This is a genomic window from Pseudomonas sp. MWU13-2105, from assembly GCF_023242315.1.
GTDB lineage: Bacteria > Pseudomonadota > Gammaproteobacteria > Pseudomonadales > Pseudomonadaceae > Aquipseudomonas.
The window spans coordinates 1-57,332 of the sequence record NZ_JALLIY010000018.1 but is presented as its reverse complement, the minus strand read 5'-3'; the positions used below and the strand labels follow the sequence as shown (position 1 = coordinate 57,332).

The following is a 57,332-nucleotide window of genomic DNA, read 5'->3' as shown; positions in this document are numbered from 1 at the left end:
AGCAGGCCCACCAGCAGGCTCGGGATCACCAGCACCGTGACCATCACGATGGTCAGCCAGAGGGCATCGCGAAATATGTCGACTGCGACTTCAGGAGTCATTGCACATCACTCGCTCTAGACACCGCCAAAACTGCCGGCCAGGGTACCGATGATCAGTGCCCAGCCATCCACCAGCACGAACAGCATGATCTTGAACGGCAGGGAAATAATCAGCGGCGACAGCATCATCATACCCATGGCCATCAGCACACTGGCCACCACCAGGTCGATGATCAGGAAGGGAATGAAGATCATGAAACCGATCTGGAAGGCGGTCTTCAACTCAGAGGTCACGAAGGCCGGCACGATAATGGTCAGCGGCGCCTGGTCGGGCGTGGCGATATCGGTACGCTTGGACAGGCGCATGAACAGTTCCAGGTCACTACTGCGGATCTGTGCCAGCATGAAGTCCTTGATCGGCCCCTCAGCCTTGAGCACCGCATCCTGGGCCGTCATCTTCTCTGCCAGATACGGTTGCAGGGCATCATGGTTTACCTTGTCGAAGACCGGCGCCATGATGAACATGGTCAGGAACAATGCCATGCCGGTGAGGATCTGGTTCGACGGCGTCGATTGCAGCCCCAGGGCCTGACGCAGGATCGAGAAGACAATGATGATCCGGGTGAAGCTGGTCATCAGCATGACGAACGCCGGGATAAAACTCAGCGCCGTCATGATCAGCAGGATTTGCAGGTTGACCGAATATTCCTGCTGGCCGCTGGCTCCGGTACCGAGGGTGATCGCCGGGATCGACAATGGATCGGCCGCCAGCGCCAGAGGCGCCGCCAGCAGCAAGGCCAACGTCAAGACAAACCGCAAAACGCCCATCACTTCTTATCCTTACCCAGCAATTCCATCAGGCGTTGAGCGAATTCAGGCGTGGCCTGCTCGCCGCTCGGTACCTGGACCGGTTCCTTGAGCACATGCAACGGGGTGATGGTGCCGGGCGTCAGCCCGAGCAGGATCTGCTCGTTGCCGACCTGCACCAACACCAGGCGATCACGCGGGCCGAGGGCGCGCGAGCCGATCAGTTCGATCACCTGCCGCCCCTTGGCCCCCGGGCCGACCTGTTGTACACGGCGCAACAGCCAGGCGAGGACAAAGATGATCCCCAGCACCAGCAGCAACCCGAGCACCAGCTGCGTCAGTTGCCCGGCCATGCTGCCGGGCGCGCTCGGCGTGGCTGCCGCTGCGGTAGCCAGGGGTTCCGCCGCCCAGGCACTGAGCGGCGACAGCAGTAGGATGCAGGGAAGCCTGTTCATTCAGCGCAGCTTCTTGATGCGTTCGCTCGGGCTGATCACGTCGGTCAGACGGATACCGAACTTCTCGTTGACCACCACCACCTCGCCATGGGCAATCAGGGTGCCATTGACCAACACATCCAGGGGCTCGCCGGCCAGGCGATCGAGCTCGATCACCGAACCCTGGTTCAATTGCAGCAGGTTGCGGATGTTGATATCGGTGCTGCCGACTTCCATGGAAATCGACACCGGAATATCGAGGATCACTTCCAGGTTCGGACCGTCGAGGGTCACCGGGTCGTTGTTCTTCGGCACACTGCCGAACTCTTCCATGGGCAGGCGACTGCCGCTCGACGAATTGCCGGAGTCGGCCGCCAGCAAGGCATCGATATCGGACTGGCCGGCATCACCGGTTTCTTCCAGGGCAGCCGCCCATTCGTCGGCCAGGGCCTGGTCGTCGGCGGAAGTCATATCGTTATCATTAGCCATCAGTTGTCCTCGGCAAGCAGAAATTCAGTTGACACAGCGCATTCCTGATCGACGCCCTAGCGGCGTCCGATCGCCTCAATCACTTGCAGCGCCAGGTTGCCCTTGTGGGAACCGAGCTTGACCTTGAACGACGGCACGCCGTTGGCGCGCATCACCATCTCTTCCGGCAGTTCCACCGGAATCACATCCCCCGGCTGCATGTGCAGGATGTCGCGCAGGCGCAACTGGCGACGGGCGACCGTGGCACTGAGCGGCACGGCCACATCGAGCACGTCTTCGCGCAGGGCCTTGACCCAGCGTTCGTCCTGGTCGTCCAGGTCCGACTGGAAACCGGCATCGAGCATTTCCCGCACCGGCTCGATCATCGAGTACGGCATGGTCACGTGCAGGTCGCCGCCACCGCCGTCGAGTTCGATATGGAAGGTCGAAACCACCACCGCCTCGCTGGGCCCGACAATGTTGGCCATGGCCGGGTTCACTTCCGAGTTGATGTACTCGAAATTGACTTCCATGATCGCCTGCCAGGCTTCCTTGAGGTCGATGAATGCCTGCTCCAGCACCATGCGCACCACCCGCAGTTCGGTGGGGGTGAATTCACGGCCTTCGATCTTGGCGTGGCGGCCATCGCCGCCGAAAAAGTTGTCCACCAGCTTGAACACCAGCTTGGCATCGAGGATGAACAGGGCGGTGCCACGCAGCGGCTTGATCTTCACCAGGTTGAGGCTGGTGGGAACATAGAGCGAGTGTACGTATTCACCGAACTTCATCACCTGCACGCCGCCGACCGCCACATCGGCGGAGCGCCGCAGCATGTTGAACATGCTGATACGGGTGTAGCGGGCGAAACGCTCGTTGATCATCTCCAGGGTCGGCATGCGTCCACGGACGATGCGATCCTGGCTGGTCAGGTCGTAGCTTTTGACACTGCCGGGCTCGGCAGCGGTTTCGGTCTGTACCAGACCATCATCGACGCCATGCAACAGGGCGTCGATCTCATCCTGGGACAGCAGATCCTGCACGGCCATGTCGTGATCCTACTGCAGTACGTAGTTAGTGAAGAGCAACTGTTCAACCACTACTTTGCCGACTTCCTTCTGCGCCACTTCCTGCACGCTGGCAGTGGCTTTCTGGCGCAGCAGTTCCTGGCCGACCGGGGTGGCGAGGGTTTCGTAGGTCTGTCCGGAGAACAGCATCACCAGGTTGTTGCGGATCACCGGCATGTGCACCTTGAGGGCATCCAGGTCGGCCTGGTTGCGTGCCAGCAGGGTGATGCTCACCTGCATGTAGCGCTGGCGGCCGCTGGCATCCTTGAAGTTGGTGACAAAGGCCGGGGCCATCGGTTCGAAGATCGCCGGCTGCTTGCCGCTGGTGGCGGCTTCGACCGGCGCCGGCGCCGGTTTGCTCTGGGCACTGTGCATGAAGTACCAGGTCGCGCCCACCGACAGGCCGACGGCCAGCAGCACGCCCAGCACGATGACGATGATCAGCTTGAGTTTGCTTTTACTGCCGGGTTCTTTTACCGCTGCTTCGCTCTTCGCCATGCCAATAATCCGTCACTATTCGATTTTTCATAGTCGCACGGCAAGGCTGGAGCAAGTGTTATGCCAGATCGGGCACAAGGCAAATAGAGTCTTCGAAATACCGCGAAACCTGTAGGAGCAGGGCTTGTCGGGACGCCGCAACGCCGCGAAGAGGCCCTGAGACCGCCAAAAGCTTCGCTGGCAAGCCATACTCCTACAGTACCGTGCGCACCTGAAAAATGGATGCCGACCGAAAGCTCCAGGATCAGGCGTAATAGTCGACCGCGCTGGACCCCACCACCACGCTGGTGCTGGCGGCAGCCGCTTCGCTGACCGCGGCAACCGACAGATCATCCTCGCTGTCGCCACTGAGGCTACCGCCACTGCCGCTACCTCTGTGCGCCTGCTGCTGTTGCTGCTGTGCGCCCTGGCCCTGGCCGGCCCAGCCACGGGCCTGGTCGGAAACCGTGACGTCGGCCTGACCCAGGCCCTGCTGTTGCAGCATGTCGCGCAGGCGCGGCATGTTGCCTTCGAGTGCATCGCGCACCCCGGCATGGGCACTGATAAAGCTGATCTGCGTCGGCTGGTCGGCCGACATGTTCACCTTGATATCCAGGCGCCCCAGTTCGGCTGGCTGCAACTGGATTTCCGCCGACTTGAGATTGGTGCTGGAGAGGTACATGACCCGATTGACCACTTCCTCGCTCCAGCCGCTCTGGTGCATCGCCAACGGCTGGTTGACCGGCAGGGCATTCGCGGACTTGGGCGTGGCCGCCTGGGTCAGGGCCGCCAGGCGATTGGCGAAGTCGTCGACCCGGGTATCGCTGGAGGCACTCTTGATATCCTTGAGACCGTCATCAATCAGGGTCTTGAAGGATTTGTCGCCACCCTGGTCGCTGCTGCCGGGATCGGTCTTCTGATCGAGCATCGTCACGACGTTATTCGCCTGGCTCTGCGCCAGGGTCGAATCACTGGCATTGGCGTTGTCGCTGGTTTTCGTCGAGGCCTGGCTGCTGCTCGATACGTGACCGCCCTGCTCCATGGCCAGGCGTACCGCCGGCAGGTTGTCCAGCGGGTCGGCACTCGGATCGAAATCATCACCCTTGCTCGGCGCTGTCGTCGCGGTAGCCGGCGTGGCCGCGGCGCTGACCGCAGCCGCCAACGGTGCCTGGACCACGGCCGGATCAACCGCCACCGCGGTGGCAACCGGGGTCGGCGGAGTCGCGGCAGCCTGGAGCAGGGTCGGATCGACGGTCGGGTCCGGCGTCACCACGACGACCGGGGTATCGGTCGTGGTGCTGGGGTCAGCGCTGGAAGCGCTCTTGTCATCGGACTTCGAGGTATCGGTCGAGGCCGTCGCGCCATCGGTCGCGGTCTTGTCAGAGGCGCCCTTGTCATCGGCGGATGCGGTCTTGCCGTCCACCTTGGTCGTATTGTCGGCAGGCAAGGATTTGCCGCTACCGGCAACCGGCGACTGCGCGGCGGCATCCTGGTTGTTGGTGTTGTTGGCGTTGCTGGCTGGCGCGTCCGGCTTCGACGACAGCGCCGGGGCCTTGTCCGCCAAGGGTTTAGCCGGATTGAAGGCGACCTTGGGCGGATTGCTCTGGGTGTTCTGGTAGACCTGCGCAAAGCTGAAAGCATTGTCCTTGGGCTGCGCGACAGCGGTCGGCGCGGGAGGCACGAGGTCCGCCTGCGGCTTGACGGCAGCGTTGGCCTGGAGGAGCGAATTAGGGACGAGTGACATTATACGGTCTCCGCTGCACAGGGGTCGTAAGTACAGTACAAGGAGCATTAGCAAGGTTCGGGCCACATCCACCCGGACGGGTCGGATGCAGCCATGGCGGCCCGTGACTCGCGCGGCTAAGGCCGGACCGGAAAGCGCTCGCGCTCGGTTTCGTAATAGCGCCGCACCAGTTCGTATTCATGGTCGATCTGATTGATCAGTTCTTCGACACCCACCAGCGGCAATTGCCCGGCAAGCTGCTCCAGTTGCCGGCAAAGCTCGGCCAGGCGCAGCGCCCCCATGTTACTGCTGCTGCCCTTGAAACTATGGGCCGCGGCTCCGAGGTCCACGGCATTGCTCGCCTGATGCAACTGCCCCAGGCGTTTTCTCGAATCTTCGAGAAAGGTATCCAGCAACAGCGGATACTCATCCTCCATGATGTCCTGCAATGCACTGAGTGCATCGCGATCCAGATGCTCCATATCGTTGTCCACTTGATCGCTCCCTGCTCCTGACCTGCGAATTATGCCTGAGCCTCCCACGAAAACTCCACGTGGGCACTGCGTCCGTTATCCGACCAGCAGGCGTTGCGACCAAGCTGGCGCACCAGCCCGACACCGCGCCCGGACAGCCGGTCGACCGCGACGGGGCGCTCCATCACCTTCGTTACGTCAAAACCATTGCCACTGTCATCAACCTGTATGCTCAATCGACCGCCCTCCCCCTGCGGGATCACCTGCAGGCGCACCCGCACGAAGCCTTCCTCCAGTTCGAGCAGACGCCGATTGCGTTGTTCATAGTATTGCGCAAATCCCTTCACATCGCGCTTGAGACTCGAATCCAGGCCGAGCACTCCATGTTCCAGGGCATTGGAGTAGAGCTCGGCGAGAACGCTGTAGAGCGCGCCGCTCTGCGTGCGCAAGCCATGCACCTCCATCAGCAGTTGCAACATGTATGGCAACGGATTGAAACGCTTGAGGCTGGCCGCGCGAAACTCAAAACTTACCGACCAGTCCAGCGGGCAGGATTCACCGCTGTCGGAATAGATCATGGCGTTCGGCAACTGCCGCGTCGGTGCCGGCAGGCTGACCTGGACCATGCTCACATCGTCACGGGCCTCGCCGCGGAAACGCAGCAAGGCCGCCTGGATATCTTCGAACAGGCGATCCGGCTCCCGATTGGCCGCGAAAACCTCTTGCAGACGCTCCACGCCAAATAGCTGCTCTTCGCCGTTACAGGTATCGATCACCCCGTCGGAGAGCAGGAACACCCGGTCCCCGTGGGCCATCGGGTAGACGTCGGTACGATGATCGAACAGCTCGGCGCCCAGCACTCCCAGGGGCAGGTGCTGGGCCACCAGCGGCTGGCGTTCTCCCGTGGCCAACCGATGCAGGTAACCGTCCGGCATGCCGCCATTCCACACTTCCACCACCTGACGCTGCGGGCTCAAGCAGACAAAGGTGGCGCAACAGAACATGTCCACCGGCAGGATGCGCTTGAGCTTGGCATTCATCTCCCGCAGGGTTTCCGGCAGTCCATAGCCCTTGGCGGTCATGCCGTAGAACACTTCCGCCAGCGGCATCGCGCCGACCGCCGCCGGCAGGCCATGGCCAGTGAAGTCGCCGAGCAGCACATGCATATCGCCGGCTGGGGTGTAGGCCGCCAACAACAGGTCGCCGTTGAACAGCGCATAAGGGGATTGCAGGTAGCGGATATTCGGTGCGTTCAGACAGCCGGCGTGGGCCACCTTGTCAAACACCGCCTTGGCCACCCGCTGTTCGTTGAGCAGGTAGTCATGGTGCCGGGCAATCAGGTCGCGCTGTTGCAGGACGGTGTCCTGCAGGCGCCTGAGACGGTCCATGGCCTTGATCTTGGCACCGAGGATCACCTGGTTGTAGGGCTTTTCCAGAAAGTCGTCGCCGCCGGCCTCCAGGCAACGCACCAGCCCATCGACTTCGGTCATGGAGGTCAGGAAAATGATCGGTACCAGCGCCTCGCCGGCCAGCACCTTGATCCGCCGTGCCGCCTCGAAGCCGTCCATCACCGGCATCATCGCGTCCATCAGCACCAGCTGTGGCCGCCGCGACTCGAACAAGGCCACGGCTTCGGCGCCATTACTGGCGGTCAGCACCCCGTGTCCCTGGCGCCGGACGATGCTCGAGAGCAGCAACCGATCGGCCGCGCCATCCTCGGCGATCAGTACCGTCAGCGACTCTGCTCCCGGCTGCATGAAGGTCAGCCGATATCGAAGAGTTTGTCGAAATTGGAAATGGCGAGGATCTTGCGCACGTCCGAGTTGCTGTTGATCACCCGCACATCGGAGTGATCACCACCGGCGTGATCGCGCAACAAGAGCAACATACCCAGTGCGGAGCTGTCCAGATAGGTCGCTTCCTTCAAATCGACCACAATGGACGACGGTTTCTTGGCAAGCCCCTCATATGACTCACGAAACTCCTGATGCCGGCCAAAATCAAAACGCCCCTTGATGGAGATCGTCAATTTTGCGCCATCAGGCGATACTTCTGCGACTACAGCCATGATCCTGCTTCCTTGTCAGTGGCGACGTGTACAAGGTTTAGCACCCCGCCGAGGGTAGGGCAACCGTGAGCGTCAAAATTCCTGCAGATCAATACGGACTCTGCCGTGGCAAACGCTGGGACAGCTCATCCAGCAACTTCTGTTCACGCTTGTCTTCCAGCTGGCGCGCCTCTTCGACATAGCGCTGCACCAGCTTGCGCAAGCCTTCGACCCGGGCATAGGCCTGCTGCCAGGCCTCGCGTGCCTTGTCGAGATTGTTCTGGTGCCAGGCCAGGCTCTGGCGCTGCTGGCCAACCGCCGTGTCCAGCTGGGTAAGAAACTGCTGGTAGCCCAACAACCATTGGCCGGAGACCCCGAGACTACCACGCTCGATCCACTGCTCCTGGTATTCGAGGCGAAAACGCTCGAGATCCTCCAGCTTGTTCTGCGCGACCCGCACCTGCCCCTGGAAATAACCCAGGCGCTGGACCGCGGTGCGCTCGGCGCTTTCGGCCATATCGACCACCGGGGCCAGGCGCGCGGCACGGCTCAGGGCCATGACGGATTAACCGCCCGCCGCGGGAGCGAACACCGACGCCAGATGCGCGCCGCTTTCACCCAGGCTGATATTGTCGTTCAAGCCCTGGCGCAGGTACTGGACCATCGCCGGCTGCAAGGCAATCGCGGTGTCGGTGTCACGGTCGCCGCCAGGCACATAGGCACCGACGCTGATCAGGTCGCGGCTCTGCTGATAACGCGACCAGAGCTGCTTGAAATGCTGGGCGCGACTCATGTGCTCGGGGCTGACCACCGCGGGCATGACCCGACTGATGGACGCTTCGATATCGATCGCCGGGTAATGGCCTTCCTCGGCCAGGCGCCGGGACAGGACGATATGCCCGTCGAGCACGCCCCGCGCCGAGTCGGCAATCGGGTCCTGCTGGTCATCGCCTTCGGACAGCACGGTGTAGAACGCCGTGATCGAGCCGCCGCCGGCCTCGGCGTTACCGGCCCGCTCCACCAGCTTGGGCAGCTTGGCGAATACTGATGGCGGATAACCCTTGGTCGCCGGCGGCTCGCCGATGGCCAGGGCGATTTCCCGCTGGGCCTGGGCGAAACGGGTCAGGGAATCCATGAGCAACAGGACATTCTTGCCCTTGTCGCGGAAATACTCGGCGATCCGTGTGCAATACATGGCCGCGCGCAGGCGCATCAGTGGCGCGTCGTCCGCCGGAGAAGCCACCACCACCGAACGCTTGAGGCCTTCTTCACCGAGAATGTGCTCGATGAACTCCTTCACCTCGCGACCCCGCTCGCCGATCAGGCCGACCACGATGATGTCGGCCTCGGTGAAGCGGGTCATCATGCCCAGCAACACGCTCTTACCCACGCCGGTACCGGCGAAGAGCCCGAGACGCTGGCCGCGACCGACGGTGAGCAAGCCATTGATACAGCGAATGCCCACATCCAGTGGCTGGCTGATCGGGTCGCGGTTGAGCGGGTTGATGGTCGGGCCATCCATCGGCACCCAATCTTCGGCCTTCATCCCGCCCTTGCCGTCGAGGGCCCGGCCGGCACCGTCGAGCACCCGCCCGAGCATGCTCATGCCCATCGGCAGACGCCCGGTATCGGCCAACGGCACGACCCTGGCACCCGGCGCAATGCCGGCCACGCTGCCCACCGGCATCAGGAACACTTTGCCACCGGAAAAGCCCATCACCTCGGCCTCGACCTGCACCGGGTGATAGCTGTCGTCGTTGATCACCAGGCACCGCGCGCCCATGGCGGCCCGCAAGCCCTCGGCTTCAAGGGTCAGGCCGACCATGCGCAACAGGCGTCCTTCGAGGATCGGTTGCCCGGGCAGGTCGATAGCTTCGGCATAACCGCTCAAGCGCTTGCCGAAGCTGGTGCGCTCAAGACGCATCGGAGAGGTCCGCTTCGGAAACCGCGCTCAGCGCTTCCTCCAACTCCAGGGCCATGTCCGGCAGCGCCGGGTGCAGGGATTGCTCGTGGAGCTGGTCGAACAGCTGCGCGATGGCCTTGCTGATACGGGTTTCAATGGTCGCATCGATCCGACTGTGCTCGGTTTCGATCCGGCAGCCACCGGCCTGCAGGGCCTCGTCCTCGACGATGCGCCAAGTAGCCTCGTGGCGCTCGCGCAAGGCCTTGATCTGGTCGAAATCCTGCGGATTGATGTACAGACGGACGTTATCGGCGCCCAACGGCAACAGTTTGAGGGCTTCGCGCAGGACATGCTCGATCTGGCTCGAATCGGTCTTCAGCTCACGCTGGATGACCTCGCGGACCATATGCTCGACCAGCCCCACCAGGCTCTGCTCGATCTGCCGGTCCTGCTCGGCGATGGGCGCGAACAGATTGCCCATCAACGCTTCCAGGGACTTGAGCTTGGCGCTGAGGGCAACTTCGGCTTCCTGGCGAACCTTGAGCTGGGTGCTGTGGAAACCTTCGCGTTCGCCCACCGCGAAGCCTTCGTTGTAGGCTTCCTGGCGAATGCTTTCAAGTTCTTCGAGAGTCAGCGGCTGGACTTCTTCCAGCGGCACTTCCTCCATCTCGGCGGGTATTTCTTCCACCGGCTCGGGTTCGGGCACCTCGACATGCGGGTCGAAACTGGGCAGCGACCAGAGGTCGAAACCACCCACGTCCCGGGCGCGGATCAGATCGGTTGGATCAGTCATGGCTTGATCCTTAGATCATCTCTTCGCCGCCCTTGCCACCGAGCACGATTTCTCCGGCTTCGGCCATACGGCGGGCGATGGTAAGGATTTCCTTCTGCGCGGTCTCCACGTCGCTGACGCGAACCGGACCCTTGGCTTCGAGGTCGTCGCGCAGCAGTTCCGCCGCACGCTTGGACATGTTCTTGAAGATCTTTTCCTTGACGCCCTCGTCCGAGCCTTTGAGCGCAAGCACCAGCACGTCGGAAGAGACTTCGCGCAGCAGGGCCTGGATACCGCGATCGTCGACGTCGGACAGGTTGTTGAAGACGAACATGAGGTCTTCGATCTGGGTCGACAGGTCCTCGTCGACTTCGCGGATCGAGTCCATCAACTGGCCTTCGATCGAGCTGTCGAGGAAGTTCATGATGTCCGCGGCACGCTTGATGCCGCCCAAGGTGGTCCGGGCCGCGTTGGAGTTGCCGGAGAACTGCTTCTCGAGAATCTGGTTGAGCTCCTTGAGGGCCGCCGGCTGTACCGTGTTCAGCGACGAGACCCGCAGGATGATGTCCAGGCGCACCTTGTGGTCGAAGTTGTTCAACACTTCGCCGGCCTGGTCGGGATCGAGGTAAGCCACGACGATCGCCTGGATCTGCGGGTGCTCGTAACGGATCACGTCCGCCACCGCCCGCGGCTCCATCCACTTGAGGCTGTCCAGGCCGCTGGTATTGCCACCCAGCAGGATACGGTCGATCAGGCCGTTGGCCTTGTCTTCGCCGAGGGCCTGGGTGAGCATCTTGCGCACGTAGTCGTCGGAACCGACGCCCAGGCTGGTCTGGTCGCCGACAATCTCGACGAACTCGCTCATGACCTGCTCGACCTGCTCACGATGCACGTTGCGCATCTGCGCCATGGCCACGCCGACCCGCTGGACCTCCTTGGGGCCCATGTGGCGCAACACTTGTGCAGCATCGGTGGAACCCAGCGACAGCAGCAAGATCGCGGCTTTATCGACCCGGGTCAGCTTCTGGGTGACGGCGGCGTTATTACTCATCGGCGTTAATCCACTCTTTGACGACCTGTGCCACACGGCCCGGATCTTCGGCTACCAGACTCTTGATGGCGTTCAGCTGTGCGTCATAGCCTTCGCTCGGGCTCGGCAGCAGGATACTTTGCGGCCCGCCCAGGCTGACCCGGTCGTTGGACAGTTCGCCATCCAGGCCGCCCATGCCACCCAGCTCGACGTCGCCGCCGAAACCGGCCAGTTGCTTGCCCTTGCCGCCACCGGTGATGTTGTTGAGCACCGGGCGCAGCACACCGAACACCAGTACCAGGATGAACAGCACACCCAGTACTTGCTTGACCACATCCCAGAACCAGGGTTGCGAGTAGAACGGAATATCGGCGATCACTTCACCGCGCTCGGCGGAGAACGGCACGTTGATCACGCTGACGCTGTCGCCACGACTGGCGTCGAAACCGACGGCGTCCTGGACCAGGCGGGTGAAGCGCGCCAATTCGTCGGCGTTCCACGGTGAACGAGTGGTTTCGCCATTGGCCGGGTTGATCTTGACCTGGTCGTCGACCACCACCGCCACCGACAGACGGGTCACGCGCCCCTGCTGTTGCTTGGTGTGGCTGATGGAACGATCCAGTTCGAAGTTCTTGGTCGATTGTTGACGCTTGTCCGCCGGATATGGCGCCAGCATCGGTTGGCCGGTGGCCGGGTCCATGATCTGCTGGCCGTTGGCATCGAGCAGCGGCTGGCCAGCAGCGATGGCTCCGCTCGAAGCGCCGGCACCGCCGGTGGTCTGCGGCGCGCTGGCCGGGCCGGGCGGCTGGTTGCTCAAGGCCCCCGGGACGCCTTGCGGACCGTTGCTGGCGGTACGCTGTTCGGTTGTCGATTGTTCGCTACGCAGCGCCGGCTGATCGGGGTTGAACTGCTCGGAGGTCGACTCGACGGCACTGAAATCGACGTCGGCGGAGACTTCAGCCTTGTAGCGGTCGTTGCCCAACACCGGTTGCAGGATGTTGTGCACCCGCTGGGTCAGCATGCTTTCCACGCGCCGGCTGTAATCGAACTGCTTGCCGGCCATGCTCAATTCGGAGTTTTGCGCCTGATCGGAAAGCAGGTTGCCTTTCTGGTCGACGACGGTGATCTGCGACTTGCTCAGTTCCGGAACACTGGTGGCCACCAGGTTGATAATGGCAATCACCTGGCCTGGCTCCAGGGAACGCCCGGAATACAGCTCGACCAATACCGAGGCGCTGGGTTTGCGCTCATCGCGCACGAACACCGAGCTTTTCGGGATGGCCAGGTGCACGCGGGCACCCTTGACGTTGTTCAGGCTGGAAATGGTCCGTGCCAGTTCGCCTTCCAGGCCGCGACGATAACGGGTCGCCTCCATGAACTGGCTGGTGCCCAGGCCCTGGTCCTTGTCGAGGATTTCAAAACCGATGTTGCCATCGCTCGGCGTCACGCCGGCGGCGGCCAGCTTGAGGCGGGCGCGGGAGACGTCATCGGCCTTGACCAGCAGCGCACCGGAATTCGGCTCGACGGTATAGGGAATGTCCGCCGCCGCCAGGGTTTCCATGACCTGCTTGGCATCCATCCCGGCCAGGCTGCCATACAGCGGCCGGTAGTCGGGCTGCTGGGACCACAACACCACGGCAAAGCCGATCGCCACGCTGGCCGCCAGGCCGACCATCAGGCCTACCTGACGGAGCATGGTCATTTCGGAAAGATTTTCCAGAAAGGACAACCCGAACAGCGGCGGTTTACCGTCTGTGGGGCCGGACTTGGCCGGTACGTTATCGGCGAGAACTTCTGCCATGACTGTTTACGTCCCTAACCCTTAGACCGGCATCTGCATGATGTCTTGATACGCCTGGACCAGCTTGTTGCGCACCTGGGTCAAGGCCTGGAACGAGACGCTGGCTTTCTGCGAGGCGATCATGACGTCAGTCAGGTCGACGCCGCTCTTGCCGATTTCGAATGCCGTGGACAGCTGGCCAGAGGCTTGCTGCACGTCGTTGACCTTGTTGATGGCATTGCCGAGCAAATCGGAGAAGCTGCTACCGCTGACTTCCGGCGCGGCCACAGCCGATTTGGGTTGAGCCATGGCATCCATTTGCATGGAGCGCATGTCCAGCATCAATCGATTAAATTCAACACCCTGGCTCATGAACGTCTCTCTCCGGCGGCCTGCAATTTTTTGACACTTGTGTAGCAGTTAATGAAGGATTAGCAACAAGGGTGCCAGCTCCTTGTCGTCCTCGAACAAAATCCGATACACGACACCCGAGCCCGAATGGACTTACATGGCAAACAGATAGGCTTCGACATCCATTCCGGCATCGCGCATCTGCGCCAGTTTGTAACGCAGCGTACGCGGACTGATACCCAAGCGCTCGGCGGCTTCCTTGCGCCGCCCGCGCTCGGCGCGCAGGGTGTCGATAATCATCTGGAATTCGCGCCGACGCAGATCGTCGCCCAAGCCGCCGGCCTGCTCGCCCGCCCCCTCGCCCGCCACGGATTCCCCGCCAGACGGCCGGGCGCTCGGCGCAAGTCCCGGCATGGGCGCCGCGCCGGCCGGGCCGGCCAGACAGAAATCCTCCGCCTGGATCAACCCGCCCTGCTGCAGGATCAGCGCCCGCTGGATCGCATTGTCCAGCTCGCGCACATTGCCCGGCCACGGATAACCGATCAGACAAGCCTGCGCCTGGGGTGACAGTCGAACAGAGGCATGTTTCATTTTGGCACTGTGCTTGGCCAGCAGCCGTTCGGCCAGTGGCAGAATATCGGCGGTACGCTCGCGCAGCGGGCGCCAGGCCAGCGGAAAAACCGACAACCGATAGAAAAGGTCTTCACGGAAACGCCCGGCCGCCACTTCCCCGGCCAGGTCACGGTTGGTGGTAGCCACCACGCGGATATCCAGGCTGATCGGTTTGCGTGCACCGACCCGCTCGACCTCGCGTTCCTGGAGCACGCGCAACAGCTTGGCCTGGAGACCCAGGGGCATCTCGGAAATCTCATCGAGCAGGATGGTCCCGCCATCAGCCTGCTCGAACTTGCCGGCCTGGGCCGCGATGGCGCCGGTGAACGAACCCTTTTCGTGACCGAACAGGGTCGCCTCGAGCATGTTGTCGGGAATCGCCGCGCAGTTGATGGCGATAAACGGCTGGCTGGCACGCGGCGATTGCTGATGGATATAACGTGCCAGCACCTCCTTGCCGGTGCCGGACTCCCCGGAAATCAGTACGGTCGAATCGCTGCGGGCGACCCGCGCCGCCAGTTCGAGCAACTGCGCACTGGCCGGTTCAGAGGCGATCGGCCCCTCGCTGTCGACCGCGCTCAACTGCCCCAGGGCATGCCGCGCCACCAGGTCGAGCAGGGCCTTGGGCTCGAACGGCTTGACCAGATAGTCAGCCGCACCCTGGCGCATCGCATCCACCGCCCGCTCCACCGCACCATGGGCGGTCATCAGCAACACCGGCAACTGCGGCTGGCGTGCGCGCAGCAGGCAGAGCAGCTGGTGCCCGTCCATGCCCGGCATATTGACGTCGCTGATCACCAGGCCGAATGACTCGGCGGCCACCGCCTCCAGCGCCTCCTCGGCCGAACCGACCGCATGGAACTTATGCCCGGCCAGCAGCAGGGTATCGGCCAACGCCTCACGCAAGGCATGATCGTCCTCGACCAGCAGGACCTTGAGCAGCGGTTTCATTCTTGAGCCTCCATGGCACCGGGAATCAGCGGCAGACAGACCATCGCACAAGTGCCGCGTCCCAGCCGCGAATGTAATTGCATGTCGCCCTGATGCGCCCGGGCAACAGCCTTGACCACGGCCAGGCCAAGGCCGGTGCCGGTGGTCTTGGTGGTGAAGAACGGCTCGCCCAGGCGTGCGAGCACGGCCGGGGCGATGCCCGAGCCATTGTCGCTGATACACAGGCGCAAGGTCGTGCCGCGAGCGTACAGGTGCACCTTCAGGCGGACCTCGCCAGTACTGGCCTGCTGGGCGTTTTCGATCAGGTTCAGCAACGCCCCCACCAGGGTGTCGCGATTGCACAACAACTCCCCGACATGGCTGTCGCACTGCCAGCGCACCGCGGCCCCGCGGATATGAGGCTGCGCCGCCGCCTGCAGCGCCTGCATCAGCCCTTTGGGCGTCAGCCGGTCGGTCAGTGGCAGCTCGCCACGGGCGAACACCAGCATGTCGCGCACCTGGTGCTCCAACTCATGCAGGCGCTCCTTCAAGCGCCCGGCAAAACGTTGTTGGGTCTCCACCGGCAAGGCCTGCTCGGTGAGATGACTGGCATAGAGCAAGGCCGCCGAGAGCGGTGTGCGGATCTGGTGCGCCAGGGACGCGACCATGCGCCCCAGCGAGGACAAGCGCTCATGTCGCGCCAGTTGATCCTGCAGGCGCCGGGTTTCAGTCAGATCGTTGAGCAGGACCAACTGGCCCGGCTCCGCATCCAGCGAACGCGTGGAGATCGACAGGCGCCGACCATCCTTGAGGGATATTTCATGACCGTCGTCTTCACGCGGAGCGAAGCAACGGCCGATCACCTGGCGCCAGAGCTCGCCGACCAGTGGCAGGCCGAGCAGCTCCCGGGCCGCCGGATTGGCCTCACTGACAATGCCATGGGAATCGATGACGATGACCCCGCCCGGCAACAGGTCGAGCAGGTTCTGAAGACGATTGGCCAAGCGTTCCTTTTCCGCCAGCTCCGCCATGCGCTGGGCGCTGACCACCGCCAGCTCGCCCTTGAGCTCGGTGACCCGGGCTTCGAGCAGGCTGTAGGAATCGTTGAGCTGCGTCGACATCTGGTTGAACAGCGAGAAGGCCTGCTCCAGGCCCAACCGACCGACCTGCTCGACGGACGACGAGGATCCCGTGGTTTCAGGGACAGGTGACATCGGGGCGGCTTGGGGCATGGTGCTCTCTCGCTTGGCTGACCGTCATTTAAACGGAACGTTACAAGAGACTTAGCAATACCCGTGCCGAAAAAAAACCAGCCGTTTTTCAACAGGTTGAAAAACAGGCGTCAATCATCCGCCTGTTCATCACCCTCGCGCCGGCTCATCCCGTATTTGCGCATCTTCTCCACCAGGGTGGTGCGACGGATACGCAGGCGCTCGGCAGCCCGGGCGACGATGCCATTGGCGTCGTCCAGCGCTTGCTGGATCAACCCCTGCTCAAGGCCACCGAGGTAGTCCTTGAGGTCCAGGCCTTCGGGCGGCAGCATCGCCGAGGTGGTGAAATCCGGGGTATGGCCGTTGATCGCGACCCGCTCTTCGAGATCGCTGCGCAGGCTGTCCACCAGTTGCTCGTCTTCGTCATCGACGTAGCGGAATTTCTTCGGCAGCTCGGCCACGCCAATCACCCCGTACGGATGCATGATCGCCATGCGCTCCACCAGGTTGGCCAGTTCACGGACGTTGCCCGGCCAGGCATGACGGCACAGCGACATGATCGCCGCCGAGTTGAAACGGATGGAGCCGCGCTTTTCGTGCTCCATGCGCGAGATCAATTCGTTCATCAGCAACGGAATATCTTCGACCCGCTCACGCAGTGGCGCCATCTCGATGGGGAACACGTTCAGGCGGTAGTAGAGGTCTTCGCGGAAGCTGCCGACCTCGATCATGCTCTCGAGGTTCTTGTGGGTGGCCGCGATGATTCGCACGTCAATGCTCTGGGTCTTGTTGCTGCCGACGCGCTCGAAAGTACGTTCCTGCAGCACACGCAGCAGCTTGACCTGCATCGGCAACGGCATATCGCCGATTTCGTCGAGGAACAGCGTACCGCCGTTGGCCAGCTCGAAACGCCCGGCACGACTGGTGATGGCACCGGTGAAGGCGCCCTTCTCGTGACCGAACAACTCGCTTTCCAGCAACTCGGCCGGGATCGCCCCGCAGTTCACCGGCACGAAAGGTGCGTCGCGGCGCTTGGAGTGATAGTGCAGGTTGCGCGCCACCACTTCCTTGCCGGTGCCGGACTCGCCGAGGATCAGCACGCTGGCGTCGGTATCGGCCACCTGCTGCATCATCTGGCGCACATGCTGGATGGCCCGGCTGGTACCGACCAGGCTGCGGAACAGGTTGGGCTCGCGCTGCCGGCCACGCTCACGGGCCTGGTCATACATCTCGCGATAGACCTGGGCACGATGCAGGGAATCGAGCAGCTTGCTATAGCTGGGAGGCATTTCCAGGCTGGACAAGACCCGGCGACGCTGGTCTTCGGGCAGATCGGCAGAAGAAATTTCGCCCAGAAGCAACACCGGAAGGAACTCATCCCAGGTTGACAGTGTCTTAAGCAAGCCAGTCAGTCCGCTCGCGGCATTGACCGTCCCGACCAGGACGCACAGCACTTCGCGACTGGACGACAAAGAGCCGACCATCTGCTGCCAGTCATCGCTGGTGCAGGAGAGATTTTCTTCGCCGAGAAAATTTAAGATCACCGCCAAGTCACGGCGGCGAACGCTATCGTCATCGATCAGCAGAATTTTGGTTTCACGCCACATGCAATAGCAACTTCCCTAGTCAACTCGATGCCCGGTATGGGTGGGGCAAGCTAGACATCCGAGGCCGGACAGGGCCTCCAAGGACGACTGAAATCTGGAAACAGCACTAGTTAAGTCAAAAAAGCGTACATAGTCAAATTTATGGCGCAATACGGTTCGATTAACCCAACATTAACCGAACAGATGGTAAACCTTTGCGGCGTTCCTTGCTTGCTGGATCTTCGACATCTCATCGACTATCGACTGACGTTCGCCCATGGCCGCTTCCAGCAGCTGACGATAGACATGGAGCAACTCTTCCAGCTTGACGCGCAGCGCATCCTCATCCAACCCAGTCTCGCCGAGCACATCCTCCATGCAGGCGCGGCAGGCCAGGTCCAACCGGGTGATGGCCTCCCAGTCACGATCGGCCAAAGCCGTCACCAAGGCGGCACGGGTTTCTTCGATACGCTGCAGTACGAGACTCATGATGAACTCCTTAAAACTGCGGACTTGGTGCGGCGATGGCGTCCCAACCTTCCTTGACCGTGGTGAGCAGACCAGCGACTTCGTCGAGCATCCGGGTGTCCGACTGGATATTGGCTTGCGCCAGACGCGTCATCATGTAAGCGTAAAGATTGTCCAGATCACCCAGCGAATCCGCCGATTTCTCCAAATCCAAGCCTTCGCGCAGACCACCGACGATGCCGATGGCCTTGCCGATGGCGACCCCCTTGGCGGCGATGTCCTTGCGCTCGATGGCGCCTTTGGCCTGGGCAATGCGGTCCAGACCACCTTCCATCAGCATCTGCACCAGGCGATGAGGACTGGCCTCGGAGGTCTGTGCCTGGGCTCCTACCTTCTGGTATTGCCGAAGGGCTAGCATCGGATTCATGTTCTACCTCATTGCCACTCAAGGGTTCGTATAAGCAGTGTATCGCCTTTGAATCAGAAAACTTTAGACCCGAAGAACAAAAACCCGGCACGCGCTGGACGCGGCCGGGCTTTTTCCTGGCACTGACGCTGAGACTTAGCCCGACTTCTGCGCGTTCAACGAGGTAAAGAACGACGTAATGCTGGTGGCGGTCGCCTTCAACTGCCCGACAATCAAGTCCATGGCGTTGTACTTGGCCGTCAGGGTCGCGGTCAGACTGGTGACATGCAGATCCAGGGCCGTCTGCTGGTTACCCAGATCAGTGGCCTGGGTCTTCAGACTGTTGGTACGCTGATCGAGCAAGCCGCCGGTCTGCACGTAGGGTGTGATCGCCTTGGTCATCCGCGCCAATAGGCCGTCGGCCCCCGCATTGGCGGTAGTCCCCGTAAACAGCTGCTGGACCTGACCACTCAGGCCATCGGTGGTCATGGCCCGAGTGAAGGTGGTGCTGTTGAAATTCAACTGCCCCGTGGTCTGATCAGTCCCCACACCCAGCTGCGAGAGCACCGCCAACTGACTGCCCGGACCTGGCGTAGTGAGCGCGCCGCGTATGTCAGCAATCAGCGAACGAGGCATTGAGTCGCCAGTGAACGCCGCCGAAACGGTTGGTTTGCCATTGGCATCCAGAGTGGCCGTGCTCAAGGTATTGATGGTCGACATCAGGGTGTTGTAAGCACTCACGAACGTCTGGATCGAGGTCTGCAAACCCGTGGTATTGGTGCCCACGGTAACCGTCGAACTGGCGCTTGCCGCGAGCAGGTTCAGCGTCAAACCGCTGATGGCATTGCTGACAGTGTTGGTCTTGCTGGTGACCGTCAGGCCATCAATGGACAGGCTGGCGTCCTTGGCCAACGCAGAAACCGCCCCCGAACTTGTCGCCAGCGGAGGATTAGGCATCAACTGAGTGCCATCGATTTCCAACCCGGCGATGCCGCTGACCGTCAAATCGGAACCCGCGCCCGTGGTGGTGGAACCGAACACAAGTCTCGAACCGTTGCTATCGGTCACGATGTTCGCGGAAACACCCTTGGACGCCAGTGTGGAGTTGATCGCATCCCGCGTGGTCTGCAAGGTTGCATTGGCCGGGATCGTGACGTTGTAGTTAGTGCCATTCTGACTGATGGTCAGGGTACCACTCGGAATAGCACTGGTCGCACCACCGGCAAAAGAAGCACTGGCCACCTTCGAACCCGTGGCAAGGCTATTGACAGTAATGTTGTAGGTACCCGCCACCGCACTGTTGTTGGTGGTGGCCGTCAATGTCGACGGCGTCCCCGATGTTGCCGAAAAGCCCGGGAACTGCGGAGTCGTGGCACTGTTGAGATTGGTCAGTGCGGTCTGGAAGGTCGTCAGCGCACTCTTCAGAGAGCCCACGCCGGAGAGCTTCAGCGTGTTGCTCGATGTCTGGCTGGTGATCTGCGTCTGCTTGGCCGATTTATCGGCGTTGACCAACGCGGTCACGATCGAATTGATATCCAGGCCGGAACCGAGGCCCGTACCCGGTGTAATTGGACTTGCCATGTCTATCTCTCCACAATTTGCTGCCAGTCTTTTGACCCTTGCCGGGGTCAGAAGAATCTGAAGACACTATTCATGCCAGCTGTCAGGCTTTCGCGTCAAACAGCACATTGCTCGCCGAGCTCAGACTGTCAGCCAGTTTCAAGGCTTCCGCGGAGGGGATCTGTCGAACCACCTCGCCGCTGTCGCTGGCGATGACTTTGACTACGACTTGGCCGGAGTGTTCATCGATGGAAAATTCCAGGTTGCGCTTGATCGATTGGACGAACTTCTCGATATCCTGCACAGCCTTCTTGAGTCTCTCGGAAGAATCCGAATCCTTGCTGGTGGCCGAAACGGGTTTTACCGGATCCGCCTGAGGCGCCGCCGTAGCCGATACCGGCTTGTCGGCAACAGGACTGGAGCTGGCCGGCGTAACAGCTGGGTAAGACAGACTAAGCTTTACACTCATGTCCATATCCATCACCTCTCAACGTGAAAAAGCGAGAGAGCGCGACAAGCACACCCCCCCGCCAAAACTCATTCCAAAATTACTGAAGCAGCTTCAGTACGGAGGAAGGCAATTGGTTGGCCTGGGCCAGAATCGAAGTGGAAGCCTGTTGCAGGGTCTGGCTCTTGGTCAGCTGAGCAGTTTCAGCAGCGAAGTCGGTGTCCTGTACGCGGCCTTGTGCAGCGGTCACGTTCGCGGTCACGTTCTGCAGGTTGGAGATGGTGCTGGTCAGACGGTTCTGCGACGCACCGAGGTTGGCGCGGGTAGCACCGATGGCGGCGATTGCAGCGTCGATCGCGGTGATCGCGTTGTCGATGTTCGAAGCGGCGGCTGCCGAAGTAGCACCGGTCAGCATCACAGTACCGCTACCTACCGACAGGCTGACGGCGTCGAACTTGGAGCTCAGGGTCAGATTGATCTGGTTGGCGGAACCCGTGTTGGAGCCGACTTGCAGGGTAACAACACCTGCCGAACCGTCCAGCAGGTTTTTGCCGTTCAGCTGGGTGGAGGCGGAGATACGAGTCAGTTCGTCCGACATCTGGGCGAATTCGCCGTTGGTCGCAGTCTGGTCAGCGGTACCGTTGGTGCCGTTACGGGCCTGAACAGCCAGTTCACGCATACGCTGCAGGATGTTGGTGGACTCTTGCAGTGCGCCTTCAGCAGTCTGCGCCAGGGAGATACCGTCGTTGGCGTTTTTTACCGCAACGTTCTGACCACGAATCTGGCTGGTCATGCGAGTGGCGATCTGCAGGCCGGCGGCATCGTCTGCGGCGCTGTTGATTTTCAGGCCGGAAGACAGGCGCTGCATGGAGGTGGACAGAGCACTGGATGCACTGTTCAGGTTCTTTTGAACATACAGTGAAGTCACGTTGGTGTTTACGGTTAATGCCATGACGAAATCCTCGTTGGTTGGGTACTGCGGCTTCCGGCCCTGGCAAGCGCCGGGTATGGCCTAGAGAACCTTCGTAATAGTTATCGTCGGGATTGCAAGTTGCTTGAGGGCTTTTTTCAAAAATTTTGCCATCACCCTGCCACCCCTTGGAAAACAAGGACTTGGCGTCCCGTCCCCGGAGGAAAAATGGCGTCAGGGAATTGCCGCCGACTCCAGCAGCGCCACCAGCTCATACTCCATCCAGTCGGCCAGCCCCAACCAGTCCTGCGACTCCTGGCAAGCCAACATCCACGTCAGCAGTTGCCCCCACTGTTGCCGGGCCTCCTGCGGCGCAGCTTGCAACGCCAGCTGAGCTGCGTCGAACACCTCGACCATCTGCAACGCCGCCTCCACATCACGACCCAGGCGAAACAACCCGGCGCATCCGCGGGCACCCTCGACACACTGCGCCAGCTGGCTCATTGCATAAACTCCTGGTCGAACCCGGTACCGACGATACGCGCCCCCGCCAGACTGCTGTTAAGGAAAACCACCTGCGGATGACGGGCGATATAGCGCTCCAGCTCAACCAGGTAACGACGGAAGTTCAACTGGGTCCTGACCCGCCGCCCCTGGCCATCCAGCACCCAGTGCCGCGCAAGCTCGACACCCGGGCCGAGATCGCCATCCTTCCAGCCCGCATGAGTCTTGTTCAATGGGAAGGCAAAGTCGGCGCCGAACAGGGTGATGCGCGCCGCGCCCATCTTCACCGCCAGGTCGACCGCCGGATGCAGGACGCTCCCCCCGACGAATAGCAGGCCTCTATGGAACTGTTCGCGGACCGAGGCATAGATCGGGCTGATGGAATAGCCGCCGTAGCGCGGACCTTTCCAGGCATGCAACACCTGGGGATCGCTCATCGGCATATAAACCAGGGGAATACCGTCGGACGCTTCGGGGGGCAAATGTCGGAAACCGATGCGCTGGTCGATGCTGACCACGATATCCGGCCTGATCCCGTGCTCGCGCAATGGTCGATAAGCGGTGTCGACACTGATGAACAAGGGGCGGTCCGGCTGCTCGCCTATCGCACGCAACTTGTCGAACTGCTGCTCCAACGTCGGCCCGGTGCCAATCACATAGATGCGCTGGCCCGCACGCGTCGAAAACAGTTCGGCGACATCGCGATCAGCGCCGAACACCTCGCGCGTGTCCTGCAGGCGTTGAACAATCGTCGCGGACTGCGGATCGAACTCACGGTTGTTGAAGGTCAGGTGCACCTCGCCAACCAGACGATCACGCATTCGCGCATTGCAATCATCGGCCAGCACCAGCTCGGCCGGCAGCGCGAAAAACGGCAGGAGGATCTCGGGATGGTCGGCGGCGTAGCTCAGTTCGACCCGCGAATCGTTCAACCACGAACGCTGATCCAGCAGCCCCAGTACCAACTTGAACAGCGCCCCATTGAGGATATGAACATGCAGGCGCTGTAGTGTCGGCAGCTCCAGCAGGACCTGTTGCAGATCGCCCAGCCCCGTACCGTACAGGTGCAGCAGGGGTCTGCCCGCCTGCAGGCTGGCAGCCTGCAGGCGGGCCTCGGCGACGCGATCATGCCGACTGGTGAGCTGAATCCCTGCCACGCTCAGGGTCGAGCCCAGCCCTTCCACCAGTTCGACCGCCAGCGACTCGCTGTCCTCGGCCAATAGCCGCGCCAGCAAGCCCGGCCAACGGGAGCCAATGACCTCCAGGTTGTGCTCGAAAATTTCGCTCATGTCGCCTCACTCAACATCCGTGCAAAAAAAATGGCGCTCAAGGTTATCTCACCTGGAGCGCCATTTTGCGACCTTTGGCCTCAGGGCCGATGAATAATCGCCGAACCCCACGACAAGCCCACGCCAAAGCCGCTGAGGGCCACGCGCTTCCAGCTGGAGTCCAGGACATGTTTCTCGAGCAACAGCGGAATGCTCGACGACACCGTGTTGCCGGTCTCGACCATATCCTTGATGAACTTCTCCGGCTCGCCCTCGAAACGCCGCGCCACGGCATCGACAATCGCCGCGCTGCCCTGGTGGATGCAGAACGCATCGATATCGTCCGCGTGCAGGCCGGACTCTTCCAGCAATTCGTGCAGGTGCGCCGGGACCTTGAGCAGGGCGAAATTGAACACCTGGCGACCGTTCATGAAAAATACCCCATTGCTGACCTTCAGGTGCGGCGCGCCGGCCCCGTCGGTACCGAACTTGGCCTTGCCCAACTGCCAGGGCGCGTCTTCGCCCATCCAGGTGGCGGTCGCCGCATCACCGAAGAGCATGGTGGTGTTGCGATCTTCCGGGTCGACGATCTTCGAATACGGATCGGCGGTCACCAGCAGGCCGTTCTTCAGGCCCGCGGCTTCCATGAAGCCCTTGATCGCGTAAATGCCATAGACATAACCGGAGCACCCCAGGGAAATATCGAACGCGGCCACGCTGGTGGGCAGGCCGAGCTTGTCCTGGACGATGGCGGCGGTATGCGGCAGGCCTTCCTCATCGCCGTTCTGGGTGACCACGATCAGCGCGTCGATGGATTCGCGCTTGAGCTCGGGATTACGGGCGAACAGCGCGTTCACCGCTTCGACGCACAGGTCCGAGGTTTCTTGCCCAGCGTCTTTGCGCGGCAGGAAGGCCGAGCCGATCTTGCCCAGGATGAAAGCTTCATCCTTCTCGAATTTTGCACCTTGTGCGTAATTGTCCACGCCGGCTACAGGCACGTAGCTCGCAATGCTTTTTATGCCAATCATTACGGCTTCCCAATAATAAACAGCTGAAAACCCTCGCTCACCAGGACCGAGGGCTGCCGACAAACAGAGATTTGACGCCGTCCACCAGGGAACGGCTGCCAGAAGTACAAAGGGCTACCACCAGACCGGTTACGAGCCAGGCGCCATCTTCCAGCGCAATACAATACAGTGAAGATGCGCGTTATGACTCGCAGGTCACGCTATTTTGCCGAATCGACCGCACAAAGGGTTATTCGACCAACGACCACGCCAGCGGCGTGCCGCGCTTGAGGGCCTGCCGGGCGCTGCGCCCGAGCACGGCGTCGAGATGCCTGGGCGCCAATCCCAGGCCGGGGCGAATCGCCCGCAGATTGTCGGCGCTGAAGGTTTCCCCCGCCGCCATGTCCCGGGTCACATACAGCGAGCGTCGATACACCAGCGACTTGCGCTCGGCCTCGGTGACGCCGTAATGCACCTGGCCCAGGGCCTGCCAGGCGCGTTCGGTCTCGAGCACCAGGCTGGCCAGCTCGGCGGGTTCCAGAGAAAAGCTTGAGTCCACACCGCCAGCGGCCCGATCCAGGGTGAAATGCTTCTCCACCACCGTCGCCCCCAGTGCCACCGCCGCCACCGCCACCCCCACGCCCATGGAGTGATCGGACAAACCGACCTGGCAACCGAACAACTCGCGCAGATGAGGAATGGTCCGCACATGGCTGTTTGCCGGACTGGCCGGATAGGTACTGGTGCATTTGAGCAGTATCAGGTCCTGGCAACCGGCGGCCCGGGCGGCGCGCACGCTCTCATCGAGTTCGGCGACGCTGGCCATGCCGGTGGAAATGATCAGCGGCTTGCCGGTCGCGGCCACGCGGCGGATCAACGGCAGGTCGGTGTTCTCGAAACTGGCGATCTTGTACGCCGGCACGTCGAGGCTCTCGAGAAAATCCACCGCCGTTTCATCGAAGGGCGTGGAAAACGCCAGCATTCCCAGCTCCCGGGCGCGGGCGAAGATCGGCGCATGCCACTCCCAGGGCGTGTGGGCCTTTTCATACAGGGCATAGAGCGACGAGCCGGCCCACAGGCTGGCCGGGTCCTGGATGAAGAACTCGCCTTCGTCCAGGTCCAGGGTCATGGTCTCGGCGGTATAGGTCTGCAGCTTGAGCGCATGGGCGCCGGCCTTGGCCGCGGCTTCGACAATCCGCAGCGCCAGCTCCAGCGACTGGTTATGGTTGCCGCTCATCTCGGCAATGATGAACGGTGGCGCGTCCGCGCCGATCAGCCGCTGGCCGATCTTGAAACTAGTCATGGTGCTGATCCTTTACCACACGCTCGAAACGGCAGATCGACTGGACATAGCCGCCGTGACGAAACAATTCGAGGGAAGCCGGGTTGTCCGGCAGTACCTGGGCGTCGATCACCGTCACCTGCGGCCAGTGCGCGCATACGGCGGCTTCGCCACGGGCCAGCAGCGCCCGCCCCCAGCCGAGGCCGGCGCGGTCTTGCAACAGATACAGCGAGACTTCGGCGCGACTGCCGGCCAGATCGTAGCGCAGCACGCCCACCGGGCCATCACTGGCCTCGGCGATCAACAGCAGGCGCCCCGGATTGAGCAGACTCGCGGCCAACCAGGCCTGGTGCGCCGCCCAACCGATAGGCTCGGGACTCAACGAGGCGCGCCGCACCGACTCGGCATTGCGCCCGTCGAACAACAGCCGCGAATCCTCCTCCGTGGCCGGACGCAGGGCCAGGCTGGCACCGGCCAAGGCCACGGCGAAGCGCCGCGCGCCCAGCCCGTCCACCAGACGCCGCGATTGTTCGGCCAGGCTACGCCGTAAACTGACGTTGCCCAGGACAAAACCGATGGCCTGGCGCAGGCTGTCGACACTCACCTCGTCGCTGCTGCCCAGATAGACATGCACCCCGGCCGCCGCCAGTCGCTCGGCGTTCGCGCGCTGATTTTCCGCCACCGCAATGCACAAGGTCGGCAGGCCGAGGACCGCGCGCTCCCAACTGGTGCCGCCACCGGCACCGATAAACAGGTCGGCCCGGGCCATCAGCGCGGCGAAGTCACTGACAAAGGCCTGCACCCGCCACTGCGGACGATCAGCCGCCATGGCCTGGATCGACGCCAGCATCGGGTTGGCGGTGCCGGCAATGAAATCCACTTCCAGTTCACTGAAGTCCGCCAGGGCCAGCATGGCTTTCCAGGTTTCGCCAGCGGCATCCAGGCCGCCAAAATTCACCAGCACCCGACGCGGCCGCAAGGCGATCGACACCGCCGCTTGGCGGAACTCGTCGCGAATCAGCGCGTAGCGCGGACCGAAAAGCTCGCGGCAGGGCTGCAAGCAGCGGTGGGCGTACTCGGGGTCGCCGGCGGTGAAGTTCTGGTCGAAGAGGATATCCACGGCATGTCGGCGATTATTCAGGTCGTCGATCGCGGCGATGTGCCGCGCCCACTGGCGAGCCGCGGTTTGCCAGGCGTGATCGAGGCCATAGTGATCGACGATAATCCAGTCGAACCTCGGCTCGGCGCCCAGGGCGGTACCCAGCGCGGCGATATCCGCCTGCCAGGGCAAAGGCGCCTCGATGTCCGCGCCGGACACTTCGCCCGCATACTCGGCCGGCAATGCCAGGGCCCGAAAACCCCGCTCGGCGATACGCGCCAGCGAGTGGCCAGGCAAGGCCCGGCAGGCGAACAGCACTTCGACACCGCCACTACGTAGTACCTGCGCCAGGCTCAGGCAGCGCGCCACATGCCCGCTACCAATGGCCGGCGAGGCATCCGCGCGGATCAGCACTCTCATGCTTGCAGCTCTCCACCGGCCAGCAAGGCACTGTAAAGATACTCGGCGCGCCGCCAGTCCTCGTCGGTGTCGATGTCCTGGACCAGATGCCGCGGCAGGACGACCGGCAGGCTTTTTTCCGAATACAGCACGTCGCCCCTGAGCCAGGCTTCGCTGCGCCCCCAATAGAACTGCCCGGCGTCCTGAAAGGCCGGCGGCAGGTCCTGGGAACGGGTCAGGCGATATTCGGGATACAACGCCGTCAACGCGCCCGTCTCGTCGAGCGTCAGCGCGCGCTGCACGGGGAAACCGAACTCACAGACCGAAAACGCAAAGGACTTGTCGGGATGCTCCAAGAGCAGATCACGCCCCTGGCGCAGAAAGCGTTTCTGCAGCAACGGTGCCGTGGCGTAGATACAGCAGGCCAATGCAAAATCATCGCCGGCCTGGCGCAGGGTCGCCACGGCATGCGCCATCACCGCAGCCGTGCCGGTGAAGTCATCGGCCAGCGCCGCCGGACGCATAAACGGCACTTGCGCCCCCCGGGCCCGGGCCAGGGCGGCAATTTCCTCGTCATCGGTACTGACGATCACCTGTTCGAACAGAGCCGAATCGAGCGCCAGGCGAATCGAGCGGGCAATCATCGGCTCGCCGTGGAACAGCTTGAGATTCTTGCGCGGAATACGCTTGCTGCCACCGCGCGCAGGAATGATTGCAATCGCACTCAAGGACGTTTTTCCAGCAGGAACCAGTTGATATCGTCGGTCGGAAACTGCCGATCGCGGTGGTAACTGAAGCCGTAGTCCAGCAACTGCAGGTCCGGGTAACGCTCGAGCATTTCCCCGGCGAAGTCGCGCTTGAACAACTTGCCACTGTTGCCGCGGTAAGTCACCTCGACCGGTACCGGGCTGTAGTACTCACAAATCAGGATATAACGATGACTCAGTTCGTAGAGCTGCTCATAGGCGGCCGGCAAGAGCTTCGGCGCCAGATGAATCAGCACACCCTTGCTCAAGGTCAACTGCCAGGTCCGCTCGCGGGGGAAGTCGAACAGCGATCCGAGCCAGATATCGGCGATCTCCAACGCCTGGGCTTGGGCATGGGCGCTGGCATTGATCTCCACGCCCTGCAACGCACAACCGGGCAGCAGTCGATGCAGCGCCTGTAGATTGTTGCCGGTGTTGGTCCCCAGTTCCAGCAGGCTTTCGATATGATCGGTGCGCGCCAACGCCTTGGCAAACAATGCCAGGTTAGCGGCGATCAGCGACTTCCCCTGATTGCGGGCCACATATTGATCACCGAAGTCGCCGCGCCAGAAATGCTCTTGTTCACTCAACTCACGCATGTCTTGCCCTTGAATTTGCTGATGACGCCTGTCCCAGAACCTGGCTCAACTGCGCCACGACGTAATCCTGCTGTTCTTCGGTCAGGTCAGGGAACAAGGGTAGGCTGATCGCTTCACCGAAATAGCGCTCGGCTTCAGGAAAGTCGCCCTCGGCAAATCCCTGTTCCTGGTAATAAGGCTGCAGATGCACGGGGATGTAATGCAGGTTGACGCCGATTCCAGCCCCCCTCAAGGCCTCGAACACCTCGCGTTGAGAGCTCTGGATATACTCAAGCTGCAAGCGCACCACATAGAGATGCCAAGCCGATTCGGCCCCCGGCTGATTGTATGGCAAGGTGAGCGGCAACCCGGCCAGCAGCCGGTCATAGCGTGCCGCCAGCTCACGTCGCTTGGCGACGAACTCATCGATCCGGCTCATTTGCGAAAGGCCGAGTGCCGCATGCAGGTCCGTCATGCGATAGTTGAATCCCAGTTCCAGTTGCTGGTAGTACCAGAGCCCGTGGTCCGGCACCTTCATCTGTGCTGGCTCGCCCGTGATGCCATGGCTGCGCAACCTGCGCAGGCGAGCGGCCAACTGCGGATCGTTGGTCAGGACCATGCCGCCCTCGGCCGAGGTTACGATCTTGACCGGGTGAAAACTGAAAATCGTCATCACCGCGTGGTCGCCGCAGCCCACCGGACGTCCAAGATAGCCAGCGCCTATCGCATGAGCCGCATCTTCGATCAGGGTAAAACCATAACGCTCGGCGAGCCGGGCAATGCTCTGCATGTCACAACTCTGCCCGGAAAAAGCCACCGCCACGACCACCTTCGGCAACCGCCCGTTCAACTCGGCAGCCTCGAGCTTGCGTGCCAACAAACCGGCATCGAGGTTCAGTGTCAGCGGGTCGATATCGACGAAATCCACTTCGGCCCCGCAGTAACGTCCGCAGTTGGCCGACGCCACGAAGGTATTGGGACTGGTCCAAAGGCGGTCGCCCGGCCCCAGCCCAGCTGCCAGGCAGGCGATATGCAGGGCGGCCGTGGCATTGCACACGGCAATCGCAAAGTCCGCCTGGCAGTGTGCGGCCACGGCGCGCTCAAAACACTCGATGGTCGGCCCCTGGGTCAGCCAGGGCGAATTGAGGACCGCAACCACCGCATCGATGTCGGCCTGATCGATATTCTGACGCCCGTAGGGAATCTGATAGGGCATCATGAGCCTGACTCGACACAAGAACCGGCCAACCAACGCCGATAACGGGTGATGAGGTTGAGCATGTCGCACCTCCTTTTGGTTTTTCCGTCGAACCTAAGCCAGCAATTGCTCCCAATCCACACGGCTCTCGCCGCGCAAGACAAAGCCCTTGTCGGTCAAGGTAAGATTCTTGTTGTACGCCTGGTCCCCCTCGAACACATGAGTCCATTTTTTGCGAAGTGCTTCAAGCGCTTGCGGGTCTTGCGGGATGGTCCCAGGATTCAGTATCTGCACCTGCGGCGTCCATACTGTCAGATAGCCTGCGTACCCGGCTTTCAAGCACAGGTCAACGTCACCGAAAGACTCGGCAAAGGCCTCTTCGTCCAGCCCACCGACAGCGCCGTAAACCTCCTGACGAATCATCAGGCAGGCGTAAGAAACGGCACTGTAATTCTGCTCGATCAGCAGACGCTGCAGATACCCTGCAGCCTCTTTGTCTTCTCCGACACCCGGCGAGCCTACCCCGCCCTCGACGCCAAAAATCAATCCAGCCTGGGACACCTTGCCGTCACGATCAAAGAGCTTGGCGCCCACCACACCGACCTCCGGACGTAATGCCTGATTGAGCAGGGACTCGATCCAGTTCGGATTGACCACTTCGCTCTCGGCCGACAGCAGCACCAGGTATTCACCCTGAGCCTGTTGACAGGCAGCGTTATACAAAGCGGATAAGCCCAGGCGCTGGTCAGCCCGCAGAACACGGACTTTAGCGTTTTGCTGAGCCAGACTTTCCAACCAGTCATCCGTCAAGGCGGATTGGCTCTGATTGTCTGCAACCAGCACTTCGTAATGGGTATACCGGGTTCGCAACAGGATACTGGCCAAGCAACGCTGCACGTCGGACACATTGTCCTGACTGGGCACAATGATCGACACCAGGGGACGCTCGGCATGGCGATAGTCTATATGGTAAGTCCCCGGTATCGCCGAGGTGACCTGAGCCTTGTAGCCGCGCTTGGCAAGGTGTCGAATCAGCGACTGACGCTCCTGGGCGTTTTCCTGCAGCTCCACCGCCTGGCTAATCACCAGCGGCTCATCCAGGTGGGCCAGGCCCGCCATTCCGCCCTGCTCGATAATCCTCAGCAACAGATCGAATTCAAGGGCCTTGCTGAAATCCGCGGAGTAGCCACCCACTTCCAGGAAAACATCGCGGCGAATCAGCCAATGGCGCGCCATCAATGCGGGAACACTTTGCAGCAGGTCAAGGTTGAAGCCGGGGCGGAACACATCCACCAACGCACCATCGGCCTGACGCTGAATCTCATCGGTAGCCACTGCACGGGATTGAACGTCACCCAGCAACTCCAGGCTGGCTCGTAACAAACCGCTGGAGGTAAATTCATCACCGGCCTCGAGCAACATCAACCAGTCGCAGGTCGACTGGCGAGCAGACTGGTTCAGCTTGTCGACATAATTACCCTGGGTTACCCGGATAAAGTGCAAGGTGTTTTGCGCCGTCGTCGTTGCGAGGGGTTCGCCGGTGGTCAGCACCACGATCTGGAACGCCTTGCAGTGTCCCTCCAGCAGACTGTCCAGGGTGACCTGCAACTTGGCCACGTTACCCTCGAGATCAAGCACCATGAGACCGAACCGTGGCCCGCCTTGATGCGCCGCCAGCCAGTTTGCACAGACTTCGGCCTGTTCGGCCCCGGGCTCACGCGCCTTCAGCCAGTCGAGCAAACGCCCAGTGCGGGTCGATTCGAAAGTCCGACGGTTGTCCGGGTCCGGCAGAGTAGCCAGACGCTCGGCCCAGAGCGCCATTTTCTGCCCATCTTCTTCCTCCCCCAGTCCCTCCAACTGCTGGGCCAGACGCTTGATCAGGTGTCGATCGAAGACGTTACAGTCGTGAGCTTGCCACAAGCGATCGACGACAGTCTCGTCGGTATCGTTATTGCGCGGCCGCATGAGGTCATACTGACGCCGCCATACACCCTCCAGTCGCTGAAGCTGGACACGTCCTGCAGGCATCGCGTGGAGCAGGAACTCTATATGGCTCAATTGATCGAAAAACACCTGGTTGTAGAAAGGCATCTCGACGTACTGTTGAGGACCGAAACGTCGATCCGGTTCTTTCGTGGCGCTGTTCCAGTGAGACTCGAAAATGATTTCGGCGGTCAAGGCACGTCGAGAGATGAGACTGTCAGCCATCGCCTCGAAGGCCTGAAGTGCAAATTGCTTGCCCTGCTCCGGATCGAGGCCCGGAATAGCATCGGGCAACGCCGCCAGAAACTCAGCGAAAGACTCTCGTTCAGCCACCGACTTGGCATCGGTATAAGTCAGAGAGAAATAAACGTCAGTCTTGTGCTCTGATTGTATGTAGTTGATTTCACGTACTACATAGGGAATCGGCAAGATCCGCGCCTTGGCTCTGGCCAGCATATAGTAGGAATGACCGATCTCCTGCCACTCGAACTTTGCGTCGCTGGGCATGGACGCGTACCAATCGCGAAACAATGACGTACGATGCACGGCATAAAAGGGCGGAATGAACTGTCCCATAAAGTCCATGACCCGATCCTGCGGTCGATCGGACGAGTAGTCTTCACAGACTTTCTTGTCACGGCGGTAGTACGTCACGCTATTGGCCAACGCCAGGTACATCAGGCAATAACCATGACACATACCGTAGTCCGGGTTTTTCTCCAGGAAAGCCACGGACTGCTTGAGGGCGTCATGTATCAGAAAATCGTCATCGGCGGCAAACACGATGTACGGCGTAGTGACCTGGGCGATACCGTACACAACCTTGGCCTGGGCGTCCCAGTAGCCGAACTGCGGCAGGTGCAGGTAGTCGACATTCTCAAAACCATCGGCCACACCGTCGCTCGCCTGAACAGACGAGTCCAGCACAATGATCCGACAAGGCATCGGGCTGTAGAACTCCAAAGCCCTGCGCAGGAACGCAGGCCGGTTGTGGGTTATGAGCACCACCGTCAACAGTTCGTTCAATGGTTGAGCGTGTTCGGAACCGTACTTGCCTTGCATAACTTTCCCCGCAGTCGGTGGGTTGACTGATGAACTGAACGATGGAGCCCTGACCAAGACGGCTGCGAAGTGCTATATGCCCATCACAGGCTCAAGGTTGTGCCAGAGAATTGGCTTGGGCCTGAAGTAATGAGGGAGTGATTGCAGGAAACGCGCCAGCTCATGCTCCGGCAAGGATTCAGGAGGGGATCGCGATAGGCAAGTGACGAAAGCACCACCCTAGTGGGGGTGCAGGGTTTCGCGGCGCTAGCAATTAAGGTAACTTGTGCTACCCGACAGCCGACTGCTGGCAACTGCCCGGTAGCCTGTGGATCAGTCAGCCAGCCAGCCATGCTCCCAGTACCGCACATTGTCGCCACGCAACATATAGTCGCGCAGCACGATCTCACGCAACTCATCGCCCATGCGGTAGCTAGCGTCGGGATCGGACAGATGCATGCGAATGGCCTTCAACCACTCGTCAGTGGTGTTGGTCTTGATCTTCGTGCACGGCAGATACCCGGTGTAGGCCTTGGTATCGGTACAGATCACCGGATAACCGCAGGCGCCGTACTCCAGCAGACGCAAATTGCTCTTGCAGTCGTTGAAGATATGGAACTCCAACGGCGCCAGGGCCAGGTCCAGGTTCAGGCTCGCCAGCTTCGCCGGGTAGATATCAAGTCCGATGACCCCATGAAATTCATGCATGTAGGGGCGCAACTCTTCCGGACACATACCGAAGAAAACCCAATCCACCTCATTGGCCAGCTCCTTGACGACATCGGCAATGATCGCCAGATCACCGGCGTGACTCGTGCCTCCGCCCCAGCCCACACGCGGCTTTTTCGAGGTACGACGCAGGTTGCGCAACCCGGTCCACAGATCCGTAGCCAGCATGTTCGGCACGACGCGGATATCGCTGTGCATGGAGGACAAGGCATCGGCCAGCGGGGCCGTGGACACCACCACTCGGTCGCACAGGCCAATGCCACGCCGTACCAGACGTTCCATCTCCATGTGATCGGGCAGGTTGCGAATGTGTCCGTTCTTATGCGGAACATTGATCACATAATCATCCAACTCATAGACGCGCCGGGCCTTGCTGTAGGCCTTCAGACCGAGGATTTCATCAATCGGCTGCGCGGCGTAACGACCCTGCAAAACGATAACGTCAGGAGACTGACGCTCGACCTCGAAGATCGACGGCAGGTTGTAGTAGGTACGCCCCACTGCGCGGCCCGCCGCTTCCAGCTCGATCAGCGGTTGGGTGACCCGGTAGTGGCCGACGGCGGAGGCATTCACCGGCAGCGCCATGATCCGCGGTAGGTAGCGGGCGGAAAAAGGAGTCCATCCCGAGCGCAGGCCCGGCTCCAGACTGAAGCTTGAGCCCCCCAGACTGTCCAGCGTCAGGCTCGGGTTATAAGCCGGGTCGCGGGCGACGATCGGTAACCAGCGCTTGTAGAACGTCTCTTCCTCCTGAGTCCGCAGTGCCTGTTGCTCGGGCTCCAACGTTACAACCGGCTGCGCGCCCATGGCCAACTGCGCATAAGGGGTCCAGACCACCAGATGACCGCTTTGACCGACTCGCAGGCAAAGATCAACCTCGTTGAGGGCCTGAGTGAAATGCGCCTCATCCAGACCGTCCAGGCGCTCGAACAGCGCCTTGCGGATCAGCAGACAATCGGCACCCACCGCACTCAGGTCATGTGCCACTTGCAAACGGTACATGTAGCCGCCGGCCTGCATCGACTCACCATAGAACGGCATGCCTGCCGGGCCGCGCAGACCGAGAATCAGCCCCGCATGCAGTACACGCCCCTCCGGGCTGAACAGTTTGGCCCCCACCACCCCCACTTCCGGACGCTGGCCATGACTGAGCATTTCATCCAACCATGAGGGCTGGGTAATCACGGTGTAGGGGTTGAGCATCAACAGATACTCGCCACGCGCCTGCCTGGCCGCGAAGTTACGAATGGCCGCCGCATTGCCCTGCTGCGAATACTCCAACACACGCAGGCGCTCGCTGCCCAACTGTGCCATGCCGGACAGCCAGATCTTGGCCTCGGCGCTTTCACTGCCATTGTCCACCAGCAACAGCTCGTATTCACTGTAGGCGGTTTTCTCCAGCAGGCTCTCGACACAGCGCTGCAACGCCGCACACTGATCCTTGCTGACGATGATGATCGACACCAGCGGCCGCGCTTCATGCAGATAGTCGATACGATTGAGCAGTCGGCCATCGCTGCGGTGGATCTCGTGCTCGATCCCCAGACGTCGCAGATGCGCCTGCACCACCTGTGGATTGAGTTCGACGAGCTCAGGCAACGACAACCATTTCGACAGCGAGAATGTCGACTCCAGTTGAATCTCGGCAATGTGCTCCACCACCTGCGTACCGTCACTTTCGACCATTCGCCACAACAGGTCGTGGGGAGCCAGCTCGCCGCACTGCACATTGAAGCCGCCGAATGCCAGAAAGGCTTCCTGTTGGAACGCCAGGGCGCGTCCGACATAGGGGTAGCTGCGCATCAGGTCCAGGTTGAAATCCGGCTTGAACACCGGCTCCGTCGACTCCCCCTCGCGCAAACCGCCCTCATCGCTGTAGATGCAGCGGGCATTCGGTGAAATCACGATACGCTCGGCCAACACCAACAAGGCCGGCTCCGGCAGACGATCGCCGGCGCGCAACAAGTAGAACCAATGAGCCTCATCAAGCTGTGGCAGAAGTTCGTTCAACTGTTGACGCCAGTCTTCCTGCAACGGCAGGCTAAATACCCGCCCGTCAAGCGACACCTCGGTGCAGGCACTGGACAACACCAGCGTCAGCTGTGGCGCGTAGAGCTGAGCGGCGAGACTCTGCAACGTCGCTTCAAGGTTGGCGCTGCCACCTGGCTCATCAATGACAACAGGTACGATTTTCGGCTGCCAGGACCAGGCGGCCAACGTGTCCGGCAACAACTTGCGCTGGGTCCCGGACAGGTTACGACACGCTAGCCATTCACCATACAACTGGGCAAAACTCTCACTGGCGACCCCAACCCGCCATTGTTGAGTGGTTTGCCGGGTGCCCAGGGTCCGGCTCAGGGGATACTCTTCCCAGACACGAGGCTCCACACCGGCAGTCACCAAGGGCACATAACGCACCCAGCCGGGGGCCGGCGCTTTCTCACCGCTACGCGCCTTGAGCATTTGCAGTATCCACTGCATTTCCGTCGCAGCGGCGTCCCTCATCGCCTGCTGGCGATTCATACGCTCCGGGTACAGGCGTTCGATACTCAGGACATTGTTCGAAACCACCAGGTTGCCACGCCGGAACAGGCAGATGTACAAAGCCAGGTCCAGCGAAGCGACAAAACAGTGCCCGGGCTGAGTCAGGGCCGGCAGCAACTCGACCAGATCCGCCCGCCGAAACAGCGCGCAGGTCAGGCCACCGAAGAAATTGACCGGGAAGTTCTCGCAGATGGCCAGCAGGTCCTCAGCCTTGAACAAGCCAGACACTGGAGACAGCGGACCGTTTTCCAGGCGCGAGGGCAACTGGAGGTCGTCGGCATCCCAAAAAAACCGTTGGCCCATTACCAGATTGACATCATCGTACTCGACGAACACCTGCGCCTGCTGTTCGATAATGCCAGGCAGCAACTGGTCATCATCCAGCAGAAACTTGATGTACTCACCCCGCGCCAGATCCAGGCACGCCTGCAAGTTACCGATATAGCCCAAAGGTTGAGGGTTACGCCTGTAGTGCAGCGTCTTGTCGCTCTGCTCGCCGAGCGTCTGCACCGCCGTCTCGATCTCATCGCCGAGACTGTCATCGCACACGATGATCTCCAGGTTGGCATATTCCTGGGCCAGGGCGCCGCCCAGGGCCCGGGAGAAAAACCGTGGATTGGAAGCAGGAATGACAAGGCTGACAAGCGGGATCGAATTCACAGCGGGGCTCTCAAGCAACGGGAGCGCCCCTGTGCGGCAGCGCCCCTGAAACCGCTGGTCACAGCGGCAGGTATACGACAGTTACAGCCATCGGGCGCTTGCACGCCCGACCCGGATCAAATCTTGTTGAACAGGCCCAACTGGCTGATTTTGCTGAACGCCAACTGTGCCGCCTGCAACATGGTCTGTTGCAGGGTCAGACGTGTCATGACCTCCGCCGGGTCGGAGTCGCGAATCGACCCTTGGCTGGTGGTATTGGCCAGGACCAGGCTCTGGTTGGTGGCGCTCTGGTCGTCCAACGCCTGGCCCCGGGAGCCGATCGAGGTCACCGCACTACCGGCCTGGTTCATCGCACTGGTGATGTTATTGATGCCAGCGCTCATCGCGGCCAGCAGCTTCTGCTGGGCAACCGGGTTACCGTCAGCCGGTGTGTTCAACGCCGTGATCATCTGATTCAGCGTGTCGAGGATATTCTGGGTCTGGTGATTGTTGGGCTGGACCACAAACTGGTCGCCCGTCGCCGGCGCGCCGCTGAAGGTCAGGCTGACACCCGCCGCCGTCGCCGTCGAACCAGCCATGGTGCCCGAGGACACCGGCCTGCTGCTGGCCGTGACCGGTGCCGCGTACAGGTCATAGGCCGTGGCGCTGGTGAACTTGAGGATCGCCCCGCCGGGGGGAAAGGTGCTGTCGTAGGCCGCCTGGTTGGTCGTGGTCGCCGCGGTCACCACCGCCGTCGATGGGTTGCCCGCACTGCGCGAAGTATTGAAGGTGTCCGGCTGCGCAGCCAGGGTGAAGGTGTGCCCGGCAATCACAGTATCCGGTACATCGCCGGACTTGAGGTTGATGTTCAAGCCCAGGTCCACCCCGCGGAAGGTGACCGTCTGGTTCGCGCCATTGCTGTTGCTGATCACACCGTTCTGGCTGGCCTCGGAGGTGACATCGGTGCCTCCCGCATCGGTGATCTTGATCTGCGTGCTGCTCAGGAAACTGATGGTGTAAGGCTGGCCGCCGGCAAACTTGGCGTCATAGGTCGAATTGTTGCTGACCTGTCCGTTGGACAGGGTCACCCGCCCATCGTCCACGGCCGGCGCAGTCATGGTGGACTGGGTACGGGCGGTGTTGATGGACTGCTGGAAAGCTTCCCAGCCAGTGATGTTCCCGGCCACCGCGGTATTCTCGCCAATCGCCAGGTTCAACTGCGACTGATCACCGTTGTAGCTGTAGGTACCGTCCGAATTGGCGGTATACGGCGGGGTATTGGTCTTCGAACCCGCGAACAGGTAGTTGCCGTTGGCGTCCTGGCTGTTCATCAGGCCCAGTATCGTTTGCTGGACCTGGCCGAGCTCCTGGGCCGCCGCCTGGCGATCGGCGTCGGTCTGGGTACCGTTGTTGGCGGCCAGCGCCAACTCGCGGGCACGCTGCATCGAGCTTTGAATCGAAGTCAGGGCAGTCTCGGACTGGCTGTATGCACCTTTCAGCGAGTTGATATTGCTGGCGTATTGGGTCAGCGCAGCACTTTGCTGACCCAACTGCAGCAACCGCGCCGCGCCCACCGGGTCGTCGGCGGCGGTATTGACCTTGACCAGGCTGCTGGCCTCGGCACTGGTCTTGAGCGTGTCGTTGTAGCCGCGCTGATAGTTGGCGGCCGTGGTTTCGTAATACTGGGCGGTGGAAATGCGCATGAATCACGACTCCTTAAAGGCTGCTGATCAGCGTGCTGAAGATGGTTTGGGCGGCCTTGATGATCTGCGACGCTGCCGTGTAGTACTGCTGGTACTTGACCAGATTGGCGGACTCTTCGTCGAGGTTGACGCCAGACAGAGAGTCGCGCGCACCCTTGGCGTTGGTCAGGATCGTCGTCGTCGCCGTATTGTCCGCGGTGGCCTGGGCCGCCTTGGTACCGACGTTGGAGACCAGCGTGCCGTAGGCGTCCGAGAGACTGCTGCCCTTGTTCGCGGCATTGGTGCCCACGGTCTGCTTGGTTTGCAGGGCGATCATCGCGGTGCTGTTGCGGTTGTCCGAAGAACCGGCGCCGGTCATGGACATGGTGAAGCTTTCACCGGTTTTCGGGTTGCCGCTTACCGTGGTCTGAACGGTGAAGGTCTTCTGCACGCCTGCACCGTCCAACACCGGGTTGCCGCTGGAGTCGACCATGTTCACTTTCAGGTTCAGGGTGTTGGCCTGCCCCGGCACAATGGTGCCAGTACCCATCACGTTGCCCTGGGCATCGGTCAGGGTGTAGCCCTGGGTGCCCGCTGCGGCAGCACCGAAGACGATCTTGGCCGGTGTGCCATATTTGATGGCATCCTGCAACTGGGCGTTGTTCGTTGCATTGGCGGTGCCCAATTGGTCGACCAGGGTCGGTTGGGTATAAGTGCCGCCATTGTTGGCGCTGGTGACACCCGTCAGCGGCGCCGCCGCGGCAATGTTCTGCGCGTTGGTCATCACCGTCTGGATGTCACTGGCGCCGCTACGGGTCGGGGTCACCTTGAACGTATCGCCGGCACTCATCGCGCCACCACCATTGAGGCTCAAGGTGATCCCGTCGATCACCGGAGCCGGCGTGGTCGTGGTACTGAAGGCGCCCATGTTGGTGCCATCCGAGCGTATGACGCTGTAATTGGTCGCGCTGCTGAAGGTCACCTGATAATCGTTGGTGGTCAGCGCACCGGTGTCGGCGATGGTCACGTTCAGGTTGCCGGAGCCGGCGCTGTTGTTCGAACTGGCGATGCTGCGCTGACTGATCAGGGCCGCGCTGTTGATATCGTTGAAAATCGCCGAACCGAAGTTGCCGTTCTTGTCGATACCCTGGGCCTGCTGTTTGTTCATCTGGTCAGCCGTGACCAGGGCAATGCGCCCCAACTCGTTCATCGACGGGTCGAGCACATCGCTGCGATAACGCAGCAGACCACCGATCTCGCCGCCGGTCACGGTGGAAGTGATATCGACGGTACTGGTGCCACGATCCAGCTGCAACGCCGACTGGCTCGGGTCGTTCTTGCTCGGTACGGCGGACAGGGTGTTGGTGCTGTTGCCCATGACCAGCGGCTGACCGCTGCCGATGTAGACGTCATAACTCGAACCGCGCTCGACCACCTGGGTACCGACCAGTTGGGACAACTGGCGAACCGCCTCAGTGCGCTGGTCAAGCAGATCGTTCGGCGAGCCGGCGGAGGTAGCGATCTTGGAGATCTGGTCGTTGTACTGGGCGATGCTGCTCGCCAGCTTGTTCACCTGACTGGCCATGTCCGACAGGTTGGTGTTGATCCCGGTGTTCTGGTTGTTCAACTGCTGGGCGATGGTGTTGAACTTGGCGCTCAAGGCCTGGACGCTGGTCAGCGTTGTCTGACGGGACGCATCATCCGTCGGGCTGGTCGACACGCTCTGCAGGGAGGAGAAGAACTTCTGCAACGAAGCGGTCATGCCGGTGTTGGTATCGGACAGCATGGTGTCCGTCGGCGTGACCTGGGCCAGGTACGAGGACGAATCGCTGTTGAGCGAGGTAGCGGTCTGCAACTGCGAGTCCAGGTAGGCACTGTAGACCCGGCGGACATCCGCCAGGGTCGTACCGGTGCCGATGAACACGCTGCCGTATTTCTGCGAGGGACTGGTGCTCTGCACGGTCTGCTGGCGCGAGTAACCAGCGGTATCAACGTTGGAAATGTTGTTGCCAGTGGTTGTCAAAGCCGTCGAGGCCGCGTTCAACCCCGTCATACCGATATTGAGCAAGCTCATGATTCAGACCTTATAAATTCGTGGAAGCGCCCGCCGCAGCGTAGTTCTGGTAGCTCTTCATCTGTTTTGCTATTTGCGAAATCTTGCTGGCGTAGTCCGGGTCGGTGGCATACCCGGCCTTTTGCAACTCGCGTACAAACTGTTCCGGTTTATCGGCCGACTTCAACACATCTTGATAGCGATTATTGCTTTGCAGCATGGTCACCAGGTCGTGGAAACTGTCCTGGTAGGAGGCATAGGAACGGAAGTCCGCCGTCTCCTTGACCATCTGGCCATTCTTGAACTCGCTGGTGATGGCACGGGCCTGCGGCCCCTGCCAACTGCTGCCGGCCTTGATGCCGAACAGGTTATGACTGCTGCTGCCGTCCTGCTGGCGCATGACCGACTTACCCCAACCGGTTTCCAGGGCCGCCTGGGCCACCAGGTAACGCGGATCGACACCGATACGCTTGGCCGCCTGCTCCGCCATCGGCAGCATGGTGGCGACGAATTCGTCGGGCGAGTTGAACGCGTGCCTGGCCGGTGCTAACGGCGGCTGGGCCACGGCGCGACCGTAGATCTGCATATTCCCCGCCGGCACGCTGCTCAGGCTGCGGACGGCCCGCTGCTGGAGCAGGGAATCGGTGGAAGCACTGTTGCGCTCCGGCAAGGCCTGGGTGTTGACCGCCGCGAGGCCACCGTCAGCCGATGGCACCAGCCCGGCGACCAGGCGGTCGGTCAGCTTGCTCGGCAAGGACAGGCGGCGCTGGTTGATCTTGGCCATATCGTTGTGCAGGCTACCGTCGCTGTTATGCAACGGACTGGCGACCCGAGAAGCCCACAACGGGTGCTCGCCATTGGAACGCACGAACGGCGAGGCCGCGGTCGCCGCCGTGGTAGTGCCGGCACCGATCGGTGTCTCCACTGGCGTTTCGGTGGCGACCGTACCGGCCGGCGGCCCGACCTTGAGCCCACCTTCGGAAGGCCGCGACGGTTTGTTCTTGGTCATCTGGCGCACCAGCACATTGGCCAGGCCGATACCGCCCCCCTGGCGCGACATGGTCACCGCCAACTGATGGTCGTACATTTCCTGGTATTGCTTGGTCGCCGGGGTATTGAGCGGATTGTCCTTGGCCAGCACATCGCTGGCCGAGCGCGCGGACTTGAGCATTTCGCCGATGAACAGCGACTCGAACTCCTGTGCCACCTTGCGAATGTTGGCGTCGCTGTCGCGGTTGCCGACCTTCAGGTTGTTCAGGCGATTCAGGTCGCTGTAGGCACCGGAATCGCTGGTATTGACCAGCCCGCTCTTGCGCATGTCCACCATATCGACGGCCTCAAATCACGATCAGGTCGGCTTGCAAGGCGCCGGCCTGTTTCAAGGCTTCGAGAATCGCCATCAAATCGCCTGGCGCCGCCCCCACCTGGTTCACCGCACGGACGATCTCGTCCAGGGTGGTCCCCGGGCCGAACTTGAACATCGGCTTGGCTTCCTGCTGGGCATTGACCCGCGAACGCGGGACCACCGCCGTGGTGCCGTTGGACAGCGGCCCCGGCTGGCTGACGATCGGGTCTTCGGTGATGGTCACGGTCAGGCTGCCGTGGGTCACCGCGGCCGGCGACACCTTGACGTTCTGGCCGATCACGATGGTACCGGTACGCGAATTGATGATGACTTTCGCCACCGCCTGGCCCGGATCGACCTCGAGGTTTTCCAGGATCGACAGGTAGTCGACCCGCTGGCTCGGATCGAGCGGCGCGGTGACCCGGATCGAACCGCCGTCGATGGCCTGGGCTACGCCCGGGCCGAGCATGTCGTTGACCTTGTCGACCACCCGCTTGGCGGTGGTGAAGTCGGAACGGTTGAGGTTCAGGATCAGGCTGTTGCCCTGGTTGAAACCACTCGGTACCGCGCGCTCCACCGAAGCCCCACCGGGAATGCGGCCGGCCGACGGAACGTTGACGGTGATCTTCGAACCATCCGCGCCCGAAGCATCGAAACCACCCACCACTAGGTTACCCTGGGCGATGGCGTAGACATTACCGTCGATCCCCTTGAGCGGCGTCATCAACAGGGTGCCACCGCGCAGGCTCTTGGCGTTACCGATGGACGAGACCGTGATATCCACCACCTGCCCCGGCTTGGCGAAGGCCGGCAGATCGGCACTGATCGACACCGCCGCGACGTTCTTCAACTGCACGGTACCGGCGTTGGCAGGCACCTTGATACCGAACTGCGAGAGCATGTTATTGAAGGTCTGCAAGGTGAACGGTGTCTGCGTGGTCTGGTCACCCGAGCCGTTGAGACCGACCACCAGGCCGTAGCCGATCAGCTGGTTGGAGCGCACGCCGGAGATACTGGCGATGTCCTTCAACCGCTCGGCCTGGGCAGCGAAAGCGGTAGACATCAGCAGCACAGCCGCCATCAGATGCTTGAGATTGAACATGGTCATAGCACCTAGAAAGGCCAGAGCGGGCTGAGGAAGAAGCGGTCGAGCCAACCCGGCTGGCTCGTATCGGCAAAGGCGCCAGTACCCGAGTAGGTGATGCGCGCATCGGCCACGCGAGTGGACGGAACGGTGTTGTCGGTGGCGATATCATCCGCCCGGACCAGCCCGGCGATACGCACCAGCTCATTGCCGGTGTTGAGGGTCAACCACTTCTCGCCGCGTACCGCGATAATGCCGTTGGGCAATACGTCGGCCACGGTCACGGTGATCGAACCGGTCAGGCTATTGCTCTGCGCGGCCTTGGAGGTACCGTCGGTGGTCTTGGTGCCGCCATAGCCGACATTCAGGTTCGCGTTACCGCTGGTCACCGACGAGCCGAAAAGCGTGGTCAGGCCAAAGTTGTTGGAATCCTTCTTCGACAGGTCGGAGTTGGCGTTCTTGCTCGCCTGGGTAGCTTCGTTCAGGGTGATGGTGACAATGTCACCGACCCGGAACGCCTTGCGGTCGCCATACAAGTTCTGCTCGAAACCGGCCTGGTAGATCGAACCGTTGTTCGCCGCGGCGGGCAATGGGGTGCGCGGCATCACCGGGGCGTAATACGGGTCATTGGGCTTGGGCGGCGGGCTCATACAGCCGGCCAACAGCGCCATCGCGCTCAACGCGAGCATGGAAAACAACCGATTCATGACCCTATTACCTCACGGTGTTGCAGGCGCCCTTCAGGCCGCCTCATAGACTTGATTACAGGTTCTGTGCGACGTACTGGAGCATCTGGTCGGCGGTGGAAATCACCTTGGAGTTCATCTCGTAGGCACGCTGGGTAGTGATCATGTTGACCATTTCTTCCACGGTGCTGACGTTGGAAGTTTCCAGGGTGCTCTGCTCGGTGGTACCAAAACCGTTGAGGCCCGGGGTGCCGACCTGAGGCGCACCACTGGCGGCGGTTTCCAGGAACAGGTTGCCACCCACGGCCTGCAGGCCGGCCGGGTTGATGAAGTCGGCGGTCTGGATATTGCCGATCACCTGCGAAGCCGGGTTGCCGGCGACGGTGATCGAGACCGTACCGTCCTTGCCGACAGTGAAGGTCTGGGCATTGTTCGGGATGATGATTGCCGGCTGCAGGGTGAAACCGCTGGCGGTGACGATCTGCCCGGTGTTACTCAGGTGGAAGGTACCGTCACGGGTGTACGCCGTGGTGCCGTCCGGTTGCAGGATCTGGAAGAAGCCCCGGCCGTTGACGGCCATGTCCAGCGGCTGGTCGGTGGTTTGCAGGCTACCGGCGGCGAAGTTCTTCTGGGTGCCGACGATCCGCACACCGGTACCCAGTTGCAGGCCCGACGGCAGTTCGCTGTCCTGGGTCGACTCGGCACCCGGCTGACGCTTGATCTGGTACAGCAGGTCCTGGAACTCGGCGCGATCACGTTTGAAGCCGGTGGTCGAGACGTTGGCCAGGTTGTTGGAAATAGTCGTCAGGTTGGTGTCTTGTGCCGCCAAACCTGTTTTTGCAACCCATAGAGCCGGAAGCATTCTGTTCTCCTTCGCGCGCCTGTTTTACGGCGCTACGTTCTGGTGATTAGCTGTTCTGCAAGACCCGAGCCATAGCCGTGTCATCGTCTTTGGCGGTGTTCATCATCTTGATGTGCAATTCGAACTGTTTGGACAGCGCCAGTACCGAGGTCATTTCCTCGACGGCATTGACGTTGCTGCCCACCAGGAAGCCCGAGACCACCTTGACGTTGGCGTCGACCGGCGCGGTCGTACCGTCTTTGGTATGCACCACGGCATCGGGGCCCTTGATCATGTTCTTGAGGTCCGGGTTGACCAGCTTGATGCGGTCGACCTCGGCCACCACCCGCGGACCTTCGCCCATGGCTCGAATGCTGATGGTGCCGTCCTCGCCCACTTCGATCTTCGATTGGGGCGGCACGGCGATCGGCCCGCCGTTGCCCATGACCGGCATGCCATTACCGGCACGCAGCACCCCGAGGGCGTCAATATTCATGCTCGCGGTGCGCACATAACCTTCGCTGCCGTCAGGCGTCTGCACGGCAACCCAACCCTCACCGGACACCGCCACGTCGAGATCGCGACCGGTCTCGACCATCGGGCCTTCCGAGAAATCCGTGGCCGGGCGCTCGGACATGGCGTAGGCACGTGACGGAAAGCTGTCACCAAACACCGGCATCGAACGGGCCTGTTCCAGGTCACGCTGAAAACCGTTGGTCGAGAGGTTCGCCAGATTGTTGGCATGGGCCTTTTGCGCCAAGGCGTTCTGGGCCGCACCGGTCATTGCCACGTAAAGGTACTTGTCCACAGTCTTTCCTCTTCCTGACGGACGTTTGCCGCCACCGCTGTACTGCGAGAGGCGCAAGCAATTTCCGAACCAACTTGTTTTTTGACGCAGGACAAGCCGCCTGGCCGGGACCTGAGTACATTTCGCAGGCTTTCAAGGTCTTGCGGGCAGACGAAAAAACGGCGCGGTTATGCCGCTGGCGGCAAATGTCGGTCGCGCTCCCCAGTGCCGCGGACGCCAGAAAAACCACCCTGGAATAGAACTTGCCAGCCAACCCGGCATACGGTGACCAACGTAAAGTTTGTCCAGCGATTGCCTACACCCAGAATTAGCCACAGTATTCAGGAGAGCTGACGCGAACCTGTGCAGCGTCGATTGCCAGATCAACATCTGGATGCCGGTCTACACCATCGCCCCGAACCAGACTATGATGATCAACGTCGGCCACTTCGAAAAGCCGGTGCTCAATACCTCGAAGGACTGGAGCCTGAACGACTGGATCAACAACCAGCGGCACAAGACGTATGCGATCAACCGTTCGATCGTCGGTTTCGACACCTTCGAAGGCTTCACCAGCATCAACAAGGATGAGGACCCGGCCGACATCAACGAGAACATGTTCTCCGACACCGACCAGTCGCTGATCCAGGACATGATCGACGCCAACGACCTGCTGCGCCCGGTCAACCGTATCCCGCGCTGCGAGCTGGTCAAGGGCGACATCTGCAAGACCGTGCCGGAGTTCGTCAAATCCCGTCCGGACCTGGTAGTGGCGATGCTGATCCTTGACACCGACCTCTACGAGCCGACCAAGGTCGCCCTGGAAACCTTCCTGCCGTACATGCCCAAAGGTGCCATCGTGGTCCTCGACGAAGTTGCCTATCGCAACTTCCCGGGCGAAACCAAGGCCCTGCGCGAAGTGTTCGACATGAACAAGATCGAACTCAAGCGCCTGCCGTTCGACTCGTGCGTGGGTTACTTCCACATCTGACGTCACGCGCTCACCCCAGGAGCTGGCTTGCCGGCTCCTATCAGGTTCGCGCTACATTCAAAATCCCATCGGCCGCAGCTATACGCCTTTGCCCACGTCATACACCTTCAGCTTGTTGGCGATGGTGGTATGGGAAACCCCCAGGCGCTTGCCCAGCAAGCGACTGCTCGGATACTCCGAGTACAGGCGCTCCAACACTGCCCGTTCGAACCGCCCGACAATCTCATCCAAGCCGCCCTCCAGGGAAAAATCCCCCAGGGGTTGGCGCACGCCATAGTCCGGCAAGCGGATATGCTCGGCCTTGACCACCCCGCCCTCACACAGGGAAACCGCCTGGAACAGCACGTTCTCCAACTGCCGGACGTTACCCGGCCAGTGGTAGTGCGCCAGACGATCCATCGCCGCCGGCGCCAGCTTCGGCAATGGGCAGCCGATCTGCCGACTGGCCTGGTCGAGAAAATGCTCTACCAGCGGGGTCAACCCATCCAGGCACTCACGCAGCGGTGGAATATGCAGGGACAACACGTTGAGACGGTGATAGAGGTCCTGGCGAAACTCGCCGCGCGAACACAGCTCCGAGAGGTCGACCTGGGTTGCGCAGATCACCCGCACATCCAGGTACACCTCTTCGTCGCTGCCGACCCGACGAAACCCACCGTCCTGGAGAAAACGCAATAACTTGACCTGCAGGCGCGGGCTCATCTCCCCCACCCCGTCGAGAAACAGGGTGCCGCCGGCGGTCAGCTCGAGCAAGCCGAGCTTGCCCTCGGCGCGCGCCCCCTCGAACGCGCCGGGACCGTAGCCGAACAGTTCGGTTTCGGCCATGGACTCTGGCAAACCGGCGCAGTTGAGTGCCATCAATGGCGCCTGGCCCCGCGGACTGGCCAGGTGACAGGCCCTCGCCAGCAATTCCTTGCCGGTCCCGGTTTCGCCCTCGATCAGCAACGGCGCATCCAGCGGAGCCATGCGCCGGGCCTCGCGGACCACCGCGGCCATGACTTTCGAACTCTGGAAAATACTGTCGAAGCCGCGCAGCTCCTGCTTGCGCACATTGTAGATACGCTCGCCGACCTGGTCGGCGCGGTGAAGGGTCAGCACCGCGCCGGCCATCGCCTCGCTGTCATCGTGCTCAGACTGCAACGGCGCGATATCCGCCAGGAAAACGTCACCCTTGATCTTGACCCGCAGGCCATTGATCCGCGATTGATTGGCCCGCACCAGCTCGGGCAGGTCGAAATCCGGCGCATAACGCGCCAGCGGGATGCCCGGCACCTCGTCGACCCGGACCCCGAGCAGCTGCGCCGCCGCCCGGTTGGCCGCGACAATCGAGCCGCCCATGTCGATGGACAGCACCGGAAACTCCAGGGCCCCGAGCAAGGCGTTGAGCTCCATATGCCGCCGCTCACTGGGCATCAGGCCGACGCGCTTGACGCCAAACACCCCGGCAATGGTTTCGAACTTCGGTCGCAAGGCCTGGAACTGCAGGTTGATCAGATTCGGGCAGTGCAGATAGATGGCATTGCCCTGATCGCCGCCGACCTCGCCACGGGCGACGTTGATGCCGTAGTCCACCAGCAGGTTGAGAATGTCGCGAAGAATGCCGATGCGGTTCTGGCAGTGCACTTTGATACGCATGGAAAGGCTCGAAAAATAACGATGGCCGGGACACGCATGCTCCCCGCAGGAGCAGCCGGTCGACGCTCGATTACTCGCGATGATCGCCCAGACGCCACGGGACATCAGATTTCCCGAGCTATCGTTGACCTCCATCGCGAGCAAGCTCGCTCCTACAAAAAGCAGCACTTTTTTCAGTACGCCGCAGTTAGTCGTAAAGATTATGTGACAAAAACCCTGCTAATCACCACCTCAAAACGCCTCATACACCAGCAAAGCGTCATTTCGTAACGTTTTCTTTACGAAATAGCAGCGTTCATCCGGACCTTTAGCGCTTTACCCCCGATGCGCACGACCCCGCAACGGGTTAACACTAGACCCAACGCCGCACATAACAAGAACAAATCCCCCCGCAGGAGAGCTGTATGAAGCAGACGCACTACGTGGCTCGCGAGCCCGATGCGCAAGGTTTTATCGACTACCCGGCCGCCGAGCATGCCGTGTGGAATACCCTGATCACTCGCCAACTGAAAGTGATCGAGGGGCGTGCGTGCCAGGAATACCTGGACGGTATCGAGAAGCTGGCCCTGCCCCACGAGCGGATTCCGCAACTCAGCGAAATCAACCAGGTCCTCGCTGCCACCACGGGATGGCAAGTCGCCCGGGTACCGGCGCTGATTCCGTTCCAGACTTTTTTTGAACTGCTGGCCAACAAGCAGTTTCCGGTAGCCACCTTTATCCGCACCGAAGAAGAACTCGACTACCTGCAAGAACCGGATATCTTCCACGAGATCTTTGGCCACTGCCCGCTGCTGACCAACCCCTGGTTCGCCGAATTCACCCACACCTACGGCAAGCTCGGCCTGCAAGCCAGCAAGGAGCAACGGGTGTACCTGGCGCGCCTGTACTGGATGACCATCGAGTTCGGCCTGGTGGACACCCCGCAAGGCCGGCGGATCTATGGCGGCGGCATTCTCTCCTCGCCGAAGGAGACCGTGTACAGCCTGTCCAACCAGCCCGAGCACCAGCTGTTCGATCCACTGGAAGCGATGCGCACGCCGTATCGTATCGACATCCTGCAGCCGCTGTACTTCGTCCTGCCAAACCTCAAGCGGTTATTCGACCTGGCCCACGAAGACATCATGGGCATGGTCGAGCGTGGCATGCAGCTGGGCCTGCACGCACCGAAGTTCCCGCCCAAGGCCGCCTGATCCGCAACTTTGCGCGGTACGTGCGGCTTTCTCGAACCGACGTTTTCGAATAACGTATTCGAACGGCGTCCTTGAATAAAAAAACGATTTCAGGAATCCACCATGAACACCTTGAACCAAGCCCACTGCGAAGCCTGCCGCGCCGATGCCCCACAGGTCAGCGACGAAGAACTGCCGCTGCTGATCAAACAGATTCCGGACTGGAACATCGAAGTGCGTGACGGCATCATGCAACTGGAGAAGGTCTTCCTGTTCAAGAACTTCAAGTTCGCCCTGGCCTTCACCAATGCCGTCGGCGAGATTTCCGAAGCCGAAGGCCATCACCCGGGCCTGCTGACCGAATGGGGCAAAGTCACCGTGACCTGGTGGAGCCATTCGATCAAGGGCCTGCACCGTAACGATTTCATCATGGCGGCACGTACCGACGAGGTCAGCCACGCCGCCGAGGGCCGTAAATAATGCATTTCGACGCCATCGCGCGTGTACCCGGCGACCCGATTCTCGGGTTGCTGGAGGCTTATGCCCAGGACCCCAATCCACGCAAGTTCGACCTGGGCGTCGGCGTCTACAAGGATGCCCAGGGCCTGACCCCGATCCTGCAATCGGTCAAGCTGGCCGAGCAGCGATTGGTGAACGAGCAACGGACCAAGTCTTATATCGGTGGCCACGGCGACCTGCGCTTCGGCAGCCTGCTCAACGAACTGGTGATGGGTGCCGACTCGCCGCTGATCGCTGCCCAGCGTGTCGGCGCGACCCAGACCCCGGGCGGCACCGGCGCCTTGCGCCTGAGTGCCGACTTTATCGCCCACTGCCTGCCGGGCCGCGGCATCTGGCTCAGTGATCCGACCTGGCCGATCCACGAGACCATCTTCGCCGCCGCCGGCTTGAAGATCGGTCACTACCCTTACGTCGGCAGCGACAATCGCCTGAATGTCGAGGGCATGCTCGCCGCCCTGGAACAGGTGCCGCGGGGTGACGTGGTGCTGCTGCACGCCTGCTGCCACAACCCGACCGGTTTCGACCTGTCCCACGATGACTGGTACAAGGTGCTGGAGATTGTCCGTCACCGTGAACTGCTGCCGCTGATCGACTTCGCCTACCAGGGCTTTGGCGATGGCGTGGAGCAGGATGCCTGGGCCGTGCGATTGTTCGCCCGGGAACTGCCGGAAGTGCTGATCACCAGTTCCTGTTCGAAGAATTTCGGCCTGTACCGCGAGCGCACCGGTGTGCTGATCGTCTGCACCGGCGATGCTGAAAAGCTGCTGGACGTGCGCAGCCAACTGGCGGCGGTAGCGCGCAACCTGTGGTCGAACCCGCCGGATCACGGCGCGGCGGTAGTTACCACGATTCTTGGCGACCCCGAGCTGAAAAGCCTGTGGGCCGATGAAGTGGAAGCCATGCGTTTGCGTATTGCGCAACTGCGCAGCGGCCTGGTGGAAGCCCTGCAGCCCCATGGCCTGGCCGAGCGCTTCGCGCATATTGGCGTGCAGCGCGGCATGTTCTCCTACACCGGTTTGTCGCCGGCCCAGGTCAAACGCCTGCGCGACGAGCACAGCGTGTATATGGTCAGCTCCGGCCGGGCCAACGTGGCGGGTATCGACGCGACACGCCTGGCTGCGCTGGCGCAGGCGATTGCTGCTGTGTGCAAGGACTGAAGCAACGACGCGTACTCCTGTAGGAGCCGGCCTGCCGGCGATGGCGATGTAACATTCACCGCCGCTATCGCCGGCAGGCCGGCTCCTACAGGTTCAGTTGTGTCTTCAAGATCAGACCGGACTTGATGCCCGGCGTGACTCACCCGCCCTTCTCGATCAACTCCCCGAACGCCTCGAGTTCGCCCTTCTCCAGGTCAGAAACCAGGATGAAGCGCAGGTGATCGCGCCGCCACGACACCACGTTGTAGCCCCGCAAAGACAAGCTCTCCCGTGCCCGATCAACCTCGGCCGTCGGCAGGATGAACAGGTTGATGGTGTGCTTGGCATGCCGATACGCCAATGCCGCGGCGGTCTGGTGCTGCAGATAGTCCAGGCGACCGCCCAACAACGGATAACCCTGCGCCGCATAATCGAAGACCGGTGGCGCGAAGTCGAGCTTGCCGGTGAACCAGGGTTTCACCGTATGCCGGTCGGACGACACCACATCGTTCAAATGCTCGGCCATCAACGAACGCACATGGCTGGACACCGCCTCATCCAGCCAGGGTTGCTCGGCGGACGGCGTCACCACGTAGAGCATGACCGCCAGGCTCAACGCCAGGGTTGAAAACGCCGGAGCCCACCAGCGCCCCGAGAGCGCCCGCAGCCCCTGCATGAAACCCATCAAGGTCGAAGGACGCTTCGGGGCCGCAGCCAGCAGGCTCAGGTTCAGGGCCTCGGGAGCACGGTAATAGGGTGCTCGTTTTTTGACGTCGTCGATCAATTGACGGGCATGCTCATACCGGCGTGCGCACTCCGCGCAGCCCGCCAGGTGCCCGGCCACTCGCGCCGCGGTCGTCGCGTCCAGTTCATGGTCGAGGTAGCCATGGATCAATTCATCACAGGTCTTGCAGTCGAGATCATTCATAAGGGTGCAACTTCAGCAGTTCGCGCTTGAGCATCGCGCGGGCCCGGGCCAGCCGCGACATGACGGTGCCCAAGGGAATATCGACGATTTTCGCTATGTCCTTGTAGGGCATGTCTTCCAACTCCTTCAGGACGATCACTTCACGAAAGGCCGGCGCCAACGCCAGCAGCCCCAGCCGGACCTGCTCGGCCGCCTGGGCCCGGATGACCTGGGATTCCGGTGTGCACACATCGGCCAACGCCGGGTCGTCCTGCAACCATTCCTCGTCGAGGGCCACCCAGCGCGCGCCCATCGAGGCCTTGAGCCAGTTGTAGCTTTCATTGCGGACAATGGTCAGGAACCAGGCCTTGGCATTGCCGTCGACAAACCGGTGCTGGAACTTGAAGGCCCTGAAGGCACTTTCCTGGACCACATCCTGCGCGGCGCTCTCACTGTCGGTGAGCCAGCGCGCGAGGTTATAGGCCGCATCCAGATGCGGCGCGAACAGCGCCTCGAATCGCTTCATAATGGCTCCGATACCTTTGTCCCTATAACGGTGAAAGCCGCTGTTTTATTCCCGAAATATTTTTTTAATTTTCTGGAATAAAGCCCCGTGCCGCCCGGTTTTACAGATGTGAGCTCAATCACTGTAGACCGCCAGCGAGGGCGTTCCCATGGACCTGCACCCAACACCCCACGACAAACGTACCGACGGCCCGCTCGACCCCGACCGCCGGACCCTGCTCAAATGCTCGGCCTGGGCCGGCGCCGGGGTCCTCTGGGCCTTGAGCGGCGGTATCCCGCGCGCCTTTGCCCTGGACCAGAATGGCCAGCCCACGGACCCTGCCGCACTGGCCGCGAACTTTCATTTCGTACAAATCAGCGATTCACATATCGGCTTCAACAAGGAAGCCAACCCCGAACCGGTGAAAACCCTGCAAGTGGCCATCGACAAGGTCATCGCCCTGCCCAAACGGCCGTCGCTGATTCTCCACACGGGAGATATCACCCACCTCAGCAAGCCCGAGGAGTTCGACACCGCCGCGCAATTGCTCAAGGCCCTGCCCGCGACCGTGCACTACGTGCCGGGTGAACACGACACCCTCGACGAGGGCGGCGGCCAGCTCTACCTGCAGCGTTATGGCAAGGGCACCAAGGGCAATGGCTGGTACAGCTTCGACGACCATGGCGTGCACTTCATCGCGCTGGTCAACGTCTTCAACTTCCAGGCCGGCCATGAAGCCAGCCTCGGCGCCGAGCAGATCGCCTGGCTGGCCGATGACCTGCGGGCGGTGGCGACGAGCACGCCGATCGTGGTGTTCACCCATATTCCGCTGTGGACCATCTACCAACCCTGGGGCTGGGGCACCGAGGACGGCGACCAGGCGATTGCCCTGCTGCGCAAATACGGTTCGGTGACCGTGCTCAACGGTCATATCCATCAGGTGATCCAGAAGATCGAGGGCAATATCACCTTTCACACCGCGCGCGGCACGGCCTATCCGCAGCCGGCACCGGGGGCGGCACCGGCACCGGGACCGATGACCGTGGCCGCCGATCAGTTGCGCAATTACCTGGGGATCACCGATGTCCGCGCGACACAAGGCGATCATCCGTTGGCGCTGATCGACTCGACACTGATTTAAGGAGGGCGGACGAATGAAAAGACTATTGCAAGGACTGATGCTGGCCGGCCTGGCACTCTCGATCCCGGTGTGGGCGCAGGAAGTGAAAATCGATATCAAGGAGTTCATGTTCGGCCCCAAGGACCTGACTGTCGCGCTCGGCACCAAGGTGACCTGGGTCAACGATGACCAGATCCCCCATACGGTGGCCGAAACCCACAAGCTGTTCCGCTCGGCCGCGCTGGACACCAATGACAGTTTTTCCTATGAGTTCAAGACTGCGGGCACCTATGAATATTTCTGTGCGCTGCATCCGCAGATGATCGGAAAAATCACCGTCAGTCCTTGACCGTTGCCGTAACCGGCTTGTCGGGCCACCGCACCGCGGCGATAGCATCCGCAAGGTCGATGCAAGACTTGCCGGCATCATTGCCGGCAAGTCGGTTCCGACAGGACTCATCATCCACGCGGCAAGGTATCGGTCCTGACGAACGGCCGTCGAAGCCGGGGCGAAAAAGTCTTTCTGTCATTTTCACTGCTGTATCCTGCCCAGGCTTTTTAAAAGCGCGGATCTACCCAGCGATTTAAAAAACAGACCTTGCGAGGAGCGACGACGATGCATGAGATACCCAACTTCCCCTTCCCAAGCCTGCACGAGACTGAGCAGAAAACCCCGTCACAAGCCGCTGCCCAGCAGCCGGTAAACAACGAGGCCGCGGACCGCCTCAAGGCCGACAGCGAAGACTGAACGCTTGCCCTACCGGTCGCGTGAAAAGCCCGTTCCCTGATGCTTTTCGCGCAACCGGACACATTCTCCGCCGAGCTTTTTTCGATTTAACGTCCCTGCAAGCGGCCTCTCACCGTTATCATAAGCCTCCTATCTTTCTTCTCCGCGGCAACGGTGGTTCTTGTCCATGTCAGATACACAGCGCCCCCTGGCGGTCACGCTGCAAGTCGTTTCCATTGTCCTGTTTACCTTTATCGGTTACCTGAACATCGGCATTCCCCTGGCCGTGCTGCCCGGCTACGTCCACAGCGACCTGGGCTTCGGCACGGTGATCGCAGGGTTGGTGATCAGCGTCCAGTACCTGGCGACCCTGCTGAGCCGCCCCTACGCCAGCCGGATCATCGATAACCAGGGCAGCAAGCGCGCGGTGATGATCGGCCTGGCCGGCTGCGGCCTGAGTGGCGTGTTCATGCTGCTCTCGAGCTTTCTGCAAAGCCTGCCGCTGCTGAGCCTGATCAGCCTGTTTATCGGCCGCCTGGTACTGGGCAGCGCGGAAAGTTTGGTGGGCTCCGGCTCCATCGGCTGGGGCATAGGCCGGGTCGGCGCGGCGAACACCGCCAAGGTGATTTCCTGGAACGGCATCGCCAGCTACGGCGCACTGGCCATCGGTGCGCCGCTGGGGGTGTGGCTGGTCGGTCAGTTGGGCCTGTGGAGCATGGGCATGAGCATCCTGCTGCTGGCCGTGCTGGGGCTGTTGCTGGCCTGGCCCAAGCTGGCCGCACCGATTGTCGCCGGCGAACGCCTGCCGTTCCTCCATGTACTGGGCCGCGTGCTGCCCCATGGCACCGGCCTGGCCCTGGGCTCCATCGGTTTTGGCACCATCGCGACCTTTATCACCCTGTATTACGCCACCCAGCACTGGGCCAACGCGGTGCTCTGCCTGAGCCTGTTCGGCGCCAGTTTTATCGGGGCGCGACTGCTGTTCGGCAACCTGATCAATCGGCTCGGGGGCTTTCGCGTGGCGATCGCCTGCCTGTCGGTGGAAACCCTCGGCCTGCTGCTGTTGTGGCTGGCGCCGGATGCCCATTGGGCACTGGCGGGGGCGGCGTTGAGCGGCTTCGGTTTCTCGTTGGTGTTCCCGGCGCTGGGGGTGGAAGCGGTGAACCTGGTACCAGCCTCCAGCCGCGGCGCGGCGGTGGGTGCCTACTCGTTGTTCATCGACCTGTCGCTGGGAATTACCGGCCCCCTGGCCGGGGCAATTGCGGCGGGCCTGGGCTTTGCCTCGATCTTCCTGTTCGCCGCCCTGGCGTCACTGTCCGGATTGCTGCTGAGCCTGTATCTCTACCGGCAGGCACCGAAACAACGAGCGGCGCGCGACAAGACCTGAGAACCGCTCGCGATCAAGAGCACCATAACCCCTGTGGGGGCCGGGTTGCCGGCTCCCACAAAGCAGGCCTAGAAATCGATCTTGCCCCGCCCGGCCTTGATCGCGCCGCGCTGGGACTTGCCTTCCAGGCGCCGCTTCTTCGAACCGAGGGTCGGCTTGGTCGGACGGCGTTTCTTCTCCACCTTGGTGGCACTGAGGATAAGCTCGACCAAGCGCTCCAGGGCATCGTTGCGATTCTGCTCCTGGGTCCGGTACTGCTGGGCCTTGATCACGATCACCCCTTCGCTGGTGATACGACTGTCGCGCAGGGCCAGCAGGCGCTCCTTGTAGAACGGTGGCAGGGACGAGGCCGGAATATCAAAACGCAGGTGCACCGCGCTGGAGACCTTGTTGACGTTCTGCCCGCCCGCACCCTGGGCACGAATGGCCGTCCACTCGATCTCGGCATCGGGCAGATGCACATTGTTGGAAATCACCAGCATTTGAAAAGCGTCCGACATCGGGGTGTTCAGGATACCCGATCCATAGCGCGACGAGCCGATTCGCCCACGCCCCAACCGTGCAGAAACAACAAACCCGGCAGCCGCCGGGTTTGTTCTGGCAACGGATAAAAGCCTACTTCACCGCCAGCAAGGCCTGCTGGGTACTACGCCGATTCTTGATGCCGTAGCAGACCCACATGAACACCACCCAGACCGGAATCGCATATACCGAGACCTGGATCCCCGGGATCATCAACATGACGCCGAGGATAAACACCACGAATGCCAGGCACACATAGTTGCCATAGGGGTACCACAGGGCCTTGAACAGCGGGCGCTGCTGGCTCCGATCCATGTGCTGGCGGAACTTGAAGTGCGAGTAGCTGATCATCGCCCAGTTGATCACCAGGGTCGCCACCACCAGCGACATCAGCAATTCCAGGGCCTGTTGCGGCATCAGGTAGTTCATCAGCACCGCGATGAAGGTCACCAGCGCCGAGGCCAGGATAGAGCGCACTGGCACGCCGCGCTTGTCAATCTTGGCCAGCACCTTAGGCGCGTCGCCCTGCTCGGCCATGCCCAGCAGCATGCGGCTGTTGCAGTAGGTACCGCTGTTGTACACCGACAGCGCCGCCGTCAGCACCACGAAGTTGAGGATATGCGCCGCGGTATTGCTACCGAGCATCGAGAACACCTGGACGAACGGGCTGCCGCTGTAGGAATCACCCGAAGCGTTGAGTGTGCTCAGCAGGCTGTCCCAGGGGGTCAGCGACAGCAGGATCACCAGGGCACCGATGTAGAAAATCAGGATCCGGTAGATCACCTGGTTGATCGCCTTGGGAATCACGGTTTTCGGCTTGTCGGCTTCAGCAGCGGTAAAACCGAGCATTTCCAGGCCACCGAAGGAAAACATGATGATCGCCATGGCCATCACCAGGCCACTAACGCCATTGGGGAAGAACCCGCCGTGTTCCCACAGGTTGCTGACCGAGGCCTGCGGACCGCCGTGGCCACTGACCAGCAGGTAGCTGCCCAGGGCAATCATGCCGACGATCGCCACCACCTTGATAATCGCGAACCAGAATTCCGCCTCGCCGAAGACCTTGACGTTGGCCAGGTTGATCGCATTGATCAAAACGAAGAACGCCGCCGCCGAGACCCAGGTCGGGACATCGGGCCACCAGTAGTGAATGTACTTGCCGACCGCGGTCAGTTCCGACATGCCCACCAGGATGTAGAGGATCCAGCAGTTCCAGCCCGACAGAAAACCGGCGAAACCGCCCCAGTACTTGTGGGCAAAGTGGCTGAACGAGCCGGCAACCGGTTCTTCGACGATCATTTCGCCCAACTGGCGCATGATCATGAAAGCGATAAAACCGCAGATGGCGTAGCCGAGGATCATCGACGGACCGGCGGATTTGAGCACCCCGGCCGAACCGAGGAACAGGCCGGTGCCGATGGCGCCGCCGAGGGCGATCAATTGGATATGACGATTTTTCAGGCCGCGTTTAAGCTCGCCCGAAGCAAGGGGTGTATCAGGGGTCATGCGTCACCTGTTTGTTTTTATCTGTGACGAAATCGAACCCATCACGCTTATGACGCGATGGAGTGAACAAGGCGGGTAGCCTTGAAGTGCACGGGCTTTCGGGGTGTCGCAAGGCCACCGTCGAAAGCCACAAAAATGCGCGGGTACGCAGTTGAGTCACAGGTAAAACGCCGCGCATTGTACACCGCCAGACCGCCACTGGCAGGCATCCGCGC

The 57,332-nt window shown here is 61.4% G+C and carries 53 protein-coding genes and 1 pseudogene (1 of these 54 running past the window's edge); 8 read left to right on the top strand and 46 right to left on the bottom strand.

Features of this window, described 5'->3' with window-relative positions; all coding sequences use genetic code 11:
- The 41 genes from fliQ to M5B96_RS24210 all read right to left on the bottom strand — a co-directional run.
- Nucleotides 1-101, bottom strand: partial view of a flagellar biosynthesis protein FliQ gene (fliQ, locus tag M5B96_RS24410; RefSeq protein WP_248799553.1) — the 5' end (the start) only. The gene continues 169 nt to the left of window position 1, outside the view; the window shows 101 of its 270 coding nt (coding positions 1-101); its start codon is at nt 99-101; its stop codon lies beyond the left edge, outside the window.
- A gap of 15 nt (nt 102-116) precedes the next feature.
- Nucleotides 117-869 (bottom strand): flagellar type III secretion system pore protein FliP, encoded by a 753-nt coding sequence (fliP, locus tag M5B96_RS24405; protein ID WP_248799552.1) that lies wholly within the window; start codon nt 867-869, stop codon nt 117-119.
- Nucleotides 869-1,303 (bottom strand): flagellar biosynthetic protein FliO, encoded by a 435-nt coding sequence (gene fliO, locus M5B96_RS24400; RefSeq protein WP_248799551.1) that lies wholly within the window; start codon nt 1,301-1,303, stop codon nt 869-871. Before fliO ends, fliP begins: the two co-directional genes overlap by 1 nt.
- Complete coding sequence (gene fliN, locus M5B96_RS24395) at nt 1,304-1,771, bottom strand: flagellar motor switch protein FliN (RefSeq protein WP_248799550.1); 468 nt, start codon at nt 1,769-1,771, stop codon at nt 1,304-1,306. It lies immediately after the preceding gene.
- A 56-nt stretch (nt 1,772-1,827) separates the two neighbouring features.
- A complete protein-coding gene (fliM, locus tag M5B96_RS24390; RefSeq protein WP_103495952.1) occupies nt 1,828-2,796 on the bottom strand; it encodes a flagellar motor switch protein FliM in 969 nt (322 codons plus the stop codon).
- 9 nt (nt 2,797-2,805) lie between these two features.
- A complete protein-coding gene (gene fliL / locus M5B96_RS24385; RefSeq protein WP_248799549.1) occupies nt 2,806-3,312 on the bottom strand; it encodes a flagellar basal body-associated protein FliL in 507 nt (168 codons plus the stop codon).
- A 244-nt stretch (nt 3,313-3,556) separates the two neighbouring features.
- Nucleotides 3,557-5,035, bottom strand: coding sequence for a flagellar hook-length control protein FliK (locus M5B96_RS24380; protein ID WP_248799548.1), 1,479 nt, complete (start codon nt 5,033-5,035; stop codon nt 3,557-3,559).
- Nucleotides 5,036-5,151: 116 nt separating this feature from the next.
- Complete coding sequence (locus tag M5B96_RS24375; RefSeq protein ID WP_248799644.1) at nt 5,152-5,496, bottom strand: Hpt domain-containing protein; 345 nt, start codon at nt 5,494-5,496, stop codon at nt 5,152-5,154.
- A 41-nt stretch (nt 5,497-5,537) separates the two neighbouring features.
- Nucleotides 5,538-7,244, bottom strand: coding sequence for a SpoIIE family protein phosphatase (locus M5B96_RS24370; RefSeq protein WP_248799547.1), 1,707 nt, complete (start codon nt 7,242-7,244; stop codon nt 5,538-5,540).
- A 5-nt stretch (nt 7,245-7,249) separates the two neighbouring features.
- Nucleotides 7,250-7,555, bottom strand: coding sequence for an STAS domain-containing protein (locus tag M5B96_RS24365; protein WP_040069840.1), 306 nt, complete (start codon nt 7,553-7,555; stop codon nt 7,250-7,252).
- Nucleotides 7,556-7,643: 88 nt separating this feature from the next.
- On the bottom strand, nt 7,644-8,093 hold the full coding sequence (fliJ, locus tag M5B96_RS24360) for a flagellar export protein FliJ (RefSeq protein WP_248799546.1): 450 nt from the start codon (nt 8,091-8,093) through the stop codon (nt 7,644-7,646).
- A 6-nt stretch (nt 8,094-8,099) separates the two neighbouring features.
- The gene (gene fliI / locus M5B96_RS24355) at nt 8,100-9,458 is read right to left on the bottom strand and encodes a flagellar protein export ATPase FliI (protein ID WP_248799545.1); all 1,359 of its coding nucleotides are present in this window, start codon (nt 9,456-9,458) and stop codon (nt 8,100-8,102) included.
- Nucleotides 9,448-10,230 (bottom strand): flagellar assembly protein FliH, encoded by a 783-nt coding sequence (fliH, locus tag M5B96_RS24350; protein ID WP_248799544.1) that lies wholly within the window; start codon nt 10,228-10,230, stop codon nt 9,448-9,450. Before fliH ends, fliI begins: the two co-directional genes overlap by 11 nt.
- A 10-nt stretch (nt 10,231-10,240) precedes the next feature.
- Nucleotides 10,241-11,260, bottom strand: coding sequence for a flagellar motor switch protein FliG (gene fliG, locus M5B96_RS24345; RefSeq protein WP_017124426.1), 1,020 nt, complete (start codon nt 11,258-11,260; stop codon nt 10,241-10,243).
- Entirely contained in the window at nt 11,253-13,040 is a 1,788-nt protein-coding gene (gene fliF / locus M5B96_RS24340; RefSeq protein ID WP_248799543.1) for a flagellar basal-body MS-ring/collar protein FliF, read from the bottom strand. Before fliF ends, fliG begins: the two co-directional genes overlap by 8 nt.
- 21 nt (nt 13,041-13,061) lie before the next feature.
- Complete coding sequence (fliE, locus tag M5B96_RS24335; protein ID WP_103495961.1) at nt 13,062-13,391, bottom strand: flagellar hook-basal body complex protein FliE; 330 nt, start codon at nt 13,389-13,391, stop codon at nt 13,062-13,064.
- Between the two features lie 132 nt (nt 13,392-13,523).
- Nucleotides 13,524-14,933, bottom strand: coding sequence for a sigma-54-dependent transcriptional regulator (locus tag M5B96_RS24330; protein WP_248799542.1), 1,410 nt, complete (start codon nt 14,931-14,933; stop codon nt 13,524-13,526).
- Nucleotides 14,930-16,126 (bottom strand): sensor histidine kinase, encoded by a 1,197-nt coding sequence (locus M5B96_RS24325; protein WP_248799643.1) that lies wholly within the window; start codon nt 16,124-16,126, stop codon nt 14,930-14,932. The genes M5B96_RS24330 and M5B96_RS24325 overlap by 4 nt, the downstream gene beginning before the upstream one ends.
- A gap of 128 nt (nt 16,127-16,254) precedes the next feature.
- Nucleotides 16,255-17,730, bottom strand: a complete 1,476-nt coding sequence (locus M5B96_RS24320; protein WP_248799541.1) for a sigma-54 dependent transcriptional regulator — start codon at nt 17,728-17,730, stop codon at nt 16,255-16,257.
- A 171-nt stretch (nt 17,731-17,901) separates the two neighbouring features.
- Nucleotides 17,902-18,198: a flagellar protein FliT gene (locus M5B96_RS24315; protein WP_248799540.1), complete on the bottom strand. Its 297-nt coding sequence runs from the start codon at nt 18,196-18,198 to the stop codon at nt 17,902-17,904.
- A 10-nt stretch (nt 18,199-18,208) separates the two neighbouring features.
- Nucleotides 18,209-18,604 carry a flagellar export chaperone FliS gene (gene fliS, locus M5B96_RS24310; RefSeq protein ID WP_248799539.1) on the bottom strand — a complete coding sequence of 132 codons (396 nt, stop codon included), beginning with the start codon at nt 18,602-18,604 and terminating at the stop codon, nt 18,209-18,211.
- A gap of 135 nt (nt 18,605-18,739) precedes the next feature.
- Nucleotides 18,740-20,164: a flagellar filament capping protein FliD gene (gene fliD, locus M5B96_RS24305; protein WP_248799538.1), complete on the bottom strand. Its 1,425-nt coding sequence runs from the start codon at nt 20,162-20,164 to the stop codon at nt 18,740-18,742.
- 82 nt (nt 20,165-20,246) lie between these two features.
- The gene (locus M5B96_RS24300; protein ID WP_248799537.1) at nt 20,247-20,618 is read right to left on the bottom strand and encodes a flagellar protein FlaG; all 372 of its coding nucleotides are present in this window, start codon (nt 20,616-20,618) and stop codon (nt 20,247-20,249) included.
- 73 nt (nt 20,619-20,691) lie between these two features.
- Nucleotides 20,692-21,543 (bottom strand): flagellin domain-containing protein, encoded by an 852-nt coding sequence (locus M5B96_RS24295; protein ID WP_248799536.1) that lies wholly within the window; start codon nt 21,541-21,543, stop codon nt 20,692-20,694.
- Nucleotides 21,544-21,735: 192 nt separating this feature from the next.
- Nucleotides 21,736-22,005 carry a hypothetical protein gene (locus M5B96_RS24290; protein WP_248799535.1) on the bottom strand — a complete coding sequence of 90 codons (270 nt, stop codon included), beginning with the start codon at nt 22,003-22,005 and terminating at the stop codon, nt 21,736-21,738.
- The gene (locus tag M5B96_RS24285; RefSeq protein ID WP_248799534.1) at nt 22,002-23,294 is read right to left on the bottom strand and encodes a motility associated factor glycosyltransferase family protein; all 1,293 of its coding nucleotides are present in this window, start codon (nt 23,292-23,294) and stop codon (nt 22,002-22,004) included. Before M5B96_RS24285 ends, M5B96_RS24290 begins: the two co-directional genes overlap by 4 nt.
- An 80-nt stretch (nt 23,295-23,374) precedes the next feature.
- Nucleotides 23,375-24,301, bottom strand: coding sequence for a ketoacyl-ACP synthase III (locus tag M5B96_RS24280; RefSeq protein ID WP_248799533.1), 927 nt, complete (start codon nt 24,299-24,301; stop codon nt 23,375-23,377).
- A 229-nt stretch (nt 24,302-24,530) separates the two neighbouring features.
- Nucleotides 24,531-25,583 (bottom strand): pseudaminic acid synthase, encoded by a 1,053-nt coding sequence (gene pseI / locus M5B96_RS24275; protein ID WP_248799532.1) that lies wholly within the window; start codon nt 25,581-25,583, stop codon nt 24,531-24,533.
- Entirely contained in the window at nt 25,576-27,081 is a 1,506-nt protein-coding gene (gene pseG / locus M5B96_RS24270; RefSeq protein WP_248799531.1) for a UDP-2,4-diacetamido-2,4,6-trideoxy-beta-L-altropyranose hydrolase, read from the bottom strand. Before pseG ends, pseI begins: the two co-directional genes overlap by 8 nt.
- Entirely contained in the window at nt 27,078-27,788 is a 711-nt protein-coding gene (pseF, locus tag M5B96_RS24265; RefSeq protein ID WP_248799530.1) for a pseudaminic acid cytidylyltransferase, read from the bottom strand. Before pseF ends, pseG begins: the two co-directional genes overlap by 4 nt.
- Nucleotides 27,785-28,405: a pseudaminic acid biosynthesis-associated methylase gene (locus M5B96_RS24260; protein WP_248799529.1), complete on the bottom strand. Its 621-nt coding sequence runs from the start codon at nt 28,403-28,405 to the stop codon at nt 27,785-27,787. Before M5B96_RS24260 ends, pseF begins: the two co-directional genes overlap by 4 nt.
- Nucleotides 28,398-29,603, bottom strand: coding sequence for a UDP-4-amino-4,6-dideoxy-N-acetyl-beta-L-altrosamine transaminase (gene pseC, locus M5B96_RS24255; RefSeq protein ID WP_248799528.1), 1,206 nt, complete (start codon nt 29,601-29,603; stop codon nt 28,398-28,400). Before pseC ends, M5B96_RS24260 begins: the two co-directional genes overlap by 8 nt.
- Before the next feature lie 93 nt (nt 29,604-29,696).
- On the bottom strand, nt 29,697-32,627 hold the full coding sequence (locus M5B96_RS24250; RefSeq protein ID WP_248799527.1) for a TIGR00180 family glycosyltransferase: 2,931 nt from the start codon (nt 32,625-32,627) through the stop codon (nt 29,697-29,699).
- A 312-nt stretch (nt 32,628-32,939) separates the two neighbouring features.
- Nucleotides 32,940-36,536: a glycosyltransferase gene (locus M5B96_RS24245; protein WP_248799526.1), complete on the bottom strand. Its 3,597-nt coding sequence runs from the start codon at nt 36,534-36,536 to the stop codon at nt 32,940-32,942.
- Nucleotides 36,537-36,652: 116 nt separating this feature from the next.
- Complete coding sequence (locus M5B96_RS24240; RefSeq protein WP_248799525.1) at nt 36,653-38,218, bottom strand: flagellar hook-associated protein 3; 1,566 nt, start codon at nt 38,216-38,218, stop codon at nt 36,653-36,655.
- A gap of 13 nt (nt 38,219-38,231) precedes the next feature.
- Nucleotides 38,232-40,271: a flagellar hook-associated protein FlgK gene (gene flgK / locus M5B96_RS24235; protein WP_248799524.1), complete on the bottom strand. Its 2,040-nt coding sequence runs from the start codon at nt 40,269-40,271 to the stop codon at nt 38,232-38,234.
- Nucleotides 40,272-40,281: 10 nt separating this feature from the next.
- Nucleotides 40,282-41,577 carry a flagellar assembly peptidoglycan hydrolase FlgJ gene (gene flgJ, locus M5B96_RS24230; protein ID WP_248799523.1) on the bottom strand — a complete coding sequence of 432 codons (1,296 nt, stop codon included), beginning with the start codon at nt 41,575-41,577 and terminating at the stop codon, nt 40,282-40,284.
- A 10-nt stretch (nt 41,578-41,587) separates the two neighbouring features.
- Entirely contained in the window at nt 41,588-42,697 is a 1,110-nt protein-coding gene (locus M5B96_RS24225; protein WP_248799522.1) for a flagellar basal body P-ring protein FlgI, read from the bottom strand.
- 11 nt (nt 42,698-42,708) lie between these two features.
- Nucleotides 42,709-43,386: a flagellar basal body L-ring protein FlgH gene (gene flgH, locus M5B96_RS24220; RefSeq protein ID WP_248799521.1), complete on the bottom strand. Its 678-nt coding sequence runs from the start codon at nt 43,384-43,386 to the stop codon at nt 42,709-42,711.
- A gap of 55 nt (nt 43,387-43,441) precedes the next feature.
- Nucleotides 43,442-44,227, bottom strand: coding sequence for a flagellar basal-body rod protein FlgG (gene flgG, locus M5B96_RS24215; protein ID WP_248799520.1), 786 nt, complete (start codon nt 44,225-44,227; stop codon nt 43,442-43,444).
- Nucleotides 44,228-44,273: 46 nt separating this feature from the next.
- Nucleotides 44,274-45,014, bottom strand: coding sequence for a flagellar basal body rod protein FlgF (locus M5B96_RS24210; RefSeq protein ID WP_248799519.1), 741 nt, complete (start codon nt 45,012-45,014; stop codon nt 44,274-44,276).
- A 502-nt stretch (nt 45,015-45,516) separates the two neighbouring features.
- Here M5B96_RS24210 and M5B96_RS24205 point away from each other — a divergent pair.
- A pseudogene (locus M5B96_RS24205) lies at nt 45,517-45,984 on the top strand (TylF/MycF/NovP-related O-methyltransferase); the annotation flags it as partial.
- 78 nt (nt 45,985-46,062) lie between these two features.
- Here M5B96_RS24205 and M5B96_RS24200 read toward each other — a convergent pair.
- The gene (locus M5B96_RS24200) at nt 46,063-47,619 is read right to left on the bottom strand and encodes a sigma-54-dependent transcriptional regulator (RefSeq protein ID WP_248799517.1); all 1,557 of its coding nucleotides are present in this window, start codon (nt 47,617-47,619) and stop codon (nt 46,063-46,065) included.
- A 404-nt stretch (nt 47,620-48,023) separates the two neighbouring features.
- Here M5B96_RS24200 and phhA point away from each other — a divergent pair, with 404 nt between their 5' ends.
- From phhA to M5B96_RS24185, 3 genes are all read left to right on the top strand, one after another.
- Nucleotides 48,024-48,809: a phenylalanine 4-monooxygenase gene (phhA, locus tag M5B96_RS24195; RefSeq protein WP_248799516.1), complete on the top strand. Its 786-nt coding sequence runs from the start codon at nt 48,024-48,026 to the stop codon at nt 48,807-48,809.
- 102 nt (nt 48,810-48,911) lie between these two features.
- Nucleotides 48,912-49,268: a 4a-hydroxytetrahydrobiopterin dehydratase gene (locus M5B96_RS24190; protein ID WP_100938979.1), complete on the top strand. Its 357-nt coding sequence runs from the start codon at nt 48,912-48,914 to the stop codon at nt 49,266-49,268.
- On the top strand, nt 49,268-50,464 hold the full coding sequence (locus M5B96_RS24185) for an amino acid aminotransferase (protein WP_263859678.1): 1,197 nt from the start codon (nt 49,268-49,270) through the stop codon (nt 50,462-50,464). Before M5B96_RS24190 ends, M5B96_RS24185 begins: the two co-directional genes overlap by 1 nt.
- A 139-nt stretch (nt 50,465-50,603) precedes the next feature.
- Here M5B96_RS24185 and M5B96_RS24180 read toward each other — a convergent pair whose 3' ends face one another.
- Both M5B96_RS24180 and M5B96_RS24175 read right to left on the bottom strand, forming a co-directional pair.
- Nucleotides 50,604-51,371: an anti-sigma factor family protein gene (locus tag M5B96_RS24180; protein ID WP_248799515.1), complete on the bottom strand. Its 768-nt coding sequence runs from the start codon at nt 51,369-51,371 to the stop codon at nt 50,604-50,606.
- Entirely contained in the window at nt 51,364-51,876 is a 513-nt protein-coding gene (locus M5B96_RS24175; protein ID WP_248799514.1) for a sigma-70 family RNA polymerase sigma factor, read from the bottom strand. Before M5B96_RS24175 ends, M5B96_RS24180 begins: the two co-directional genes overlap by 8 nt.
- A 148-nt stretch (nt 51,877-52,024) precedes the next feature.
- On the opposite strand from M5B96_RS24175, the gene M5B96_RS24170 reads away from it, so the two are divergent.
- The 4 genes from M5B96_RS24170 (at nt 52,025) to M5B96_RS24160 (ending at nt 55,089) form a co-directional block, all read left to right on the top strand.
- Entirely contained in the window at nt 52,025-52,996 is a 972-nt protein-coding gene (locus M5B96_RS24170; RefSeq protein ID WP_248799513.1) for a metallophosphoesterase family protein, read from the top strand.
- Between the two features lie 13 nt (nt 52,997-53,009).
- On the top strand, nt 53,010-53,324 hold the full coding sequence (locus M5B96_RS24165) for a plastocyanin/azurin family copper-binding protein (RefSeq protein WP_248799512.1): 315 nt from the start codon (nt 53,010-53,012) through the stop codon (nt 53,322-53,324).
- Nucleotides 53,325-53,591: 267 nt separating this feature from the next.
- Nucleotides 53,592-53,723 carry a hypothetical protein gene (locus M5B96_RS32550; RefSeq protein ID WP_263859677.1) on the top strand — a complete coding sequence of 44 codons (132 nt, stop codon included), beginning with the start codon at nt 53,592-53,594 and terminating at the stop codon, nt 53,721-53,723.
- A 166-nt stretch (nt 53,724-53,889) separates the two neighbouring features.
- Nucleotides 53,890-55,089 (top strand): MFS transporter, encoded by a 1,200-nt coding sequence (locus tag M5B96_RS24160; protein ID WP_248799511.1) that lies wholly within the window; start codon nt 53,890-53,892, stop codon nt 55,087-55,089.
- A 68-nt stretch (nt 55,090-55,157) separates the two neighbouring features.
- Here M5B96_RS24160 and arfB read toward each other — a convergent pair whose 3' ends face one another.
- Both arfB and M5B96_RS24150 read right to left on the bottom strand, forming a co-directional pair.
- Nucleotides 55,158-55,571, bottom strand: a complete 414-nt coding sequence (arfB, locus tag M5B96_RS24155; protein ID WP_248799641.1) for an alternative ribosome rescue aminoacyl-tRNA hydrolase ArfB — start codon at nt 55,569-55,571, stop codon at nt 55,158-55,160.
- Nucleotides 55,572-55,704: 133 nt separating this feature from the next.
- Entirely contained in the window at nt 55,705-57,117 is a 1,413-nt protein-coding gene (locus tag M5B96_RS24150; protein ID WP_248799510.1) for an amino acid permease, read from the bottom strand.
- Nucleotides 57,118-57,332: the final 215 nt, after the last annotated feature.

What these genes read in the sequence shown, in the direction of transcription:
- M5B96_RS24280 (WP_248799533.1), bottom strand. Translation starts at nt 24,301, where the DNA reads ATGATTGGCATAAAAAGCATTGCGAGCTACGTGCCTGTAGCCGGCGTG.
- M5B96_RS24170 (WP_248799513.1), top strand. Translation starts at nt 52,025, where the DNA reads ATGGACCTGCACCCAACACCCCACGACAAACGTACCGACGGCCCGCTC.
- M5B96_RS24240 (WP_248799525.1), bottom strand. Translation starts at nt 38,218, where the DNA reads ATGCGCATTTCCACCGCCCAGTATTACGAAACCACGGCCGCCAACTAT.
- M5B96_RS24295 (WP_248799536.1), bottom strand. Translation starts at nt 21,543, where the DNA reads ATGGCATTAACCGTAAACACCAACGTGACTTCACTGTATGTTCAAAAG.
- fliI (WP_248799545.1), bottom strand. Translation starts at nt 9,458, where the DNA reads ATGCGTCTTGAGCGCACCAGCTTCGGCAAGCGCTTGAGCGGTTATGCC.
- flgH (WP_248799521.1), bottom strand. Translation starts at nt 43,386, where the DNA reads ATGAATCGGTTGTTTTCCATGCTCGCGTTGAGCGCGATGGCGCTGTTG.
- M5B96_RS24190 (WP_100938979.1), top strand. Translation starts at nt 48,912, where the DNA reads ATGAACACCTTGAACCAAGCCCACTGCGAAGCCTGCCGCGCCGATGCC.
- M5B96_RS24285 (WP_248799534.1), bottom strand. Translation starts at nt 23,294, where the DNA reads ATGAGCGAAATTTTCGAGCACAACCTGGAGGTCATTGGCTCCCGTTGG.
- M5B96_RS24150 (WP_248799510.1), bottom strand. Translation starts at nt 57,117, where the DNA reads ATGACCCCTGATACACCCCTTGCTTCGGGCGAGCTTAAACGCGGCCTG.
- fliN (WP_248799550.1), bottom strand. Translation starts at nt 1,771, where the DNA reads ATGGCTAATGATAACGATATGACTTCCGCCGACGACCAGGCCCTGGCC.
- M5B96_RS24380 (WP_248799548.1), bottom strand. Translation starts at nt 5,035, where the DNA reads ATGTCACTCGTCCCTAATTCGCTCCTCCAGGCCAACGCTGCCGTCAAG.
- M5B96_RS24365 (WP_040069840.1), bottom strand. Translation starts at nt 7,555, where the DNA reads ATGGCTGTAGTCGCAGAAGTATCGCCTGATGGCGCAAAATTGACGATC.
- M5B96_RS24375 (WP_248799644.1), bottom strand. Translation starts at nt 5,496, where the DNA reads ATGGAGCATCTGGATCGCGATGCACTCAGTGCATTGCAGGACATCATG.
- pseC (WP_248799528.1), bottom strand. Translation starts at nt 29,603, where the DNA reads ATGATGCCCTATCAGATTCCCTACGGGCGTCAGAATATCGATCAGGCC.
- fliH (WP_248799544.1), bottom strand. Translation starts at nt 10,230, where the DNA reads ATGACTGATCCAACCGATCTGATCCGCGCCCGGGACGTGGGTGGTTTC.
- M5B96_RS32550 (WP_263859677.1), top strand. Translation starts at nt 53,592, where the DNA reads ATGCATGAGATACCCAACTTCCCCTTCCCAAGCCTGCACGAGACTGAG.
- M5B96_RS24200 (WP_248799517.1), bottom strand. Translation starts at nt 47,619, where the DNA reads ATGCGTATCAAAGTGCACTGCCAGAACCGCATCGGCATTCTTCGCGAC.
- M5B96_RS24250 (WP_248799527.1), bottom strand. Translation starts at nt 32,627, where the DNA reads ATGCAAGGCAAGTACGGTTCCGAACACGCTCAACCATTGAACGAACTG.
- M5B96_RS24185 (WP_263859678.1), top strand. Translation starts at nt 49,268, where the DNA reads ATGCATTTCGACGCCATCGCGCGTGTACCCGGCGACCCGATTCTCGGG.
- M5B96_RS24315 (WP_248799540.1), bottom strand. Translation starts at nt 18,198, where the DNA reads ATGAGTCTCGTACTGCAGCGTATCGAAGAAACCCGTGCCGCCTTGGTG.
- M5B96_RS24160 (WP_248799511.1), top strand. Translation starts at nt 53,890, where the DNA reads ATGTCAGATACACAGCGCCCCCTGGCGGTCACGCTGCAAGTCGTTTCC.
- M5B96_RS24370 (WP_248799547.1), bottom strand. Translation starts at nt 7,244, where the DNA reads ATGCAGCCGGGAGCAGAGTCGCTGACGGTACTGATCGCCGAGGATGGC.
- pseG (WP_248799531.1), bottom strand. Translation starts at nt 27,081, where the DNA reads ATGAGAGTGCTGATCCGCGCGGATGCCTCGCCGGCCATTGGTAGCGGG.
- pseI (WP_248799532.1), bottom strand. Translation starts at nt 25,583, where the DNA reads ATGACTAGTTTCAAGATCGGCCAGCGGCTGATCGGCGCGGACGCGCCA.
- arfB (WP_248799641.1), bottom strand. Translation starts at nt 55,571, where the DNA reads ATGCTGGTGATTTCCAACAATGTGCATCTGCCCGATGCCGAGATCGAG.
- fliD (WP_248799538.1), bottom strand. Translation starts at nt 20,164, where the DNA reads ATGGCAAGTCCAATTACACCGGGTACGGGCCTCGGTTCCGGCCTGGAT.
- M5B96_RS24165 (WP_248799512.1), top strand. Translation starts at nt 53,010, where the DNA reads ATGAAAAGACTATTGCAAGGACTGATGCTGGCCGGCCTGGCACTCTCG.
- M5B96_RS24260 (WP_248799529.1), bottom strand. Translation starts at nt 28,405, where the DNA reads ATGCGTGAGTTGAGTGAACAAGAGCATTTCTGGCGCGGCGACTTCGGT.
- M5B96_RS24325 (WP_248799643.1), bottom strand. Translation starts at nt 16,126, where the DNA reads ATGTCACCTGTCCCTGAAACCACGGGATCCTCGTCGTCCGTCGAGCAG.
- fliF (WP_248799543.1), bottom strand. Translation starts at nt 13,040, where the DNA reads ATGGCAGAAGTTCTCGCCGATAACGTACCGGCCAAGTCCGGCCCCACA.
- flgK (WP_248799524.1), bottom strand. Translation starts at nt 40,271, where the DNA reads ATGAGCTTGCTCAATATCGGTATGACGGGGTTGAACGCGGCCTCGACG.
- M5B96_RS24290 (WP_248799535.1), bottom strand. Translation starts at nt 22,005, where the DNA reads ATGAGCCAGCTGGCGCAGTGTGTCGAGGGTGCCCGCGGATGCGCCGGG.
- M5B96_RS24175 (WP_248799514.1), bottom strand. Translation starts at nt 51,876, where the DNA reads ATGAAGCGATTCGAGGCGCTGTTCGCGCCGCATCTGGATGCGGCCTAT.
- M5B96_RS24180 (WP_248799515.1), bottom strand. Translation starts at nt 51,371, where the DNA reads ATGAATGATCTCGACTGCAAGACCTGTGATGAATTGATCCATGGCTAC.
- fliG (WP_017124426.1), bottom strand. Translation starts at nt 11,260, where the DNA reads ATGAGTAATAACGCCGCCGTCACCCAGAAGCTGACCCGGGTCGATAAA.
- fliO (WP_248799551.1), bottom strand. Translation starts at nt 1,303, where the DNA reads ATGAACAGGCTTCCCTGCATCCTACTGCTGTCGCCGCTCAGTGCCTGG.
- flgJ (WP_248799523.1), bottom strand. Translation starts at nt 41,577, where the DNA reads ATGGTGGACATGCGCAAGAGCGGGCTGGTCAATACCAGCGATTCCGGT.
- fliP (WP_248799552.1), bottom strand. Translation starts at nt 869, where the DNA reads ATGGGCGTTTTGCGGTTTGTCTTGACGTTGGCCTTGCTGCTGGCGGCG.
- flgG (WP_248799520.1), bottom strand. Translation starts at nt 44,227, where the DNA reads ATGCTTCCGGCTCTATGGGTTGCAAAAACAGGTTTGGCGGCACAAGAC.
- fliJ (WP_248799546.1), bottom strand. Translation starts at nt 8,093, where the DNA reads ATGGCCCTGAGCCGTGCCGCGCGCCTGGCCCCGGTGGTCGATATGGCC.
- M5B96_RS24225 (WP_248799522.1), bottom strand. Translation starts at nt 42,697, where the DNA reads ATGTTCAATCTCAAGCATCTGATGGCGGCTGTGCTGCTGATGTCTACC.
- M5B96_RS24320 (WP_248799541.1), bottom strand. Translation starts at nt 17,730, where the DNA reads ATGTGGCGTGAAACCAAAATTCTGCTGATCGATGACGATAGCGTTCGC.
- fliS (WP_248799539.1), bottom strand. Translation starts at nt 18,604, where the DNA reads ATGAATCCGATGCTAGCCCTTCGGCAATACCAGAAGGTAGGAGCCCAG.
- fliE (WP_103495961.1), bottom strand. Translation starts at nt 13,391, where the DNA reads ATGAGCCAGGGTGTTGAATTTAATCGATTGATGCTGGACATGCGCTCC.
- M5B96_RS24300 (WP_248799537.1), bottom strand. Translation starts at nt 20,618, where the DNA reads ATGGACATGAGTGTAAAGCTTAGTCTGTCTTACCCAGCTGTTACGCCG.
- phhA (WP_248799516.1), top strand. Translation starts at nt 48,024, where the DNA reads ATGAAGCAGACGCACTACGTGGCTCGCGAGCCCGATGCGCAAGGTTTT.
- M5B96_RS24330 (WP_248799542.1), bottom strand. Translation starts at nt 14,933, where the DNA reads ATGAAACCGCTGCTCAAGGTCCTGCTGGTCGAGGACGATCATGCCTTG.
- fliL (WP_248799549.1), bottom strand. Translation starts at nt 3,312, where the DNA reads ATGGCGAAGAGCGAAGCAGCGGTAAAAGAACCCGGCAGTAAAAGCAAA.
- fliM (WP_103495952.1), bottom strand. Translation starts at nt 2,796, where the DNA reads ATGGCCGTGCAGGATCTGCTGTCCCAGGATGAGATCGACGCCCTGTTG.